The sequence below is a fragment of the uncultured Arthrobacter sp. genome (assembly GCF_902805515.1).
Lineage (GTDB): Bacteria > Actinomycetota > Actinomycetes > Actinomycetales > Micrococcaceae > Arthrobacter_D.
Map to the genome: position 1 here is coordinate 1 of NZ_CADCTE010000156.1, position 55,661 is coordinate 55,661.

A 55,661-nucleotide genomic window follows, 5' to 3' on the forward strand; every position below is an offset into this window, starting at 1 on the left:
TTGGTTCCCCCGCCTCTGCCATGCGAATTGTGCGGACGGACCTCAGGCAATGGCAGAGCTAGGCGATTTGCTTGAGGGCGCCGAATCTATAACGATTTGGCACGAGTAGTACCGTACCTCACATCTATCACAATTGTCACATTCAGATCACGACAAGTGTTTCGTCCCTTAAAGCCAGCCCATTGGGTCGACCGGACGCCCGCTAATTAGGACCTCAAAATGGAGGTGGCATCCGGTGGAGGAGCCGGTGCTGCCGCTGGTTCCGACCAAGGCCCCCCGCTGGAGGACGTCCCCCTTGGCAATCTCCATCGAGGCGAGGTGGTTGTAGGTCGTCTCGAGGCCGTTGCCATGGTCGAGGACGACCCGGTTGCCGCCGCCGTAGGGGTGCCAGCCGGCGGACACCACGGTCCCGTCGGCGGCGGCCCGAACCTCTGTGCCGCAGGCGGCGCTGAAGTCCTGCCCCGAGTGGAATTCCCCGGCAAGGCCCGTCATCGGGCTGACGCGGTGGCCGAACCCGGAGGTGCCCTTCAGGGTCTTGAGCGGCCGGGTCAGGGAGCCCTTCACGCCCAGCGGCACCCCCGGCCGGTCGGAGGCGGCAACGATGGCCCGGAGCTGGGTGTCGAAGTCCTGGGAACCCCGAACGGGAACGGGGGTGAAGGTGATGCTTGCCGATTTCGGAGCGCGGACCTCCTGCCGGGCCGGCATGGTTCCGGCGGCCGAGGCCGAGGTGCCTGCGGCCGTAGTCGGCAGGGCCGCCATCAGGACCAACCCCGACACGGCCGCGGCCATGGCCAGCTTCTGTCCGACCCGGTCCGGTGAGCCGCCGGTCCACCGGCCGTTGCGGCGCCGGCTGGTCCGGTGCGCGTCCCGCGGCCGCGGCGCGGGCTGGGCGGGTTCCGCGCGGCGGCGGCCCGAGACCCGGTGTTTCGGCATGCTGTCCCCTTTCACTGCCGATGCCCGCCCAACGCCGGGCAGGCCGCACCGAGGGCGCCGCAGCGGCGGACGCGTCCCGGGAGCGAAAATGCTGTGCGCTCCTGCGGGCCGGCGCCGAGGGCGGGCTTGTCCCCGCGGCTGCGCGGGGATCAGGAGACGATCGGGAACAGTCTCACAGCATCATGCCCCGGCGGCAAAACGGGGCAGCAAACGCCGCCAGCAAACCCCGTCAAGCCGGGTCGGTAAACGGGTCGTCAAGCCGGGTCGGCGGCCCTGGCGGCACGACGGGGTGCACACGGAGCGGCACAGGCCGCGCAACAGATCGGCGGAACGCCCGAGGGCCCGCCCCCGATGAGCCGACGGCGGAAGGCCCCTTTGCGCTAGGCGACGGCGACGAAGACGTGTGCGGCGACCTCGGGCGGCAGTTCAAGGGCGCCCTCGACGCCGGGAACCCGGACCGAGACGTACCCGCCCACGGACTCGAGGTTGAGTGAAGCCCCGGGGCGCAGGCCGCCCTCGGCCAGTTGCGAGAGCAGTTCCGGGTCGACCTGGATCGGCTCGGCGAGGCGCAGCAGGGTGACCGAGGAGCCCGGCCGGTAACCGTCCATTGCCGCAAGCAGCGTCGTCATACCGTCGGTCGTGGACTCGGAGGCAACTCCTCCGATGGCTTCAAGGCCGGGGATCGGGTTGCCGTAGGGCGACTGGGAGGGCTGGCCGAGCAGTTCGTAGAGCCGCCGTTCGACCCGCTCGCTCATGACGTGTTCCCACCGGCAGGCCTCTTCGTGCACGTACGCCCAGTCGAGGCCGATGACGTCGCTCAGCAGCCGTTCGGCCAGCCGGTGCTTGCGCATCACCCCGGTGGCGCGGCGCCGGCCGAGCTCGGTCAGTTCGAGGTGGCGGTCTCCCGAGACGACGACGAGCCCATCGCGTTCCATCCGCCCGATCGTCTGGGACACCGTCGGACCGGAATGGCGCAGCCGTTCGGCGATGCGGGCCCGGAGGGCAACGATGTTCTCTTCCTCGAGCTCAAGGATGGTCCGCAGGTACATCTCGGTGGTATCGATGAGATCCGTCATAACCGTTCGGCTCCTAGGTGCGGCACAGTGCGGGGCAGGTAAGGAAAGCGCGTGCTGCAGCACGTCCGGGTGGGGCCGACCGCGTCCCTACGCCCCCTCAGGTTAACCCATGCAGCTTGCGCCCCGGCAATCCAGTGAGCCCCCGCACCCAGGGCCGTGCCGTTCTTCACAAATAACCCGGCGCACCGGTCCTGGGGCAGAATGAGGCGCGTTGCCCCAATACCCACGATCCGCACGGAGGACCAGTGAGCGAGCCTTTGGACCTGTCGATTCCCACCGATCTGCTGCCCCGGGACGGCCGGTTTGGTGCGGGCCCATCGAAGGTCCGCGGGGAGCAGCTGCGGGCCCTCACCGAGGCCAATCCGTCGATCCTCGGCACCTCCCACCGGCAGAAGCCGGTGAAGAACCTCGTCGGTGCCGTCCGCGAAGGCCTCTCCACCTTCTTCGGGGCGCCGGACGGCTACGAGGTGGTCCTCGGGGTGGGCGGTTCGACCGCGTTCTGGGACGCCGCGGCCTTCGGGCTGGTGGAGTCGAAGGCTCAGCACCTCTCCTTCGGAGAGTTCGGCTCGAAGTTCGCCGCCGCCACCGACAAGGCACCCTTCCTCGAGCGTTCCTCGATCCGCTCCTCCGAGCCCGGGACCCGGCCACGGCCTGCCGCGGAGGCAGGGGTGGACGCCTATGCCTGGCCGCAGAACGAGACCTCGACGGGCGTCGCGGCGCCCGTCGAGCGTGTCGCAGGCGCCGACGACGGGGCACTGGTGCTCATCGACGCCACCTCGGCCGCCGGCGGACTGGCGGTCGACGTCTCCCAGTCCGATGTCTACTACTTCGCGCCGCAGAAGAACTTCGCCTCCGACGGCGGGCTGTGGCTGGGGTTGTTCTCCCCCGCCGCGCTGGAGCGGGCGGCGCGCATCGACGCCTCGGACCGGTGGACCCCGGATTTCCTCAACCTGCAGACGGCGATCGGGAACTCGCAGCTGAACCAGACCTACAACACGCCGTCACTGGCGACCCTGGTGATGCTCAACGCGCAGGTCGAATGGCTTCTCGGCAATGGCGGCATGGAGTTCGCGGCGGCCCGCACCGCCGATTCGGCCGGGCGGGTCTACTCCTGGGCCGAGGCCTCCCCCGTCGCCACCCCCTACGTCGAGCGCCCGGAGGACCGGTCGAACGTCATCGCCACCATCGACATCGCTACGCCGATCCGTGCCGCACGGGTCGCGTCAGTGCTGCGCGCCAACGGCATTGTCGACGTCGAGCCCTACCGGAAGCTCGGCAGGAACCAGCTGCGCATCGCCACCTTCGTCTCGATCGATCCGGACGATGTTTCGGCGCTGCTGGCCTGCATCGACTACGTCATCGAAAGGCTCCCGGCGGACGGTCCGACGGAGTGAGGCCGGCGCGGATGTGCCGCAGGTCAGTCCCCGGGGGCCTGCGGCGCCTCGTGCGTGATCCGCAGCCGCCGGGGAGCGGAACGGTCGTACCGGATCCGGACCTCGTGGTACCGCCAGGCCCAGAACAGCCCGGCGGCCGCCGCCACCAGCCCTGAGGCTGCGGCGACACCGAGGCTCCAGCGCGGCCCGAAGGCATCCGAGACCCAGCCGACGACTGGCGCCCCGAGCGGCGTCCCGCCCAGGAAGATCGCCAGGTACAGCGCCATCACCCGCCCGCGCATCACCTGCTCCGTGGTGGTCTGCACGTAGGCGTTGGCACTGGTGAGAAGCGTGAGGGCGAACAGGCCGACGGGGACCAGGGCGAGGCCGAACAGGATCAGGTTCGGTGCGAGCGCCGCCAGGACACATGCCGCGCCGAAGGCTCCGGCGGCACCAAAGACGAACCGCAGCCGGGGCTGCTCCCGCCGGGCCGACAGCAGCGCACCGACGACCGATCCGATCGCCATGACCGAGGACAGCACCCCGAACACCCCGGCGCCCTGTCCGAACTCGGTGCGGGCCATGGCGGCAATGAACACTGCGAAGTTCAGGCCGAAGGTACCGACAAGGAAGATCGTGAGCAGCACCATCATCAGGTCGGGCCGGCCCCGCACATAACGGAAGCCCTCCCGGATGCGCCCCTTGCCCGGTGTCGATTTGGGTTGGACCTGCAGGTCGGGCGTGCGAAGCACCAGCAGGGTGTACACCATGGCGCCGAAGGTGAGCGCGTTGATCAGGAACACCCACCCGGGCCCGACGGCGGCGGTCAGAAGCCCGGCGACGGCGGGGCCGACGAGGCGGGCGGCGTTGAAGGAGGCGCTGTTGAGGGCCACGGCGTTGGGCAGGTACTCATCGCGCACCAGCTCCGAGGTGAAGGTCTGCCTCGCCGGCGCGTCGAAGGCGGACACGACGCCGAGGGCGAGGGCGAAGGCGTAGACGTGCCAGAGTTCGGCCATGCCAAGCACGACCAGCAGTCCGAGCCCGACGGCGAGCACCGCCATGAGGACCTGCGTCGCCTGCAGCAGCTTCCGGCGGTCAACCGTGTCGGCGACCAGCCCGGCCAGGGGCGAGATCAGCAGCTGCGGGCCGAGCTGGAGGGCCAGGACGATGCCGAGGGCGGAGGCGTTCTGGTCGGTCAGGATGTCGTAGACGAGCCAGTCCTGGGCCGTGCGCTGCATCCACGTCCCGATATTGGAGATCGAGGCGCCGATGAACCACCGGCGGTAGTTCGGGATGCGCAGCGACCGGAACGTGCTCATCAGCGCACTCCCGGACCGTCCGGACCCCTCGACGGCAAGGCGCTAGTCGTCCCGGCCCGGGGTGGAAGGCTCCGCGAAGCCGGGCCCGGCGGCCTCGGACGGCCCCGCTCCGTCCGCTTCGGAAGGTCCGTCAGCGGCGGCGTTGTTAAGCTCCGGCTCCTCGGCGTCGTTCGCGGCCGCAGGTCCGTCGGCGGCGTTGTTTAGCTCCGGCTCCTCGGCGTCGTTCGCGGCCGCAGGTCCGTCGGCTGCGTTGTTAAGCTCCGGCTCCTCGGCAGCGTCCTCGGCCGCAGGCTTGTCGGTGGCGCGGTCAGTGGCGTCGGGAGCCCGGTCAGTGCCCGGCTCGACGCTACCGCCGTCGGTTTCCGGAACCGGCTCCGCGGAGGCTGGATCCTGGGCGGTCGGTTCGGTGGCCGGCTCCGCTGCCGCGGAATCCTGGGCGGCCGACTCGGCGGCGTCCTCATGGTCCTCGGGGCGCACCCGTTCCGACCAGGGCAGCCACTGAGGTGCCAGCAGCGCCGTCTCCGAGGGCAGGAGGCCGACCTCGCAGATCGTCGGCTCCTTGCTGCGCGCCACGCGGGCCAGGGTGATGAACCAGTGCCAGTTCCCGTAGCCGGGGACGAAGGCCTCGAAACGGTGGGTCGTGAGGCGCTCACCCTCGGGGTAGGAGGTGACGTGCCCACCGACCTGCTCGGCCGGGGCCACCTGGAGGATGCCCTCCCGCGCGAAATCGACGGCGGCCGCGAGCACGGCGTCGGGCTTGGCCTGCCGACGGACGGGCCGGCGTTTCACGGGGGCACCGGCGTCGACCGCGTCCGTAGCGGGGGCGGTGGCGGGATCGGTCTCCGGGGCGTCGGTGCGGGCGGGGATCACGGCGGCCTACGCGTCCAGGTCGTCGGCGACTGCGCGCAGCACGGCAGCGACCTTCGACGCGTGGGACTTCTCCGGGTAGCGGCCCCTGCGCAGTCCATTGGACACACCGTCGAGCAGTTTGATGAGGTCCTCGGTGATGACCGCCATATCGTCGGCCTTCTTACGGGTGCCCTTGACCACCGAAGGCGCCGCCTCAAGGATTCGAGCCGAGAGGGCCTGAAGCCCCCGCCGGCCGTCGGCGACTCCGAATTCGAGTTTCGTGCCGACCTTCACCTCGGTCACGCCGGCAGGCAGGGCGGAAGCGTGGAGGAAGACCTCTTTGCCGTCGTCGGTGGCGACGAAGCCGAAGCCCTTCTCAGCGTCGAACCATTTCACTTTGCCGATGGGCACGTAGTTACCTCTTCTTGGTCTGCTGGGGCGGTGTCCGCCTGCTGTCTGGGGGAGCCCGGCGCTGCGGCAGGATTCTGCCCTGGCGGCCACTGCCGGGGAGGTCTTTAAGATAAAAGAATATCCCCTCGGCGCTTACTCGTGTGCGCGGGCGTTCTTGTACGCTGTAAGCGTTATGGAAGCCTCTCAGATCCCAACCCCGCCGGCCGCCGCACCGCAGCGCGGGCGCACCGCCCTGATGCTCGCCGCCGTCAGCTGCGCAGCGCTGGGCCTGGCCTCACTGATTGCGGTCCTGGTGGGAGCCTGGCTGCAGGGATCCGCCTGGCCGGGCTTCGTCTACGCGGCGTTCATCCTGCTGCCGCTGGGTTTCCTGCTGATGACCGCCCTGATCCTTGGCGCGGTCATCACGCGCCGCAGGAGCTGAGGTACCGGCCCCTGCCGCACCAACGCCTCCCGCCCGCCGGGTAATCTGTAGGTAATGTCCGCAATCCGCGCCCTGGCCGACGAGTTGGCCGCCCGCAGCGACTCCGATCTGCGCAGCCTCCTTTCGGCACGCCCCGATCTGTCCCTGCCGCCCGTCCCGGACTTCGCCGCCCTGGCCGCCCGTGCCTCAACGCGCGCCAGCCTCCAGCGGGCACTCGAAAACCTCGCCGAACCGCACCTCCAGGTCCTCGAGGCGGTGCTCATCGCCGCCGAGGACGCCGGCGGCACCGGGGTGGACGCCGCCACGCTGGGCGCCCTCCTCGGCGGCGCGGAACCTCCGATCCTCGAGCCGTTCCTGGCTCAGCTCACCGCACGGGCCCTGCTACAGGCTCCCCCGGTGCTGCAGGACGGAGCGTCGAACGGCCGGGCGCCGGCCGGTCCCTCCTACCGCCCCGTCGGCGCGCTGGCCGAGGCGCTCGGACCCTACCCCGCCGGTCTGGGCCGCCCCCTCGAGACCCTCGTCCGGGTCCTGCCGGGCTTTGGCGGGCAGCTCGTGGAGGCCGTCGACCGGGTGCGGTCGCTCGGCATCGCCCTGGGTCCGGCCCCGGATCCTGAGACCGCCGCCCGTGAGCTGTCCGGCGCCGTCGGACGTCCGGCGGACTGGAAACTCCTGCTGGCCGCGGCCCCGACGGGCACCACGGAGCTGCTTGAGCGGCTCGCCGGAGCACCCGTGGGCGTCGTTCCCGCCGCCGCCCGCGCCGGGTACCGGCCCGGGCACGCCGCGGCTCCGGTGGACTGGCTGCTCGGGCACGGGCTGCTTGCCCCGCTCGACGTCGCCCACGTCGAGCTGCCCCGCAGCGTCGGCCGGGCGGTGCGCGGGCACCGGGTCGCCGCCTCGCTGCAGGCCGCGCCACCGGATCCCGGGCTCCGCCCGGTGCGCCCTGCGGTCCGTGACAACGCCGCCCACAGCGCCCTCGCCGAGACCCTGCGCCTCGTGGATGCCCTGCTGGCCCCCGGCGGGCCCACCCCCGTGGCCACCCTGCGCTCGGGCGGCGTCGGCGTGCGGGAGGTGAAGCGGCTGACCGAGGCGCTGCAGGTCGAGCCGGCCGCCACGCCGTGGCTCCTTGAACTGGCCGCCGGGGCGGGCCTGCTCGGGCTCGACGTCGACGACTCACGATGGAAGCCCACCGGAGCGGCCGCAGCCGCCGCTGGCGACCGGGAGGCGCTGTGGCTGGCGCTGACCGGCGGCTGGCTCGACCTCGAGCGCGCCCCCTCGATGGTGGGGACCAGGTCCCCCGACGGGGCCACCATCAACGCGCTGGCCGCCGAGGCCTCCCGCCCCGACGCACCCCGCGTGCGCCGGCGGGTGCTCGACGCCGCCGTCGAACTGACCACCGAGCACGACGGCACCGCAGCGGCGGGCGTCGATGCCCCCTCCCTGACCGCGCGGCTCGCCTGGCACCAGCCGCGGCTTCGACGGCGGTTCGAACGCCTCGTCCCCGGAATCCTGGCCGAGGCGGAGGCGCTGGGACTCTTCGGCGGTGGTGCCCTGACTCCGATCGGAGAGCTCGTGCAGCAGGACCGCCTGCCCGAGGCCGCCGCAGCGGTCCGGGAAGCCCTCCCGGCGCCCGTGAGCCATTTTGTGGTTCAGGCGGACCTGACCGCCGTCGCACCCGGGTACCTCGACCCGGCGGTGGCGCGGGAGCTGCTGCTGCTGGCGGTGCCCGAGGGCCGGGGGCCGGCCACGACCTACCGGTTCTCCCCGGCCTCGCTCCACCCGGCCCTTGACGCCGGGCAGGACGCAGGCTCGATCCTCGCCTTTTTGACCCGCCATTCGGCAACCGAGCTGCCCCAGGCACTCAGCTACCTCGTCGAAGACACCGCCGCCCGGTACGGGTCCCTTCGAGTGGGAAGCGCGGGCAGCTACCTGCGCACCGAGGACGACGCCGCCGTCGAGGCCCTGCTTGCCGACCCACGGGCCGCCGCGCTGGGCGTGGTCAAGCTGGCTCCGACCGTCGTGGCGGCCCGCGCCGGCGCCGACGAGCTCGCGGCGCTGCTGCGGGACCTCGGCTACACGCCCGCCCCCGAGCATCCGGCCGCGCCCGGCGTCGGTGCCCCTCCCCCGGCCCCCGCCCCACCGTCGACCCCATCGCCGGCCTTACCTGCAGGGCCTACGCGCACCCGGCCCGGCCCCTGGTCGATCACCGAGGAGGAGATCGCCGCCCAGGTGGATTCCCTCCGGGCCGGCGCCCGGCAGGCACCCGACCGGGCGGCGGGCCCCGAAGGTGAAACCCTGCTCGGACTCGAGACGCTGCGCACCGCCATCCGGCAGCGCTCCCCGGTCCGCCTCGGAACCGCCGACAGCCAGGGCAACGCCGTCCGGCAGGTGCTCGTGCCCCTGTCGGTCTCCGGCGGCAGGGTGCGGGTATTCGATCCGGTGCGGCAGGTGGAGAAGGTTGTCTCGGTGCACCGCGTGATGGACGTTGAAATTATCGAAGGGACCTCCGATGGCTGATGGACCGCTGATCGTCCAAAGCGACAAGACCCTCCTGCTGGAGGTCGACCACCCGCAGGCCGACGAGGCGCGCCACGCCATTGCGCCCTTCGCCGAGCTGGAGCGGGCCCCCGAACACGTCCACAGCTACCGCCTGACCCCGCTGGGGCTGTGGAACGCGCGCGCCGCAGGCCTTGACGCCGAGCAGGTCCTCGACACCCTGCTGACGTACTCCCGCTTCCCCGTCCCCCACTCCCTGCTGATCGACATCGAGGACACAATGTCCCGCTACGGGCGGCTCCGGCTGGAGAAGGACCCCCAGCACGGGCTGGTCCTGCGCACCACCGATTACCCGGTGCTTGAGGAGGTCCTGCACGCCAGGAAGATCGCCCCCCTGCTCGGCCCGCGCATCGACGGCGAAACCGTCGTCGTTCACTCTTCGCAGCGCGGCCAGCTCAAGCAGCTGCTGCTCAAGCTGGGCTGGCCGGCCGAAGACCTCGCCGGCTACGTCGACGGCACCCCCCACCCGATCGCCCTGACCGAGGACGGCTGGTCGCTGCGCCCCTACCAGAAGCTTGCGGCCGACAATTTCTTCTCCGGCGGGTCCGGGGTGGTGGTGCTGCCCTGCGGCGCCGGCAAGACCATCGTCGGGGCGGCGGCCATGGCCACCAGCCAGACCACCACCCTGATCCTCGTCACGAACACCGTTTCCGCCCGCCAGTGGAAGGACGAACTCCTCAAGCGCACCTCGCTGACCGAGTCGGACATCGGTGAGTACTCGGGCGCCCTCAAGGAGGTCCGGCCGGTGACCATCGCCACCTACCAGGTCCTCACCACCCGGCGCGGCGGGCTCTACCCGCACCTCGAGCTGCTCGATAAGAACGACTGGGGGCTGATCGTCTATGACGAGGTCCACCTGCTCCCGGCGCCCATCTTCAAGATGACGGCCGACCTTCAGGCACGCCGCCGCCTCGGCCTCACCGCCACCCTCGTGCGCGAGGACGGCCGGGAGGGCGAGGTCTTCTCGCTGATCGGGCCCAAACGTTACGACGCCCCCTGGAAGGACATCGAATCCCAGGGGTACATCGCCCCGGCCGACTGCGTCGAGGTCCGCGTCGACCTGCCCCGGGACGAACGCGTCGCCTACGCCATGGCCGAGGACGGCGACAAGTACCGGCTGTGCGCGACGTCGGATACCAAGTCCGGCGTCGTCGAGAAGCTCGCCGCCGCCCACAAGGGCGAACAGCTGCTGGTCATCGGGCAGTACCTTGACCAGCTCGATGACCTCGGCGAACGGCTGAACGCGCCGGTGATCAAGGGTGACACCTCCGTGAAGGAGCGCCAGCGGCTCTTCGCCGCCTTCCGCAGCGGGGAGATTTCGACCCTTGTGGTGTCGAAGGTGGCCAACTTCTCGATCGATCTGCCCGAGGCCTCGGTCGCCATCCAGGTCTCGGGCTCCTTCGGCTCCCGCCAGGAGGAGGCCCAGCGGTTGGGCCGGCTGCTGCGGCCCAAGGCCGACGGGCGCGCCGCCCGCTTCTATACGGTCGTCGCCCGCGACACCCTCGACCAGGACTTCGCCGCCAAGCGGCAGCGCTTCCTCGCCGAGCAGGGCTACGCCTACCGGATCCTCGACGCCGCCGGACTCGCCGGGTGAGGCCGCGGGGTGCGGCAGCTCACGTCGGGCCGGCATCCAGTGAACGTTCAGACAATTTCCAGAAAACGAGCGGATAATGGCGCAGGTGAAGAAACCGACCCCCGAAGCGAAGCTCCTCGTCGTCGACGATGAACCGAACATCCGCGAACTGCTGTCCACCTCACTGCGGTTCGCCGGTTTCGACGTCGTCGCCGCCGGCAATGGGCGGGAGGCCCTGGCCGCGGCCGAGGCCCACAACCCCGACCTCGCCGTCCTCGATGTCATGCTTCCCGACATGGACGGCTTCACCGTCACGAGGCGCCTCCGGGCGGCGGGCCGCCATTTCCCGGTGGTCTTCCTCACCGCGCGGGACGACACCGAAGACAAGGTCACCGGCCTCACCGTCGGCGGCGACGACTACGTGACCAAGCCCTTCAGCCTCGACGAGGTGGTCGCCCGGATCCGGGCCGTGCTGCGCCGGACCCAGCCCCTGTCCGACGACGACGCCGTCATCCGGGTCGACGACCTCGAACTCGACGACGACGCGCACGAGGTGCGCCGGGCCGGGGAGATCATCGAACTGTCCCCCACCGAGTTCAAGCTGCTGCGCTACCTGATGATGAACCCCAACCGGGTGCTCTCCAAGGCGCAGATCCTCGACCACGTGTGGGAGTACGACTTCAACGGGGATGCCTCGATCGTCGAGTCGTACATCTCCTACCTCCGCCGGAAGATCGACAAGAACGCCGACGCGGCGGCACTTATCCAGACAAAGCGGGGCGTGGGTTACCTCCTGCGCTCCACCGACCGACGGTAGGTAGCGGGGCCCTTGATTCGACGGTGGAATTCGGCTTCGCTGCGCTCGCAGCTCGTGGCCATCATGACCCTGCTCATGGTGGTGACCGTGGGCATTACCGGGATCGTGACGGTGTCACTGCTGCGCAACGGGCTGATCGAACGCATGGACGGGGACCTGACCGCCAACGCCCAGAACGTCTCCAACGCCTTCTTCCACGACCGCAGTGCGACCGACCGCCCGCTCCTGCGCTTCTACGGGGCGCTCCTCGGCCCCGACGGCACCATCCTCGAGACCTCACATTCTGCCGCGGAGTCCGACGTTCCCCGGCTTCCGCACCTCACCTCCAAGCAGGTGAACAAGCTCAAGGGTGAGGCGTTCGAGGTGCGCGGCACCGCCCCGGACAGCCCGGGCTGGCGGGTGAAGGTCCTGGAGTACGAGGACGGGCCGCAGACCCTCGCTATCGCCTCCCCCATGACCACGGTGGACGACTCCGTTCAGGAGGCCTCCGAAATCATCTTCACGGTGGGCCTGGTGGCGACGATGATCGCCTCGGCCATCGCCTTCGTCGCCGTGACCCGCCAGTTCCGCCCCCTGGCCCGGGTGGAGCGCACCGCCGCCGCCATCGCGGCCGGGGACCTCTCGCGCCGCGTCGAAGTCGAGCGGCCCGCCACAGAGGTCGGGCGGCTCTCCCGCTCCCTGAACGCCATGCTTGCCCACATCGAGCGGGCCTTCGCCGCGCGCACCGAATCCGAACGGAAAATGCGCCGGTTCGTCGCCGATGCCTCCCACGAGCTGCGCACGCCCCTGGTGACCATCCGCGGGTTCTCGGAGCTCTACCGGCACGGTGCGCTGCAGAAGGAGGAGGACGTCGCGGCGGCCATGGGCCGGATCGAAAGCGAAGCCGTCCGGATGGGCCACCTGGTGGAGGACCTGCTGACCCTCGCACGGATCGACGAGCAGCGGCCGCTCGAGGCCAAGCCCATCGACCTGATGGTCCTCGGCAACGACGCGGCCCTCGACGCCCGGGCGATCGCGCCCGACCGCACCATCACCGTCACCGGGCTCGACGGTGGTGCGCCGCGTCCGGCGCCCACCGTCGGCGATGAGGCCCGCCTGCGGCAGGTGGTGGGCAACCTCATGACCAACGCACTGCGCTACACCCCCGAGGGGACGCCCATCGAAGTCGCCGTCGGGGTGGCCCCCGTCATCCACGGACGGAGCGACTCGGTGATCGAGGTCCGCGACCACGGTCCCGGGATTTCCGAGGAGGACGCCGCGCGCGTCTTCGAACGCTTCTACCGCGCCGACTCCTCCCGGCACCGGGAAACCGGAGGAACCGGGCTGGGGCTCGCCATCGTCGCCGCGCTCGTGGCCCAGCACGACGGCACGGTGAGGCTCGAGGAGACCCCGGGCGGCGGAGCCACCCTGTCCATCCGCCTGCCCCACGCGGTGGACGAGCACCCCCTTGAGTTTTCCTCCACAGACCCCGCCTGAGGCCCGGTTGTCCCCAACCGGACAGGGAGGAGCCCCGCCCGGTCCGGGGTGACCTACAGTTTCCAAACCGGCACCCGCCGGGAGGGACCCTGCCCGGGAGGACTTCATGGCACAGTTCAACGTCGACACCGACAGTCTTGCCGCTCGCAGCGCGCAGGTGCAGGGAACCATCGGCAGGCTGCAGGCCGAGGTCGACTCCATGCAGGCCGGGCTGAGGGAACTCGAGGCGTTGTGGACCGGCCAGGCCGCCGCCAACTTCCAGGCACTCGTCGCCCAGTGGCGGGGAACGCAGGCGAGGGTCGAGGAATCCCTGGCAGCCATCAACGAGGCACTCGCGGCCGCGGGCCGCCACTACGCCGAGGCGGAATTGAACAACGCTCGAATGTTCCTGCCCTGACCACCCGGTCACCGGAGTACCCACCCGCCCTCACCGGAGCCGGTGGACTGCTGGCCCGGGACCCGCCCTTCCGCGGCCGGCTCGACTCCAGTCCCGGAATCCGCTCGGCGGTGACCGTCGTGCTGCCGCAGCCGTTCGTTAACGCGAAGGAGCGGCACCCCCTCGAAAGGGGATGCCGCTCCTGGTCGGCTGGAGAGCCGGAGGTTTGGGGACTAGAAGCCGCCCATTCCGCCCATCTCGTCGGCACCGGGGCCTGCGGGGGCAGCCTTCTCAGGCTTGTCCGCGACAACGGCCTCGGTGGTCAGGAACAGCCCGGCGATCGACGCGGCGTTCTGCAGCGCCGAGCGGGTGACCTTCACGGGGTCGTTGACGCCTGCGGCGAGCAGGTCCTCGTAGACACCGGTTGCGGCGTTGAGGCCGTGGCCGGCGGGCAGGCCGCGGACCTTGTCGGCCACAACACCGGGCTCGAGGCCCGCATTGAAGGCGATCTGCTTCAGCGGAGCATCGATGGCAACGCGGACGATGTTCGCACCGGTTGCCTCGTCGCCGGAGAGCTCGAGGCTGGCAAACGCCTTGGCGCCGGCCTGGATCAGGGCAACGCCGCCACCGGCGACGATGCCCTCTTCGACGGCAGCCTTCGCGTTGCGGACGGCGTCCTCAATGCGGTGCTTGCGCTCCTTGAGCTCGACCTCCGTGGCTGCACCTGCCTTGATGACCGCAACGCCGCCGGCCAGCTTGGCCAGGCGTTCCTGCAGCTTCTCGCGGTCGTAGTCCGAGTCCGAGTTGTCGATCTCGGCACGGATCTGGGCAACGCGGCCGGCGATCGCATCGGCGTCGCCTGCACCCTCGACGATGGTGGTCTCGTCCTTGGTGACGACGACCTTGCGGGCCTGGCCCAGCAGGTCGAGCGTTGCGTTTTCGAGCTTGAGGCCAACCTCTTCGGCGATGACCTGGCCACCGGTGAGGATGGCGATGTCGGCCAGCTGTGCCTTACGGCGGTCGCCGAAGCCCGGAGCCTTGACGGCGACGGACTTGAAGGTGCCACGGATCTTGTTCACCACGAGGGTGGCGAGTGCTTCGCCTTCAACGTCTTCGGCGATGATCAGCAGCGGCTTGCCCGACTGCATGACCTTCTCGAGGACGGCGACGAGATCCTTGACGTTGGAAATCTTCGAGTTGACGATCAGGATGTACGGGTCTTCGAGGACCGTCTCCTGGCGCTCGGCGTCGGTTACGAAGTAACCGGAGATGTAGCCCTTGTCGAAGCGCATGCCTTCGGTGAGCTCGAGTTCGAGCCCGAAGGTGTTCGACTCCTCAACGGTGATGACACCTTCCTTGCCGACCTTGTCGAGCGCCTCGGCGATCAGGTCGCCGATCTGGGTGTCCCCGGCGGAGATCGAAGCCGTGGCGGCGATCTCTTCCTTCGTCTCGATCTCCTTGGCGGAGGCAAGCAGTTCCTCGGTGACAGCCGCGACGGCCTTCTCGATGCCGCGCTTGAGGCTCAGCGGGTCAGCGCCGGCGGCCACGTTGCGGAGGCCTTCCTTGACCAGGGCCTGGGCGAGGACGGTCGCCGTGGTGGTGCCGTCGCCTGCGACATCGTCGGTCTTCTTGGCGACTTCCTTGACCAGCTCGGCGCCGATCTTCTCGAACGGGTCGTCCAGTTCGATTTCCTTGGCGATGGAGACACCATCGTTGGTGATCGTGGGGGCGCCCCACTTCTTCTCGAGGACGACGTTGCGGCCACGCGGGCCCAGCGTCACCTTGACGGCGTCAGCGAGGATGTTCAACCCACGCTCGAGGCCGCGGCGGGCCTCTTCATCAAAAGAAATGATCTTGGCCATAACGGCTTAGGTCCTTTCGGGGACAGTTATGCATTTCAGCAAACGAGTGGTCACCAGCCTGCGGTGCCCGCGACGGACGGGCTTTCCCGGAAACGATCTCTTTACGCTCCGGGTGCACCCTCACCACAGTGGTATGCCTGCTTTGCTCGATGCCCATGACTTAGCAGTCAGCGGGTTCGAGTGCTAAGTCAATAATTAGCACTCCCACCGCATGAGTGCAAGCCGCCGGAACCCGAACGGCCGGGGATGACCCTGAAAGGCGCGGGCCGGATCCGGGGTTCTACCTGATGCGCAGCCGTTCGCCCGGGCATAGCGTAGAAGCAGCACCAACAACCAAGGAGAAATGTGTCAACGACCCCAGACCAGCCCCGCTCCGAATCGGACCCTGTGCCGGACGCAGCGGCCCCGCAGCCAGACGGGTACCCTCTGTCGGGCGGAGCGCGGAAGCACGACGATACCGCCGTGGACCCGCAGGCCCAGCTGTTCGAGCGGAAGGACAACCTGCCGGACGACGGCGACGCCTACCGCGAGCCCGCAGCGCCCTCAGGCCCCCGCCAGGATCCCTACTCCCAGGACCTGTACTCCCAGGATCCCTACGCCCAGGGTTCTTCCACCCAGGATCCTTCCCGGCCGGCCCCGTACGGTGAGTATCAGCCGAGCCCCTACGAGCAGAACCCGTATCAGGGGAGCCAGTACCCGCAGGGACAGTTCCAGCAGGGCCCGCCCCCGGGCGGGCAGTATCCCGCGGGTCAGTTCCAGGGCCAGTTCCAGGGCCAGTACCCGCAGGGCCAGCCGTACGGCGTCCCCGGCTATCCGTATGGCTCGGGCTATCCCGAGCAGAAGTCGCGGCTGGTGGCCGGACTTCTTGGGATCCTGCTCGGTTCGCTGGGCATCCACAGGTTCTACCTCGGATATGTGGGCATCGGCATCGCCCAGATCGCCGTCACCATCGTGACGTTCGGGTTGGGGGCCGTCTGGGGCTTCATCGAGGGCATCATGATCCTCGTGGGCGCCGAGTCCTTCCGGCGGGATGCCAAGGGCGTGCCCCTCAAGGAGTAAGGCAGCAGGCCGGCCGGCATTGAACCGGCCGGCCGTCACCGGACTACTGGAACTCGGGGCCGATGACCACCGTGAGGTCCGGCGACACACCGGTACCGTCCTGCACCGCAGCGATCCCCAGTGCGGAGGCCACGGCTTCGGCACCGGCCCGCTGCTCTGCCCCGTTATAGAAGACGACCGACCCCTCAAGCGGAGCGCCGGCCCAGTTTCCGGGCGACGCGCCGGTCCAGCCGTCGGCGGTCAGGCGCCCGGCCACCGTCCCGGCGAGCCCGGGGACGCCGGTGCTGTTGAGCACGTTGACCTTCTGCGCCTTATCGACGGTCGACTCCGGGTCCTGCGAAGCTGTCGACGTCGCCGGCGCGGACGGTGCCGCTGTGCCGGTGGCCTCCGCGGATCCCGGTTCCGGCGAGCGCAGCCTGTCCGTCGCCGATCCGGTGGGCGCAGGGCTGCTGTCGGCGGCCGCGCCGGCATTGGCCGCGGAGGCGGACCCTGCCCCGCCCATTTCGAGCCGCGGGAGCAGGAAGTAGGCGGCAACGCCCACAAGCAAGGCAAGGACTCCCACGGCGATCTTCAACCCGAGGCCGCTTCCCCGGACGGCGACGAGCCGCTCCCGGTGCACCCCCTGGCGCGACGCCGTCTCAGGGATGCGGTCAAACTCGTCCTGGGGGTACTTGCTCATGCGGTGAAGGGATCCTTGCGTTGGTCAGATGTCGGCGCCGAGGCGGCGGGCGGAGCGTGCACGCTGGCGCGATGTCCGCAGCCTGCGCAGCCTCTTCACGAGCATCGGGTCGTGGGCGAGGGCCGCTTCCGAATCGATCAGCGCATTGAGAACCTGGTAGTAGTGGGTGGCGGACATGTTGAAGAGGTCCCGGATGGCCTGTTCCTTGGCACCGGAGTACTTCCACCACTCACGCTCGAGCGCCAGCATCTGCTGTTCCCGCTCGCTGAGGACGCCCCGGCTGCCGGGGGCCGGGGCAGGTGCCCCCGCTGGCTCGCTCACGCGCCGCTCCTCGTTCTAGGTAATGCTTCCGCACCCATGGTAGTTGCGAATGACATACCTGTCATTCGCAACACCGCCCCTCACACACGTTCCCGGAGCCCCGCGCCGATCGGCCAGAATGAGGGAATGCGCTACGAGGATGTCCCCCTGTTTCCCCTGCCCCCGGCGCCGGAGGCCACCGGGCCCGGTGGAGCCGCAGGCACGCCCGCTTTCCCGTTCGCCGCCCCCGTACCGGTCGCGGCGGTCGTCGCCCCTGACTGGGCGCCTGTCCTGGCACCCCTTGAACCGACAGTCCACCGCCTGGCCGCGCGGCTCGAGGAGGACCGCCGCGCCGGGCACCTGATCCTTCCACAGCCCGCAAATGTCCTCCGGGCCTTCAGCGTCCCCCTGACCGGGGTGAAGGTCGTCATTGTGGGCCAGGACCCCTACCCGACGCCCGGTCATTCGGTCGGGTTGGCATTTTCGGTCGATCCGGCAACCCGGCCGCTGCCCCGGAGCCTCGTCAATATCTACAAGGAACTTTCGGAGGACCTCGGCGTCACCGCCCCCGCCACGGGGGACCTCTCGGGGTGGACCCGGCAGGGCGTCCTGCTGATGAACCGCGTACTGACGGTGCGGGCGGGCGAACCCGCGTCGCACCGCGGCTGGGGCTGGGAGGACGTCACCGACGCGGCGCTGCGCGCGCTTGCGGAACGGGGAGGCCCGCTGGTCGCCGTCCTGTGGGGCCGGGACGCCCTCAAGCTCAAGCCCGTGTTCACCGGTGTGCCCACGGTGGAGTCGGCGCACCCCAGCCCGCTCTCCGCCTCCCGCGGCTTCTTCGGGTCACGGCCCTTCAGCCGGGTCAACGCCCTCCTGCGGCAGCAGGGTGCGGACCCGGTGGACTGGCTGGCGGGCTGAGGCTACCGTCGGCGGTTCCGCCGCCGCTCGTTGCTGCCCAGACCGCGGGTGAGCGGCCGGGCGAGGTTGTCGCCGAGCACCACCCCGCCGGCGACCGCGAGGATGACGGTGAACGCGTTGAACAGCCCCAGGGCGCCGGCGCTTGGAATGCCGGTGTTGGTGGTCAGCATGTACATCGAACGGAAGATGGAGAGGCCCGGGTAGAGGAACATGACCGCCGGCACCGCCAGCACCAGCTGAGGTGCGCCCATGCGCAGCGCCACGATGCGTGACAGCGCGCCGATCAGTACGGCCGCCAGCGCCGGCGCCAACCGGTACCCCACCCCCGCATTGATCGCCGAGATCCACAGGACGTAGCCGGCCGTGCCCACCAGGGCCGTGGGAACCACAAGGGAAAGGTCCGTCTGCTCGGTGACGGCGAACATCGCCACGGCAATGAAAATCAGCACCGCGATCACCGGCCAGGGGTACGGCGACGCCGGGGCCGCGAGCAGCTCGAGGTCCGGGATGCCGATGGCCGCACCGAACACCAGTGCGACGGCGATTCCCGAGACCACCCCACCGAAAATCAGCAGTGCCGACAGGAACCGTCCCGCCGCGGTGACCGGGAACCCGTTGATGGCGTCCTGGGTGGCCGAAACCAGCCGGCCGGCGGGCAGGAGCAGCAGGATGCCGCCGACCACCACCAGCGACGGCGCGATCGGCACCTCGAGCCACCAGAACAGCATGGCGATCAGGGTGGCCATCGCCGAGGACGTGGCGACGGAGAAGAACTCCGGCACCCTCCACCGGCCGAGCTGTCTCGAGACAAGGTCGACCAGGATACAGCTGCCCAGCCCGATCAGGGCCCCAAGCACTCCCCCGCCGATGAAGGCGACGATGGCTGCACCGAAGATCCCGAACGCGGCGGTGACCATCCAGCGCGGGAACGGCTTGGGCCGCCGGGTGATCTGTTCGAGGCGCTGGGCCGCTTCGATGCGCGAGACACCGCCGGCGGCGATATCGGAGACGAGCTGGTGGATCGCCGTCAGTCCCGCATAGTTGTTGGTCCAGGACCGCACCACGCGCAGCACCGTGGTGGGCGTCTGGTCCTTGGCCGAGTAGTTGATCACCACCGACTGGTTGGTGATGTCCACCTCGATGTGCTCAAGGCCCAGGGCCGCGGTGACGGCGATAATGCTTGTCTCGACCTCAAGGGCGCCGGCGCCGTAGCGGAACATCGTCTCGGCCAGGCTGAGGGCGAAGTCGAGGGTCTTGCGGGCGCTGGCATCCGGTCCCCCCACCTGGATGGTCGGGTTGGCGTAGGGGCTGCCGGCGAGCCGCTCGACGATGCTCATCGCCTGGGTCGGCGGCTCCTCCCCCTGGACGAGCCGGCGGAGTACGTTCCGCGCCGCAGCGTTCGAGCGGTCCGGGCGCACGGTGCGCGGCGTCGTCGGCAGCGCGTCCGTGGGCGACGGCGCCCGTGAGGGACGCCGGGCGGGCCGCGGGCGGGGCTTGGCACCCGGCGTCGAGGGCTGCACGGGGCCCGGTGCGGCCGGCTGCTTGGCACCGGAGACAGCCGGTCGTTGGGCGCCCTGCGCCGGAGGCGACGGGTCGCCGCCGGGCTTTCGTGCGACCGACGGACTTTCGGCCGACGGCGGACGGACGGGTCGCTGGATCACCGGCAGCGGGCCCGCCGCTGGTGAGGGATTGGTTTCGGGCTTCCGGCCCCCGTTCGGGCCGGCCTTGTCATCCACGGTGTATTCCCTGCCTTGCTGCCCGCGGGCTGTTCTTCGATCAGTAGAAGGGCTGCTGGTGCCGGCGCCAGTAGATCTGGCGGGCCACCCGCTCGCCCACGGCGGTCCACAGTCGATACTTCTTCTCGTTCAGGGCGAGGTCCCAGCAGCCGGTGAAGTCGGTGACGATCTTGGAGAAGCTCGTCTTGAAGAGGCCGAGGCCGTGGTGCGGGTGGGAGGTGTCCTTGAGCCGGTCGGCGGGCGGGGTTCCGCAGAAGTCGTACTCGCGGATGGCGAACTCGTCCTTAAGGTCGTTGATGGCCGTCCACTGCAGCAGGTGGGAGTCCCCGTACTGTGAACGCCCGGGCTTCGACCCGCCGTCCTTGTAGGTTCCCTTGCTGCCGTAATTGATGATGAAGGCCCCCACCGAGGGCTCGCCGTCCTCGTAGACGAAGTAGAGGCGGCCCTGGCCTGCGGCGGCGAAGTTCCCCCAGAACCGGCTGTAGTACTCGAAGGAGCGCAGGCGGGCGGCCGAGCGGTCCTCGATGTGGGCCATCAGCCGGTACATGATGCCGAAGTTTTCCTCGGTCGGCTCGACCCGGCGCACTTCAACGCCTTCCCGCAGGGCCCGGCGCACGGCGTTGCGGCCGCGGGAGGAGAGGTTGCGCAGCAGCTGGTTCGACTCCGGTGTGGTGTCGAGGAGGGCCGTATGGTCATTCGGCTGCAGGTCGAAGGTCTTGTGCAGGCCGGCGGCGGTGAAGAGCTGGCGGACCTCCGGAGAGTCGACGATATCGGGTTCGATCTTCACCGCGAAGACGTTCAGGCGGGACGCGGAGGTGAAGTCCTTCAGCGCGTCGAGCATGGCCGGCACGTGGGCCGGCTCGGCCGCGCCCGGGCCCTTGATCAGATACCAGAGCCTGCCAAGGACCGGGAAGGACTTCTCGAGCACGAGGTTGTAGCTGGAGTACTGGGCGGACTCGAAGACCAGGAACCGCGGCGTCCACCCGTGATGCGACTTCACCTCGGCGAAAGAGGCCGACTGCAGGACATTTCCGCCGTCCGGGTTGGATGGAACGAGGTCGTCCCACTTGTCCTGCTCCGCTTTCGTGGCGAAACGCGCGGTGAAGTTGATCAAGTTGCCTTCTCTGCTGGTGGCCCGGAGGTGGCCGGCGGGGTTCCGGCGCACGGATTTACCCGCCCAAGTCTAACTGTTGCGCCGAAGACGGACCGCATGACGCGACGCGGGAACCGCTTTGGCCCGCAGGAGCATTCGACCTCGGTAGCATCGGGACATGGACTTTCGATACCTCGGCAACAGTGGACTGAAAATCTCCGAAATCACCTACGGGAACTGGCTGACCCACGGGTCGCAGGTGGAAAACGATGTGGCGATGCGGTGCGTCCGCGCCGCGCTCGACGTCGGCATCAGCACGTTTGACACCGCCGACGCCTACGCGAATACGGCGGCGGAGACGGTGCTGGGCGAGGCGCTGAAGGGCGAGCGCCGGGAGACCCTCGAGATCTTCACCAAGGTCTACTGGCCCACCGGGTCCAAGGGCCACAACGAGGTGGGGCTGTCCCGCAAGCACATCCGGGACTCCATCGACGGCTCCCTGCGCCGCCTGCAGACGGACTACGTCGATCTGTACCAGGCGCACCGGTACGACAGCGAGACCCCGCTTGAGGAGACGATGCAGGCCTTCGCCGACGTCGTCCGCCAGGGCAAGGCCCTCTATATCGGGGTCAGCGAATGGACGGCGGACCAGATCCGCGCCGGGCACGCCCTGGCCCGGGAGCTGGGAATCCAGCTGATCTCCAACCAGCCGCAGTACTCGATGCTGTGGCGGGTGATCGAGGAGGAGGTCGTACCGGCCTCCGAGGAGCTGGGCCTGTCCCAGATCGTCTGGTCCCCGATCGCCCAGGGCGTCCTGACCGGCAAATACCTGCCGGGAAGGGAACCCGAAGCGGGGACCCGCGCCGCGGACGAGAAGGGCGGCGCCGCAGTGATCAAGCGCTGGATGGAGGACGACGTCCTTACCGGCGTGCAGCGGCTGAAGCCGATCGCCGACGGCGTCGGACTCACGATGGCCCAGCTGGCCATCGCCTGGGTGCTGCAGAACCGCAATGTCGCCTCCGCCATCATCGGCGCCTCCCGGCCGGAGCAGGTTGAGTCAAACGCCGCGGCCTCCGGCGTCGTCCTTGAGGCGGACGTTATGGCGGCCATCGATGAAACGCTCGGCGCACTCGCCGAACGGGACCCGGCCCGCACGCAGTCCCCCGAGAAGCGGCCGGCCTGATGGGCAGCTCACGCATCGCCGTCACGGGCGCATCGGGGAAGCTGGGCCGCAGCGTGGTGCGCGGCCTGCGGGAGGCGGGCCACACGGTCCTCGAACTCGACCAGCACGGCGAGCGCGGCGACGGTTTCCTGCGGATCGACCTGCGCGACTACGGGCAGGTGCTCGACGCCCTGCTCGGCGTGGACGGCGTACACGATGGCTTCGACGCCGTGGTGCACCTTGCGGCGATCCCCGCCCCGGGGATCACGGCGGACGCGGCGACTTTCGCGAACAACATGGCGTGCACCTACAACGTCTTCCAGGCGTGCCGGCGCGCCGGCATCCGGCGGATCGTCTACGCCTCGAGCGAGACCGTCCAGGGCCTGCCCTTCGACACGGATCCCCCGTACCTGCCCGTCGACGAGGAGTATCCCGCACGCCCCGAGAGCACCTATTCCCTGGTGAAGCACCTCGAGGAGCAGATGGCCGCCGAGCTCGCCCGGTGGGATCCCGCCCTGAGCATCACGGCCCTCCGCTTCTCCAATGTGATGGACCCGGAGGACTACGACGAATTCCCCTCCTTCGACGCCGACGCCCGGCTGCGGAAGTGGAACCTGTGGGGATACATTGACGGCCGCGACGGCGCGCAGGCGGTGCAGAAGGCACTCGAGCATGCCGGGCCGGGCTTCGACACCTTCCTGATCGCCGCCGCCGATACGGTGATGACCCGCTCCAGCGCGGAGCTGGCCGCCGAGGTGTTTCCGGCGGTGGAGTTCCGCAGGGACGTCGACGGGAACGGAACGCTGCTCTCCATCGATAAGGCGCGCCGGGTGCTCGGCTTCGAACCCCGGCACAGCTGGCGGGACCCCCGGTAAGGGCGGCGACTACCGACAGGGAAAAAAGATCAGTAGGCTTACTGATGAAGGATGGACAGTGCGCCCACCGCAACGAGAGGTGAAACCATGACCGAAGAGAACCTCCCCGACGAGGACCTCACCATCATCACCGACGACGAGCTCGAAGTGGAGGAAAGGTCGCTGGCCGACCTGGATCCGCTGACCGGGGAGGACGCTGACCTGTACCCGGGCGCGGCGGAGGACAACCCGGACCGGTGGCAGGAGGACCCGCTGCTCCAGGGCGAAGGGTACGACGAAGAGGATGACTCGCGGCTCACCGACCAGATCCTCCGCGACGAAACTGCGCGGGCACGGTGGGAGCACGGTGACGAGCAGATCCCTCCGGACGTCCCCACGCTGGGAGAGGCCTCCGACGACGTCGACTTCGGCATCGGCGAGGACGACGAGGTGGACTCGAGCGACGATCCCTCCAACAGCGGCGGATCGCCGCTGAGCCATCTCGACGACAAGGACCTCCAGTAGGCATCCAGTCGAGTTGCCCGCGCGACGGCGGCCGCCCCTTTGGAGAGGCGGCCGCCGTCGTCGTTCCGGAGCGGGATTAGTACGAAATCAGTTCGACGAGGTCGCCCACCCGGTCCTCCGGGTAGTTGCGGGCGATGTCGGCCTGGCTGATCACCCCGACGAGGTCGTGCCCGTCGATCACGGGCAGCCGCCGGACCTGATGGTCCTGCATGGTGCGGATCGCCTCCTCAACGGTGTCGTCGGCGCCGATGGTCACCGGCTTGCCCTGAGCGAGGTCACCGGCCGTGACACTGGCTGGGTCGCCTCCGTCCGCCAGGCACCTCACCACGATGTCGCGGTCCGTCAGCATGCCCTTGAGCCGGCCGTCCTCGCCGCAGATCGGGAGCGACCCAACATCGAGGTCCCTCATCTTCACTGCCGCCTGCTGCAGGGTGTCCTTCTCGCCCACGCATTCGACGCTGCCGGTCATGATGTCTCGCGCTGTAGTTGGCATAACGCTCTCCTTCCTGCTTGGGTGCGCCGCGCCGGTGGACGCGGCCGCGGGCTCCGGAAACGAACCGTAAGCCTGCTTAGCAGTATCCGCCCACCCGCGTCCGAAGCAAAGAAGTCCGAGGGGTTTTCCTTCGAGCGGCGGCTCCGTAGACTGACCATAAGGGAGCTTACTTTCTTCCTTCTTCATCGAAAGGACCGGTAGCGGCTATGTCAGATTCCCCCGATCAGGAACGCGCCCACACCGAGGAGCCCGCTGAAGGCGACCTTGGGTCCGACTCCACGGACATCCGCCAGCGGGCGCAGGATGCAGCCGAAGGAGAGGATTCGGCCGAGGAGTATTCCGGTGGGGGCAGCGCCGGCGCGGCGGATTCCTGAAAAGGCCGGCCTGGGGCGCTGCCTTCGACCGGCGCCGGTCTTAAAGCTCCATCCGCCCGTCATTCTTGCGGTCTGCGCTTTCCAGTGCCCGGCCGCGATGGTAAACCGTACGTACCTCCCGCAGGCTGCGCCGGGGACGGCGCACGAGCACACAGAGAAAGGTGCTGCCAATGACCCACGCACTGAAGGACCACGCCAACCTCTACAAGCTCCCCGGACCGTGGACCACGATCTACGTTGACGGAAGCACCGGCACAGTCGACTCTTTCGCGAGTGACGACATCCTCCCCCGCAGTGTCGCGGATGCGATGGAGCAGGCGGGCGCGCCGAAGGAAGATATCAAGGCAGCCACAGCGGCTCTTTCGAAAACGGCAAAAGGCCTCCCCGATCCTGTCTCCCGGTTTATCCTGGTTCACGGCGGCGAGGCAGCCATCGACGATTTCCTCCCCGGCGGACTTGTCACCGGCGAGCCGGTGATTGCCGTGGGACCGATCCCTGACCTGAGTCCGCTCCTCCGACACTGCCCTGAAGGATTCCCCTACGTCGTCGCCGAGGTGGGCCGGGACGGCGGGGAGGTCTACCTGAGGCATGCCGACAGGACCTGGGGCGGGCCGAACCGCGGCGAACCAGTGGCCCACATCGAAGGCGACACCGAACACATGCGCAAGGTCCACGCCGGCGGCTGGGCCCATGGGCGGTACCACCACCACGCGGAAAAGGTTTGGAAATCCAATGCGGCTGAGGTGGCAGCCGAAATCGACACGGTGGTCTCCGCTACCCGGGCGAAACTTGTCGTAGTCTCCGGGGACATCAGGGCCCGCCAGCTCGTTGCTGACCAGGTCTCCGAAGAAACCCGGTCACTGCTGAGCGTCGTCGACAGCCACACGCGCACGGGCGGATCCGACAATGAAACGTTCGCCCTCCAGGTGGACCAGCTCGTCACGAGGGTCATGGCCGACCGCCAGCATCAGCTGCTGGAGCGGCTCGCCGAACAGGAAGGACAGGCGACCAGGACCTCAGCCGCAGGAATTGGCGCTGTTGTTGCGGCACTCCAGCAGGCCCAGGTCGAAACGCTACTGCTCGAATCGACGGCCTGGGACAACCGCACACTGCTCGCCCTCGACGCCGCTCCGTGGGTAACGACGTCCCCGGAGGAGACCGCCGGAGCGTCGGTGCTCGGCTCGGTGCCCGCCCTTGCCGCGATCCTCCGCGCAGCGGCGCTCACCGACGCAGACACGGTGCTCTACCCTCCGGGCGCGCTCGATTCGAAGCCGATCGCAGCCCTGCTGCGCTGGCCCACCGGGCCGGCCGTCCCTGCGGCGACCTAGGTTCAGGGCCCACACACAGCGGGACTCCCCAGCATCGGCTGGGGAGTCCCGCTGTGTGTCGTCCGACTGCGTGTCGTCCGGCGTAGTTAGTCAGGCACCTACCTGCCGCTGCCGCGGCCGAACCTATTTGCCGCTGTCGCGGCCGAACCTATTTGCCGCTGCCGCGGCCGAACCTATTTGCCGCTGTCGCGGCCGAACCTATTTGCCGCTGTCGCGGCGGCGGGTGTCGACGTCAGGATCGAGCTCGTCGGCCTTGCGGGCGTGGTTCATCGTTTCTTCCCGCAGGCCCTGGGCGTCCGTCTGGCGCTCCGAGGCCTGACGGCGGAGCCGCTCGGCCTCCACCTCGGCACGCTGCGCCTCGGCCTCAGCCATGGTTGCCTTGGCTTCGCGTTCACGCGCCTCGAGTTCCGTCTCCTGGGCCTGCTCCCGAATTTCGGCTGCCTGCCGTCGGCCCTTTTCCTTCTGTCGCTCAACGTGGGCCTGCCGGCGTTTCCGGCTCAGCGCTACCACCACTCCGATCACCGCCAGCACGACGATGATCCCAACAATGATCCAGATCAGTTGACTTGTCTCCACTGCCCGTTCACCTTCCCTGTCGCCTTTGACGTGCGCGGTGCCTCATTCAATGTGCTGGAGCCCGGCGGATTAACCGCCGAGGCCACCAAGACCGCCAAGACCGCCGGGCAGCTTGCCCAGGAGGTCCTGCGGATCGATGCCGAGCTTGGCGAGGAGTCCCGCGTGCTGCTCGGTGTCTACAGTGTCGGGTAGCTCGGACTCGGCCTGGCCCGCCTTATCCGAATTGCCCTGCGACTTCAACAGCTCAATGATTTGTGATTTATCGATGTTCATAGTTCCTCCGTTGCTCGGACGTCCAGACCTTGGACGCCGGTTCGAAAAACTGGAATACTAAGCACGCTTACTGAGAGCATTGCACACCCCCTGCTGATTGTCACGGGCGTCAACCCTTCGAAGCTGGCACAATTCCTGCCATGCCAACCTCCCTGTTGATCCTTTCGGACACCCATATCCCCTCCCGCGCGAAAACCCTTCCCGAAGGCCTCTGGCCCGCGGTCGAAAGCGCCGACCTCGTGGTTCACGCCGGAGATTGGACGGACATTTCATTCTTCGAAGAACTTCGCGACCGCTCCCGGCGCCTCCTGGGCTGCTACGGCAACAACGACGGCGACGCCCTGCGGGCCAAACTGCCGCTCGTGGCACGGGAAGAGATCGAGGGGCTCCGCTTCGCCGTCGTCCATGAGACGGGCGCAAAGACCGGGAGGGAACAGCGGATGGACCGCGAATTCCCCGGAACGGACGTGCTGGTCTTCGGTCACAGCCACATTCCATGGGATACCGTCACCGGTGCCGGCATGAGACTGCTGAACCCGGGATCCCCGACCGATCGACGGCGGCAGCCGCACTGCTCGTACCTGACGGCAACCGTCGACGGCCACCGGCTCGACGTCGACCAGCACCTCCTGCCGGTCCGGGCCTGACCCGCCGGACGGGCCTCCGCAAGCGCTGCCGGGCATGGCACACTGGCCCTATGATCCTGCTTGGCTGGAATCCCGACCGGGGTGATGACCCCTTTGGCGGGTACCGGTCGGCTGGAGACGAGGTCACCGGGGCCGGGTTTTTCCGCTGCAGGTGGCTCCTTCCTCCCCTCCAGGCAACAGCAGGAACCGAGGTGTGGCTGTTCAGCCAGGGAAGCCGCGACCGCGGCGTTCTGGGCCACGGCAGGGTCGCCTCGCTCCCCGATCCCGAACCGGCCGGCCGGGGCGGGGCGCCGGGCATCGTCGAGTTCGATGCGCTGAGGCCCCGGGGAGACTCGATTCCCCTGGACCTGCTGACCCTGCGTGTCCCGGGCATCGCCTGGGGGGTGAACCGTCCCTCCCGCCGGATCCCAGCCGCGGCCGGGCCGGCCCTGCGGACCCTGTGGGCCGAGACCAGCGCCCCTGAAGAGGCAGACCCCCTCCTTCCGCCCCCCGGCACCCTCCCCCCGGACGCGCTGGCCCAGGCCCGGGTCAACCGGTACGAAAGGGACCCCTCCGCTCGCCGCGTCTGCCTCGCCCACCACGGGACCTCCTGCGCGGTCTGCGGCTTCTCCTTCGAGGAGGCCTTCGGACCGCCCGGTCGGGACTTCGTGCACGTGCACCACCTCGTCCCGGCCGCCCGCCTCGGGGCGGGCTATGAACTCGACCCGATCGCCGATCTTGTCCCGCTGTGCCCCAACTGCCACTCCATGGCACACCGGCGCCTCCCGGACCCCTACTCGCCGGCCGAACTGCGCGCGCTGAGGTCCGCCGCAGGGTTTATGCCGGGGACAGCACTGAGCCCGGAGCAGCTGACGGCCCAGGCTGACGCTGTGCGGATCCTGGGAGCACGCTAGGAGGGCCGTGGTCAGATCCGCAGAAGCCCTCATATACTGCGGATACGTCACGAGCCGAATGTCGAAGGCTGGTGCTGGGGCCCCTTCAATGACAAGAGGTAACGATGGTCCGTGTCTTCGGGATAGCGGCTGCAGTGATTGCTGTTCTCGCCCTTCTGGTTGGAGGCTTCCTTCTGCTCAACCGCGACGGGGACGGTGAGCGCAAGCCGGCGGCCGCAATCCACTTCACCGCGGCAGGGGACTTCGCCGCCTCGGGCGAAGCAGCGGCCGTCCTGACCAAGAATGCCTCGCTGTCCCCGGAATTCACCCTGGCCCTGGGGGACCTGTCCTACGGGCGTCCGGGCGGGGAACAGGAATGGTGCGACTTCGTCACGAGCAAGGTGGGTACAGCCTTCCCTTTCCAGCTGATCGCCGGCAACCATGAGAGCGATGGCAGTGACGGGAACATCAACGACTTCTCCGCCTGCCTGCCCAACCGGCTGCCCGGACTGGTGGGGACCTACGGGCGCGAGTGGTACGTCGATGTGCCGGCCGAGGACCCGATCGCCCGCTTCGTGATGATCTCCCCGGGCCTGGTCTTCCCCGAAAGTGAAACGTCCTGGGATTACCGTCCCGGCTCGGACCACTACGCCTGGACGGAGTCGGCGATCGACGGTGCCCGCGACAGCGGCATCCCGTGGGTGATCGTTGGAAACCACATGCCGTGCCTGTCGCTGGGCGAGTACAGCTGCTCGGCGGGCGAAGAGCTCACCAACCTGCTGATCAGCAAGAAGGTCGACCTCGTACTCAACGGCCACGAGCACCTGTACCAGCGCACCTACCAGATCGGGCATGGGGACGGCTGCGCCGCAATCGTCCCCGACGCCTTCAATGAGGAGTGCATCACCGACACCGACACTTCACTCGCCCAGGGCCCGGGCACGGTGTTCGCGACCATCGGCACTGGTGGAATCGGCCTCCGCGACGCCAACCCCGCCGATCCGGAGGCCGGTTACTTCGCGGCCCGGACGGCCACCAACGCCAATCCCACTCACGGCCTGCTCGATGTCTCCGTCACCGAACGCTCAATCTCGGCCGAATTCGTTCGGGCGGCCGGCGGAACCTTCGAAGACTCCTTCACCATCCGGGGGAAAGCGGGAGGCCGGGATGGCGAGGCCTCCTTCACCGAGGACTGCGCAGGCCTCGGCTGCGCCTTTGACGCCTCCACGCCCCTGCCCGCGCAGGGGAACCGCACCTACACGTGGGACTTCGGGAACGGCGAAACCGCCACCGGGGTCCGGCCGACCGTCACCTATGACGCTCCGGGGGACTATGAGATCTCCCTGACCGTCAAGGACAAGGCAGGCAGTGAAACCGTCTCCAAACAGGTTTCGGTGGGCGAAGGGGCGGCTTCGACCTTCTCGGACCCGTTCGAGCGCACCACGGAAACCGGCTGGGGCGACGCCGAGGAAGGTGGGGCCTGGACTGACAGCGGCGAACCGGGCGCCTTCAGTGTGGCGGACGGGAGCGGGATCATGCAGCTTGCCACACCGGCATCGGGAGCGTCCGCGTCCCTGGACGCGGTGAACAGCTCTCGAACGGACCTGCGAGCCGCCCTCGGGGTGGATCGGCGCCCGGCCGGAGGAAGCCTGTATCTGCGCTTGATCACCCGACAGACCGACCGCGCCGGGGCCTACCGAACGGTCCTTAGATTCTCGCCGGAGGGCGAGATTTCCTTCCTGATCGACCGGGTCAACAGGGACGGCGCCGAGGTGCAGATCGGGCCTGTTGTTATAGTCCCCGACCTCACGGTCGCCGGAGGCGAGATCGTCAATGTGCGGGCCCAGGCCACCGGCACGAGTCCGACAACCCTGCGCGCCAAGGTCTGGAAGGCAGGAGAACCCGAACCCTCGGAATGGCAGATCGACACCAGCGATTCCGCCCCCGGGCTCCAGACCCCCGGGGCCGCCGGCATCAACACCTACCTCTCATCGGGGGCGACCAACGCCCCGGTCACCATCAAGGTCGACGAGATCACCGGCACCCTCGCGGAATAACACCGCCCAAGTCCCCCGCTGGTGCCGGCGGGGGGTCACCGGGGAAAGGCGGCCAAGGCGCGTTCCGCCACCCGGGCCAGGTCGGGACGGGACGCCCCGGCCGAGGCCTGGACGGCGAGCCCTGCCGTGACCGTGGCAAGATACCGCGCCAGCTCGGCGGGGTCCTCGGATGCGGAAAGATCGCCCTCGTCGATGGCCTGCTGGAAGCGGCGGACGAACCGGGCCTCGCCGGCGCCGCGGCTCTCGTTCAGGAAATCGACAATCCGCTGGTCGGTGGGATGGCCGGAGAGCCCGCCCTGGATGGAGAGGCATCCGCGGGGTCGATCGGGCAGCGTGATCGAGACAACGTTGGAGCGCAGGTAATGCTCCGCCACCGCGCGCGCGGTGGGCATGGCAAGGGCTGCATCGATGTAGGACATCTCGACCCGTGCGTACCGGCCGATCGCCTGCCGGAACGTGCCTTCCTTGTTGCCGAAGGCCGCGTACAGGCTCGGGCGGCTGATGCTCATCGCGTTCGTAAGGTCCTCAAGGGTCGTGCCCTCATACCCTTGGCGCCAGAAGACGTCGACCGCGCGCTCAAGGGCCTCATCGACATCGAACTCACGGGGCCTGCCTCGAGCCGCCATCAGCCTCACCCTCCTGCCATCGAACGCATCCGTGGAAATCAACGGACGAGCCGCAGCCGGAATTCCATCAATTCTCCCATGGACCAGCACTCGGACCGAGTGTCGGCACCACCCCTATCCCAGGGTGCCGGAGGCCCGGGGTACGCGGGCGACAGGCCGGACGCCGGCAGGAAGTACGCGCAGGGCCTTACTTGACGGTAAGGTCAATAAGCACCATTCTTGAACGTATGGTAAATAACGACTCATCCCTCGAGAGCCTCGTCACCCGTTTCCTTCAGGCCCTGGGAAATAAGGACGCCGAAGGCGTCGAAGCCCTGTTCGCCGACGACATCGACTGGTACGTCCCCGGCCACCCGGACCTGCCGTGGACGGGCATCCGCTCCAAGGGATCCCAGGTCGCTGAATACTTCACCACGATGTGGCCGCACTTCGACTCCGATAAGAGCAGCGTTCAACTCGACAAGCTCGTCCTCTCGGGAGAGGACGCCGTCATCTTCGCCACCTTCGCGCATACAGCCCGCAGCACCGGCCGCTCCTTTGTGACCCCGGCCGTCCTCCACCTCGTTGCCGCCGACGGCAGGTTCATTCGGATGCATCTCTCCGAAGACACCGAGGCTGTGGCCAAGGCATTCTTCGACTGAGCCGCCTCCACCGCTCTTCCGGCCCCGCGGAGTCCAGAAAGGCCCCCTCCCGTGCCTTTACACCACCATCGGCAACGGAGGCGAGTGATAGTGCGCACCCCTTCCATTCCGGCCACCGGTCCGCAGGGGCCATAGGATCGAGGAGAACGGCGTTGCATACTGCAGCGCGCCCCGCACCAGCGGGATACGTCAGCAAGGAAGGTACGCAACAGTGATTGGATTCATCATTGCCGGGCTCATCATCGGCGCACTCGCGCGGCTGATCAAGCCGGGCAAGCAGCACCTCGGGCTGGTCGCCACCCTGCTGCTGGGCCTCGTTGGCTCGGTCATCGGGGGCTCGATCGCCAGCCTCCTGGGCACCGGGGACATCTTCGAACTCAATGTCCTTGGCTTCATCGTCTCGGTCATCGCCGCCGTCCTGCTGATCGGCGTCGCCGAAGGCGTGGCCGGGCGCCGCCGCGTCACCCGCTGACCCCGGGCATCGTGCGGGGCCGGCGCCCGCCGGCCCCGCTCTGACCTGCCGGGAAGATGCCGGTCAGGTGCGGCGGAGCCGGGCGAGCCGACGGACGGCGGCGAACCCCAGTCCGCCGGCTATCAGCCACGGACCACCCACGAGAATGGGGTCGATCCACTGGTGGTTCAGATCCGCGCGCTTCTTTCCGAACCGCGACGTAACCCCATGGCGTGAAAACTCACTCAATACGCCGGTTTCGGTGATCGGATTGTCCGGGCGGAGGCTTCCGAACGAAGCCAGGTGCTGCTCCCACGCATCCACCCGGTCCGCGGCGAGCAGCAGCAGCCAGTGCGCCGCACGACCTTCGCTGTATTTCTTGTACGAGTATTTCCGGATCACTCCGGAAACCCCCCTGGGCGGCGCCGAGGTCCCGAAGACGGGGGTAAGGAACTTGTGCTCGATTGAGCGCTCCCGGGGCCATTTCTCCGGCTGGCGCTCCGGGAAGTCCCAGCGGGCGCCGTTGAGGCCCGGGTCGAACTGTTCCTTTGGCACCGAGGGGCGGTCCTTCGGGTCGAGGTCCGCCCCCCAGCCGGGAATAGCGGCGCGCAGTTCATCGCTCGACCTCGCCCGGCTCGGCTTATTGGCTGTGTATGGCACGGTGCTTTCCTCTCAGTTGGCGCCGGGGATGATCAGCGGCTTGATGCAGTTATCGAGCTTGGCCGAGAAGATGTGATACCCCTCGGCGATGTGCTCAAGCGGAATCCGGTGCGTGACGATATCGCTGGGCTTGAGGTAGCCGTTGCGGATGTGTTCGAACAGACGCGGCCACTGGCGCTTCACGGGGGCCTGGTTCATGCGAAGCGTGAGCCCTTTGTTGAGCGCGTCGCCGAACTTCACGGCACTGAACATCGGGCCGTAGGCCCCCACCACCGAGACGGTCCCGCCCTTGCGCACGGCATCGATGGCCCAGTTCAGCGCGATCGGCGAGCCGCCCTGGAGCTTGAGCTTGGCGGTGGTGACGTGCTGGAGGAAATTGCCGTCCGCTTCGGCTCCGACCGCGTCGATGACGACGTCGGCGCCCAGGTAGTCCGTTGCCTTCTTCATCTCGACGACGATGTCGTCGTACTCGGCGAAGTTGTAGGTCTCGGCGTGGGCGAAAGTGCGGGCCTTCTCCAGGCGGTACTCGAGGTGGTCGATGACGATCACCCGCCCGGCGCCCATGAGCCAGGCGGACTTCGCGGCGAACAGGCCGACCGGCCCGGCACCGAAGACGACGACGGTGTCCCCTTCGACGATGTCCCCGAGCTGGGCGCCGAAGTAGCCGGTGGCGAGGGCATCGGTGAGCAGAACGGCGTCCTCCTCATCCATCCACTCGGGAATGATGCTCGGCCCGATATCGGCGAACGGCACCCGGACGTATTCGGCCTGGCCGCCGTCGTACCCGCCGCAGGTATGCGAGTACCCGTAGATGCCGCCGACCGCAGTGGCGTTGGCGTTGACGTTGTGGCAGTTGGAGTACAGCCCGCGAGCGCAGAAGTAGCAGGTGCCGCAGTACACGTTGAACGGAACCATCACCCGGTCGCCGGGTTTGAGGTTCTGCACCGAGGAGCCGACCTGCTCGACGACGCCGACGAACTCATGGCCGAAGGTCATTCCCACCCGCGTGTCGGGCATCATGCCGTGGAAGAGGTGGAGATCCGACCCGCAGATGGCCGCAGTGGTCACCCGGACGATCGCGTCGTTGGGGTGCTCGATCGGTGGGATGTCCTTTTCCTCAACCCGGATCTTGTACGGTCCGCGGTAGACCATTGCTCGCATCAGTGCCGCCTTTCAGGGCAGTTCGAGGGTTGCTTGGTAGCGTTCCACGGCCGCGGAAAGAGGGTCAAGATTTTTGTCGGACGCACCCCGCCGAGCGTGATGGCCCGGTTGATGCTAGCGGGCCCGGGCGGCTCACCGCCCTGCCCGAACCCCGCGCAGCGAGACGGCAGACACCAAATGAAGGCCGCTGCCGGATCGATGGATCCCGGCAGCGGCCTTCTGTAGTTGAGTGCTGTCCTGGTATCAGGCCACGCAGCCGCCGAGAGCGATCTGGTTGTCGATCGAGGCGATCTTGGTCTGGACGGCTCCCAGCTGGTCCTGCAGCGAGTTGACAGTGGCCTTCTGCGCGGTGATGGCCGCCTTGTTCGTCTTCTTCTGCGCCTCAAGGTTCCGAAGGACCGCGTGCGCGTCGGTGACCTGCTTGTCGAGGGTGGTCAGCTGGCCCTGGAGGGTCTTCAGTGCCGCTTCCGCAGCGCTGATTTCCCCGTTGAGGCTGTTGAGCTGGGTCAGGAGGGGCGCCACCTGGTTCTGCAGCCCGAGGACCGCGGCCTCCTTGGCAGCGATCTGCCCGTTCAGCCCCGCGAGATCCGCCACCAGCTTGTCCATGTCGGCGTTCAGCTTGGAGATTTCGACCCGCTTGGCAGCGGCCGCCGCGGCCGCGCTGTCTGCGGCTGCCTGCAGTGCCGGCAGCCGGTCCTGCAGCCCGGTCAACTCCGCGTTCTTGGCGTCGACGGCCGCATCCGCAGCTGCGAGCGCGTCCTCGGCGTCCGCAAGGTCACCCTGCAATTCCTCGAGCACCGCCCGCTCGGCGGAGATGGCCGCCTCGGCCTCTGCGGCTCCCTCGGTGAGTGCCGGCAGGCCGGCTTCGAGGTCGGCGACAACCTTCTCCTGGGCGCTCACTGCACCGGCGGCTGCGGCTGCGGCGTCCTCGAGGGCCGGCAGCTTCCCCTGCAGGGCAGCCAGTTCTTCCTGCTTGGCGGCCACTGCGGCGTTGGCCTCGGTCAGTGCCGTTCCAAGGGCGGGCAGCTGGCCCTGGAGGCCCAGGATCTCTGCCTCCTTGGTGGCAACCGCGCCCTGGGCCGTTGCCAGCGCGGCCTGCAGCGGGGCTGCCTGACGCTGCAGGGTGCTGCTTTCGCCCTGCTTGGCGACCAGTTGAGCGTTGAGTGTGTTGACCTGGTTCTGCAGCGTGGAGAGGTCGCCCGAAAGGCCAGCAATGATGCCGGACTTCTGGGTGATTTGGTTCGTCACGGAAGTGAGCTCGGCCTGCTTGGTGTTACGCAGGGCGATCAGTTCGTCCTTCTTCTTGCCATTGCCCTTGATGGCTTCGATCTCGGCGTTGAGGGCGTTGATCTCGTCCTGCAGCTGGGTCTGCCGGGCCTGCAGCGCCGTCCGCTCGGACTGAGCCGCAGTGAGCTGGGTCTGCTTCGTCGAGATCGTGGTACCGAGAGCCGCAATGTCGTTCTGAAGGGTGGTGATCTGCCCGTTGATCAAGGTGGTGGCTGCGGCATTTGCGGCGACGGCGTCGGCGGCCTTCGCTGCGTCGGCCTTCAGGGCCGGGAGCTGATTCTGGGCGGCTGCAATCTCAGTGTTCTTCGCCGTGACGGCGTCCGCAGCCTTCTTGGCATCGGCCTGAAGTACGCCAAGTTCGCCCTGTGCGGTGGTGATCTCGGCGTTCTTCACGGTGACGGCGTCCGCGGCCTTGTTGGCGTCGGCCTGGCGCGTGGCGAGGGCGGTCTTCGCCTCCTCGATCCGGACCGCCTGGGCATCGAGCTCGGCCTGCGCGGCGATGCCGGAGTCGACGAGGCGCTGAAGCTCGGCCTCGGACTCGAAGACGGCCTGCTCCGCGGCGGTCACCGCGGCAGCGGCGTCCTGCGCAGTCGTCGTCAGCGAAACAAGTGCTGTCTCGGCGGCGGCGATCGCCTCGATCTGCGCGGCGAGGGCACCTGAGGCGTTGGCGGCCGCTGCGTCAAGCAGGGCCAGCTCCCCGGTGGCGGTGTTCAGCACTTCCTGGTGGGCCGCCAGGTTCGCGTCCACGTCCGCCGCCTGCTTCTTCAGGCTCTCCGAGTCGGCCTGCGCGGCGGTCAGCTGCTCTTGAAGGGGCGCGAGTGCGGCAGCCGTATCCGCCTGCCGCACCTTGAGGTCGGCCAGCGCCTTCGTAGCTTCCTCGATCGACGTGGCCACGCTCGCCTGGTCCGCAGTCAGGGCTGCGAGTTCCGCGGTGGCGGCCTTCTCGTCGATGGCCAACTGCGCGGCCTCGGCGTCGAGGGCGGCGATTGCCTTCTCCGTGTCGGCGATCTGGGTGTTGAGGGTGGCAGCGGACGTCTGGAGCGCGGTCCGCTCGGCCTGCAGTTTGGAAATCTGCTCCGCGTTCTTCTTGGCGGCGGCCCGGAGCAGGTTTTCCTGCACGCCTCCGCGGTGCGCCGTCTGGTTGACCACCCCGTTGCAGATGCCCGACGTCGGGCCGGTCGTCGCCGAGGCCTGCGGGGCGAACACCAGCATGCTTGTCAGGATGCCGGGCAGGATCACTGCGCTTGCAACACGGCGGGTAAGGACGGATGTCGCGTGCGAGTCGCGCATGATTACTCCTGAGACCGAAAAAGATGATGTAGCTGCCTCAAGGAATCTATGGACATTGGTTGCGTCAGGACACAGTAACCACTACTCGAAAACCGTTTGGACTACTTGGTCAGCGGGCGCTGAACTACCTGCTGACCCATCGCCGGTCGGGGCAGCGGCATCGTCGGGGTGCCGGGCCGGTGGACACCGGCGTGCCGGCAGGCGGCCGCCGACCCGGGCGCTACTGGCCCGACTCGCCCATCTGCTCCACGAGGCCGGCGCGCCAGGCGGGAGGGTCGAAGGGTTTGGCGTAGTAGCGGGTGTCACGCAGGATCCGGCCCTGCCCGTCGAACTCGAGGATCACGACGACGTTCCAGAGCTCTCCGCCGCCGTAGTCATTGACTCCCTCGATCACCCAGACCGTCGCGGCGCCTGTGACCCGCCGGACGGTGATGTCGGGGGGCGCCGGGAATTGCTCCTGCATGGACCGCATCGCGTCCCGCCCGCGGATCCGTTCCCCGGATTGCGGCATTTCCATCACGTAATCGGGATGCCGCAGTTCGTATTCGGCCTCGGGCGAGAGCGAATCGTGGCCACCGCCGATCAGGCGCAGGAATGCCTCGCGCATCACCGATGCGTCACCGGTGTCCATCGCCCGCCGGATGAGAGTCCCGATTTCAGGCTCAGCCATGGCGGTCATGCTACGCCGCCCGGCCGTGACCGGCCAGAGGTTGATGCCCCCGGGACGCATCCTCCCGAGGCGGCCTCCCGCCCCCGCCGTACCGGGAATTCCCGACCCCGGCCCGCGGTTGAGAGAAGGTAGTTACCTATCCCTGGAGGAAGAATGAGCACCCCCGAAAATGCCCAGCTGGAGCGATGGCTTCGCTTCCGCAACAGCCGGAACACCGCTCTCGCCAAGGAGCACGGCTGGCTGACGCTCACCTCGCTGCAGTGGCTTCCGGCCGAGCCCTCCCCGCTGGAGTCGGTTCCGGGGCTGTGGTCCACGGACGGCGCCAAGGCAGTCCTCACGGCCGCCGCCGCGGACGGGTTGACGCTTGTGGAGACGGGCGAGCCCGTCGAAGGAGCCCTCACCGCCAGCCTCGACAATGAGGAATCCCTGATGTGGGTCGCCTTCGGCGGCGAGGACGGCCGGCGCGTTGTGGTCGAGCTTGCCGTCCGGGGCAACAAGTACGCCATCCGCACCCGCGATTCGCACTCCCCGGTGTTCACCGCGTTTGAGGGCGTTCCGACCTTCGACTACCGCCCGGAACTCGCCGTCCTTGCCCGCTTCGAGCGTTACCCGGAGCCGGTCGAGGTGCCGATCGGAACCGCCAACCCGCTCGTGGACGGGGTGCACCGCAGCGCCGGTGAGCTCGTGTTCCGGCTGCCCGGCATCGACCACGAGTACCGGCTGCAGGCCGAGGAAGGGAAACTCGGCGCCCTGACGGTGACCTTCCACGACAAGACCAACGGCGAAACGACGGACGACTGGCGGAAGGTGGAGACCGGCCGGCCCCGTCCCGACGGCACAGTGGTTCTCGACTTCAACCGCGCTATCAACTATCCGAGCGCCTTCACCCCCTACGGCACCTGCGCCATGCCGGTGAGGAACAACAGCCTCGACGTGAAGGTTGAGGCCGGGGAAAAAGCCGTCGACATCCAGCCTGCCGGCTGAGGATCACCCCGGCCGAACGGCGTCCATCCCCTGGCGGATGGACGCCGTTTCCGTCGTCGGGGCCTTGAGAGGCTGCCGTGCCCGGCGGGCCCTTAGACGACCGGCGACGCCGGCGATGCGCTGCGTCAGCGCCCAGTACGCCACGCCGGCCACCAAGGAGGCGCCCACTGCGAGTGCCGGGCTGAAGGGTTCAAGCAGGGGAAAGACCAGCCAGTGGGTCAGGTAGGCGTACAGCGAGGAACTGGCGAGGACCCCGACCGGCCGGTGGAGCTTCCGCGGCAGCGGGATGGCAGGAAGCCAGGTCAGCAGCAGGAGCCCTCCGAGCAGGGTCGCTTCCCGGGCCGCGTCGTCGAAGAAGCCGGGCACGCTCAGCGCCGCAATGGCCGTCACCACCGACCGCTGGAGGACGGTCCGGGACCGGGCCATCAGCCAGCCCAGGCCAACGAGCCAGAGCACGGGTGCGGTGTGCGGCACGCTGATGTGCGGGATGTCGTAGCGGCCCAGCATGCCCAGTGCTGTGAGGGCGAGCGGGAAGACAAACGGTGCGCCCCGCTCGGCCCGGTCCACCCACGGCACCGCGAGCAGCGCCAGCAGGAAGACCAGGACATACACGAGCACTTCGACGAACCAGAACTGCCACTCCGCGGTCACATGCCGGGGCCCGATCAGGGAATTCAGGAGCACGATGTTCGCCAGGGAGTACCGGTCGGTCACCAGGTAGGCGAAGGCGATAAAGGCCACGCTGGGCACCACGATCCGTCCGAGGCTCCGTAGCTGGCGCCGCAGGCGGGCGACCCGCACCCCCGCGAGCTGGAACCGGGCGAAGTTGTAGCCTGCCACGGCCATCAGTACATGGGCGGTTCCCGGCCACGTGAACAGGCCCACGTGGGTGCTGATGATGAAGATGATGGCAACGGCCCGCAGGACGATGCTCGTCTCGAGCGGGGCGAGGAAACGCCGCGCCGGCCGTGCCTTCCGGGCCGGCCGGGCGAGGTCCCCGACCCTCATCAGGTGCCAGTCGGCAGGGAGGGCTCCAAGAACCTTTTCGAGCCGGACTGACAGCGCCACGTAGGACAACGAATCCCCGCCGAGGGAGACAAAGGTGTCCTCGTCCCGGACGGCGCCGCACTCAAGGTGCTCCGCGTAGATCCTCCGAAGGTCCTCCGGCCCGTCTCCGGCTGGGGCCTCCTCCGCTACCGCCCTGACCGGTGCCGCCGCCAGGGCGAGCACGGCCGGATAGTCGGGCTTGCCGCTGGACAGGCGCGGGAGCTGGTCGACGCCGTGGACCTCGACGGCGGCCCGGGGCAGTCCCAGCCGCTGGGCGAGGACCTTGCCGAGCAGCCGCGCATCAATTCCGCCCTCGACCGCGACCACGAGCCGTTCGTCGGTTCCGGCACTGAAGGCGCGCACGCCGAGGCCGTCGAGAATAAGTTCGACCTGGCCGAGGTCGACGCGCAGCCCGACGATCTTGAGGAACCTGCTGCGCCTCCCCACCACCTCGTACAGGCCGTTGGGGTGCCGTCGCGCCAGGTCCCCGGTGCGCAGCTCCTGAACGGTCCGGCCCAGTGCCAGGTCGGCCGGCACCTCGGCGTAGCCAAGCATGACGTTCGGTCCGGTGTACACGAGTTCGCCGTCGTCGAGCCCGGGCACCGGGTCGATGCGGAAGGCTCCGCCCGGCACCGCGATGCCGATGGTGCCCGGGTGCGCGGCCGCCAGGTCCGGGGGCAGGTAGGCCATCCGGGCGGTAGCCTCCGTGGCGCCGTACATGACGAACAGGTCCCAGCCGCGCTCAGCGCCCAGCGCGGCGTACCGGCGCACCTGCTCGGGCGCGAGCCGCCCCCCGGCCTGGGTGATGTACCGCAGGGAAGGAAGCTCAAGGTCGGCGAAGCCCACCCGTTCAAGGAGTTCGAAGGTGTAGGGCACGGCGGCGAAGGAGCTTACCCCGTGGGCGCGGACCTGCTCCCAGAAGCAGGGGTCGACGACGGACAGGTCGGTGAGCACGAGGCCCGCCCCCTGCAGCAGGTGGCTGTTGATCACCGACAGTCCGTAGCAGTAGGACAGGGGAAGCGTCGTCGCGGCACGGTCCTCGGGCCCGATCGCCAGGTACTCGGCGATGGACTCGGCGTTGGACTGGAGGTTCTCGTGGGAGAGCCTCACCAGTTTTGGGGAACCGGTTGAGCCGGAGGTGCTGACCAGCAGGGCAAGCTCGGGGTGCAGTTCGTGCGCGGTGCCGGGGCGCCGCTCCTCGAAGGAGGGAAAACCGCCGGAGCGCAGGACGACGTCGGGGTCGTACGCCGCCACGATGGAGTCAAGGGCCGCCGGCTTGTCGGCTGGAACGAGGATGAGGGGATGGCCGGACGAGAGCGCCGCGAGGTAGGCGATGAGCGAATCGAGATCGTTGGCGGCCGCGAGCGCCACCAACCGCCGCTGGGTTCCCAGGCGGGCAGCGAAGGCCTCGACGCGGCCGGCCAGTTCACGGTAGCTGAGGGTCGAACCGTCGATCAGCACAGCCGGGCGGTCCCCGTGGTGGGCGAGATCGGCGGCGAAGGAGGCACGCGTGAGGTTCAAGTGCGAGGTCACTGCGTAACCTTATGAGGAAGGGTTACCTAAGTAAAAACGGCGCCGCGTCGGTTGCCGAAGCCGGACCGGTCCGGTCAGCCGGCTGCGGGAAGGCCTTCCCTCGCCGGGGAGGACTGGACCTGATCCCGTCCCGCGAAGCGGATTCCCGCCGAGGTGGCAATAATGTCCTCGAGGGTGCGCCGCACCCACTCCGCCGCCGAACTGTTGGCAACCCGCAGGTCCCGGTCGGCAATTCCTGCCGACGAAGACTGGGCGAGGCGGACGATGCAGTAATCGAGCTCTGCGGCCAGCCCCTTGATGGACTGAAGCAGCTCGTCAGGTCCGGCGTCGGCGGTATCGAGCACCACGTCGATCAGGGAAGGGCCCTCGGCAGGTCCGCAGTCCACGAGGTTTCCCGTCCACCTTTCGGGGTCCCGTTCAGCGCCGCTTCGATGCCTCAGTGTGCTGCGGGCCGGCAGGGGTCCGGTCCCGGAATCGTAATCCGGAGCCGCACTCACGCGGTGCGCCTGAATCGTGCGGAGCGGGCGGCCCGATGGGCGGTCTGAGCGGCGTCCGCCGCAATCCGGGCGAACCCGTGGTGTGCACATGGCATGGTGAGACCCTCGCTGTTCGGCGGCCGATCTGCCTTCGCAGGCCCCGGCTCCGCGACACTTAAATGCGTCGGTTGCGCATCAGTCGACCGAGAAAGTTGGCGACATTACCGGAGCGTAACATGCAATTTCCGCGTGGCACGCAATTCGGAAAAGGGCAATCCCGCGCGTGTCTGGAGGGGTCGAAGCTGCCCGAATCGTTCCGCATCGCCCTAGGACTGGCACCCGATTCCGTCGCCGTCCCGGTCGAACGAGGCGTCCCACCCCGGGTCCGCCGGGGTGATCGGCGCGGCGCCGGCCGCCTCGACGTCCGAGCAGCTCCCGTAGGTCACCTCCCCCGTTGGCGGCATGCTCTCCTGTCCACCGGGTCCGCCGGAAGGCGGGGTTTTCCCGGGTGTGCCGGCCGGGGCGCCGGCGGGCGGAGCGGTGGTTGCATCGGGAAGCGGCTGGCCCGGGCAGGACCGAAGGATCCGCTCGATCGCGCCTCGTTCGGCGGCCGTCACCCATAGGCGGTACTTGAGCTTGACCGCCGTCTGCCGGGCCACGTAGTCGCACCGGAACGATGCGTTCGGCGGCAGCCACGTCGCGGCATCGGCGTCGCCCTTCTGCCGGTTGGCCGGCCCGTCGACGGCGAGGAGGTTCAGCGGGTCGTTGGCGAAGCGCAGCCGGTCCTGGTCCGAAAGCTGCTGGGCGCCCGTCTCCCAGGCATTGCCCAGCGCCACGACGTGATCGATGTCGACAAGGGCATCCCCACCCTTGACGAACGATATGGTCGCCGCCGTGTAGGGGTCCTTCAAGACACCGGCCTGCACCACGCAGTTCCGGGTGCGGGGCTTGAAGGCTTCCTCCGAGAGATCCTTGGCAAGGATGTCGTTGCGGGTATCGCAGCCGTTCCGATCGACGTCGGCCCAGGCCGGCCCAAACTTCTCCCGGTCGTAGCCGGTCTTCGGTGCCCGCCCCTTGACGGCGAGCGCCTCGAGGCCGGCGAGCGCCGTCCCGGCCGGCGGCGCCGGGGCGGCCGGCATTGACGCGTCCGGGACAGGATCTGCGGGTCCGTCCGGCCCCTTGACCGTCGGGGTGGCTGTCGGGGCGGGTGCCACCGACGGCACGGGCGCCGGGGCGCCCTGCAGTGCGGGCGAGCAGCCGACGACGCCGGCCGCGAGGACGGCCCCAAGCAGGACGGCGGCTCTCGTAGTGCGAAGGTGCATGGTTCCCAGGGGTGTGATGGTGCAAATTTGCTGAGCCTCGACCCTACCGCCCGGGCACGCCCGCTTATCGGCGGCCCGCCGTACGGTGAACGGTTTGGTCTCGACACCACCGGAAGGGAGCGGACTCCGGGCGGGGAGTGCGGCACAATAGCAGCATGTGCGGACGTTTCGTGATCGCGGGAAACAAGGCGGCAATGCTGGATGCGTTCAACGTGGACGAGTCGTTCGAGGACGAAATGAACCCGTCCTGGAATGTGGCCCCGATGACAGGGATCCCCTTCGTTTCGGAACGACTCAGCGATGGCACCCTGACCCGCCGGCTCGACATCGCCCGCTGGGGCCTTGTCCCAGTGTGGGCGAAGGACCCCAAGATCGGCTCCCGGATGATCAATGCCCGCGCCGAATCGGTCCTCGACAAGCCCTCCTTCCGCACGGCGGCCGCCAAACGCCGGGCCCTGGTCCCCGCGAACGGCTACTACGAATGGCAGAAGAATCCCGACGGAACGAAGACTCCCACCTACCTCCACCCCGAGCGGGAGGACGACCTGATCGCCTTCGCCGCCCTGTACGAGTTCTGGCCGGATCCGGAGAAGGCGGATGGAGATCCAGAGAAGTGGCTGACCACGGCGACCATCCTGACCACGGACGCCACCGACAGCCTCGGGCACATCCACGACCGCTCCCCGCTGATCGTCCCGAAGGACCTCCAGGCGGACTGGCTCGATCCGGCGGTGACCTCAAAGAAGGACGTACTGGAACTGATCGACGCGATCCCTGAACCCGTCCTCGTCCCCCGCGTGGTGGGCAAGGAGGTGGGATCCGTCCGCAATGACGGGCCGCACCTCATCGAACCGGCCGAATAGCCCCGCCCGCTGCCCGCTGCCCCCGTGCCAGTTGGCGGTTGCCCCAAGAAGTTGCCGAGCAGGCAGCCGTTCCACCCGGATCCCTGCACTCAGGGACCAGGTGATCGACCCGCCCTGAAAGGCCTGGCGGACTCCGCCGAAAATCGGCGTGGGATTGGACGTCGGATAGCCCAACCGGCCCGTCCGGGCCTCCGCCAGATAGAGGTTGTGGATCAGGCCCGTGGAGATCCGGGCACCGGTCGCACGGGAGTAGTAGACCGCCCCGCCCTCGAACGTCTGGAAAACCCCGCCGTTTCCGCCCATCTCATCCGACGTCGGATACCCCAGGGCTCCCTGCTCCCGGCCCGACCGGTCATAGGCGCCCCGGATCACACCCCGGACGACGTGCGCCCCGCCCTCCGGTGACCACCGGAGGGTCCCCCGCTCGAAATCCTGGGAGCTTCCGCCACGCGTCAGCCCCGTGACCTCATTACCCACGGGCCCGCCCAATGCCACCCGCCCACCGGCCACCGTGTACTTGCTGGTGATCGGACCGGTCGGGTCGGCGGAGTAGGGGGTGAAGACATCACCCACCGCGCCCATGATGACCCGGTCACCGGGCACCGCATCCTTGAGATAGCGGGTGACCAGCGCCTCGGGCAACGCGATGCATCCCGCCGTCGGCGCCGGATTCGAATGCATAAAGATTGCGAATCCGGCACCCTCCCGGATGGGAGAATCCGGTGGCCTGTTGTAATTCAGGACCACGCCCTGCCGGTAATCTCCGGTCGGGCGCGTCGCGAAATCCCACATGTCTTCGTCGGGGAAGTCGTGGGAACTCGATTCGAAATATCGATTGTAATCGGACGAATATTCTCCGCCGCCGCCCCAGCGGGATCGACTGTTGAGAATCCGGAACCGGAGCCGGGTGCCCGGGTTCCACAGCCCGAAGCCTTCGGTGACCGAATAGGAGCCCGTTGGGGAATACTCCGCCGCCGTGTGGCCGCTTGGGACACCGGGCGCTCGAAACCCATTCCGTCCCACGTTTCCGGGGCTCTGCCAGTCCTGCGCGTAGCGCTCACCCGACCTCACGCAGGTGGTGATCAGGGCATCACTGCTGCTGCGGTGGGCCGTGGTCGCGAACGTGACCCGGTTTGCCCCGTACCCCGGATACAGCACCTGGCCTGCGTTCAACCGTTCGCAGGGGTTCGTCTCCTGGATTGCCTCCCGGATGTCGGCCCGTGCCGCGGGCGCTTGTTCGAGGAGGCCGCCGTCCAGTATGCCGGCCACGGCAAGTACCGCGGCGATGGTCCGCAGCCCCGCGGATCGTGTTTTCATGAATACCTTTTGCGCAAAGTGAAGGGAGGAATTACCGCAGGGAGGACCGCCGGAGCGCGCGACGAAGCACGCGGGCAGAGCGCTGGAGTCAGCGGAGGGTGGGTTGCGGAAGGGCCGCTTCCGGGTGCCTCAGGCGGTTAACCGCGGGGGTTTCCCGGAAAGGACAGTGCAGAAACGTCATTACCCACTTGTTGCGGTCGGCGGTGATGTTGCCACGCCAAACGATGATTTCATCATCCCAAATCCCCCCAAATTAAACCTGATCACCGGAGCGTATCGGATTCACGGGGAGCCGCAAAGTTCCCGGTAGATCCTGTGGCCGAATGGTTATCCATCCCGGATTCCGTCAATGGCCCACCGTGCCGGCCGAAAGCCGGACGGCTATTCAGCGCCAATGGACGCCAATTCCGATGCCGATGCGGTGCCGCAGCCGCGCGCCAACAAAGCCGTGACGAGGGGCAGTCAGCGGGATTGCGGCTCTGTTAGGCTGGCACCCCGCAGCGCGGCCGGGCCGCCGTCGATGGACAGGGCAGGCGGAACCGGGCCGTCCCGTGGACAAGCACTCCGATATCCCAATTCTTCGAGGAGGCAGCAATGACCCGCGACCCCTACGCCGATCTGCCGGTGGTGGCCGAGTTCGAGGTGACCAGTGACGATGTCGAGAATCTTCAGCCGCTTCGGATGCAGCAGGCCTCCGGCGTCTTCGGTGCGGGCGGCGAAGACGTGTCACCGCAGCTCTCCTGGCGGGGTTTCCCCGAGGGGACGAAGAGTTTCGCCGTCACCGCCTATGACCCGGATGCACCCTCGGCCAGCGGATTCTGGCACTGGGGTGTGTTCAATATTCCGGCCGATGTCACGTCCCTGCCCGCAGGCGCAGGATCCGAGGACGGATCGCTGCTGCCCGAAGGTGCCATCCAGCTGCGCAACGACGCCGGATTCAGGGGATACGTCGGCGCCGCGCCACCTCCCGGCCACGGCACCCATCACTACCATTTCGTGGTTCACGCGGTCGATGTCGAGCGGCTTGAGCTGCCCGCCGACGCCGGTGTCGCGTTCCTGGGCTTCAACCTGTACCCGCATACGCTGGGCCGGGCACGGGTGATCGGTACGTTCGAGCAGTAGCCCGGCGCGACGGCGAGGGCCCTCCGCGCAGGGTCCGACTGCCGATCTGGCGACCCGTACGCCTTACCCACTATGCGGCTGAAGGCGTCGCCGCCGGGCACTATGCACAGCGGTCCAGGCAATCCAGCCGCCGGCAACGGCCGCCAAAAGGGCACCGACCGGCTGGGTGGGCAGGCTGCTGCCGGTGGTCACCATTCCGAGCACGACCCCCAGCGGGTAGAAGATCACCGCGGCGGCGATCCACAGGGCCCCGGCACCCTTGGGGAGGACATCCGAGCGCCACACGGCCACCCCGAGGAGCACCTGGCCGGCGAAGGCGAGCAGGAGCCCGAGCAGGAAAGTGCCCATCATCGAAGCAGGGAATTCGAGCTCCATGGCCTCCGGTATCCCCGCCAGATAGGCGTGGCCGACCGCCGGCGTGACGAACGTTGAGATGACCGAAGGCACCAGCAGCAGGGTCTGGGCGAAGACCGCGGTGACCATTGCGGGCACCGCGAGCCGGGCGGCCCTCCCGCCGGCGAGGTATATGCCCAGGGCGAGGAATCCGAACATGCCCAGGATCGTGCCGCCGGTGCTGCCGATCAGGTGACTGGTGAGGTATATCGGAGTGGTGACGAACTCCGCCCACGCCTGGGGGTCCTTTTCCTGATCGGGCTGTGGTTTAAGCGTGGACAGGGCGGTCATCAGCGCGGAGACGGGCAGGGCGATCAATCCGGCACCGACCCAGCGGGTGAGATAGGGGGTCATCGGAGGTTCCTTTCTCGTCGGGAGCCCGGCTGGGCTTCCTCTTCGAGATTAAGAAGTGCCGGACGCTGCGGCATAGGGCCGATGTGCCGTCCCGAGCGCCATGGTGGTACCACGGTCCGAGGCCTACCGGCCGGGGGACAGTGGGGCGGGAATGGTTGCGCGCCGCACTGCAACGAAACCGCTCTACGGGCCGTCCGCTCGAGCGACGGACCGCCGGGAGATGAGGATGACTATGGACAACGAATCCCCGCCGATCCGGCGTTGAAAGAAACATAGACACCACGACTATAGATAGTTACAGTATCCGTTATGAAGATCTCGCAGCTGAGTGCCGCCAGTGGCGTCTCCCAGCCCACGATCAAGCTGTACCTGCGCGAGGGCCTTCTCCCGCCGGGAGCCAAGACCCATGCCAACCAGGCGACCTACTCGGAAGCCCACGTGCGGCGCCTCGGAATCATCCGCACGCTCACCCAGGTGGGCGGGCTCTCGGTCGCTTCGGCCAAGACCGTCCTTGACGCCATCGATTCCGACCTGCCGCTGAACTGGACCTTCGGCCTCGCCCAGCGCGCGGCCTCACCCGACGTCGACGGAACCGACCTGAGCGACGCCGATCTTGCCCGCGCCGACGATTTTCTCGCCGGCCTGACCTACCACGACGGCCCCGGCCGTTTCGGCGTGGCGAAAACACTCCGGGCGATGGCCGAGGCCGGGCTTGAGGCCGACGGCGCGTGGCGGGACAGTTACCGCAAAGCGGCCGAGATCATCGGCGAAGCAGACATCGACCTAATCGACCGCCGGGAGGGCCGGCTGGCGAAAGCCGAGACCGTCGTGATCGGCACCGTGCTCGGCGATGCCCTCCTCGCCGCCCTCCGCCGCGCTGCGCAGGAGCACTTCTCCAGCCAGCGCTACCCCTCCAGGAGCACCGAAACCGCTCCCTAATGCATCTTCCTGATCACCTTGGAGACATCATGGAACTGCTCATCCCGGATTCCCAGCGTCCCACCCGTGCCGCGCTGACGTGGCACCGCCCGCTGCTTGTCCTCGCCGGGGCCATGGCCCTGCTTGCCGTCATCAGCCTGCTGGGGCTGATCTTCGATCCCCGCGAGATCACCGGTGCTCCAGCGTGGGCCAAACCGCTGAAGTTCGCCCTCTCGATATTCATCTACGCCTTCACCCTTGCCTGGCTCACGAGTCTTCTCACCCGCGGCCGGAGACTCGCCTGGTGGATGGGCACCGTGGCGGCCGCCGCGCTCGTCATTGAAATGGTAGTCATCGTCGGCGCCGTGCCCTTCGGCACCACCAGCCACTTCAACGTCTCGACCCCGCTTCACGCCACCCTGTGGGGGGTGATGGCGCTGTCGATCGTAGTGGTCTGGCTTGCAACGTTGATTGTCGGCGTCCTCCTTGCCCTCAGTCGGCTCGGCGACCGGGCGGTCTCCTGGGCGGTCCGGGCCGGGGTCGTCCTCGGTCTGGCCGGCATGGGTGTTGCGTACTTCATGACCTCACCCACCAGCGCCCAGCTTGAGGACTTCCAGGGTGTGGCCGGAGCCCATGCCGTCGGCGTGCCCGACGGCGGTCCCGGGCTGTTCCTGCTGGGCTGGAGCACCGTGGGCGGCGACCTGCGGGTCCCGCACTTCGTGGGAATGCACGCCCTGCAGCTGCTGCCGATCGCGGCGCTCGCGCTGGCGTGGGCTGCCCGCAGGTTCCCGGTTCTCCGGCCTGAGGGGGTGCGGCTGGGTATCGTCATCGTCCTGTCGCTGCTGTACGCCGGGATGCTTGTGGTGCTGACACTTCAGGCCCTTGCCGGTGAATCGATTGTCCAACCGAGTCCGGTGACCGCCACCGCCGCCACGGGGCTGTTCGTCGCAGCGGCAGCAGCAATCATCGTCATCCTTCGGTCCGGCCCGGCCTCTCCGGTCCGAACCACCTAGGAGCCCATCCGCCGTCCGGTCCCCCGCCGTCCGGTTCCCCAGCCCGCAGGCGCTAGGCTGACCGGGATGAATAGGCGGGCGGGCGGTTGAGCACCTTCGGTGAATGGTTTTTGGGCACCTTTGCGCGAGGTGAGGCTCCGGTCGTGACGTCGATCGAACTGGGACTCATCCTCGCCGGAGCGGCAGCGCTGTCGGTTCCGCGGGCCACCTGGCGGTGGTTCGGCCTGGTGTCGACGGTCGTACACGAACTCGGGCATGCGTTTTCCGCCCTGATGGTGGGGCACAGAATCACAGGCATCACCCTGAGGCTCGACCACTCCGGCAGAACCACCTCCTTTGGCCGGAGCGGGCTCCGGACGGTGTGGTCCGGGTTCTGGGGCTACCCCGTTCCGGCGGTGGTCGGGGCCGGCCTCGTCTGGGCCGGCCTTACCGGGTGGGGGCCGGCCGCGATGTCGGCCGGAGCCCTCGTCCTTGTGCTGACCGTCCTTTTCATCCGGAATGCCGGGGGCCTGCTCATCCTCCTGGGCACGATCGCCGCCGTCGTCGGGCTGATGCTCTTCGTCCCACCGGTGTTCACCGGGCACCTCGTCGTCGGTCTCGGGCTGGCCCTTCTGGTGGGCTCGGTCCGCGACCTGCTCAATGTCACCATGGTCCATCTCCGGCACCGGCACCGGCTTGAAACCTCGGACGCGTATCTGCTCTCCCGGCGCACCGTCGTCCCCTCCGCGGTGTGGCTGTTCCTTTTCACGGCGGTGATCGGCGGTTCCTGGTTCCTCGCCGGGCGAGCCGTCGGGATGGTGGTGGCAGCGCTCTAGTTCCTCGGCCGGCTTCTCAGCTGGTCCCCGTGGGAGCCCACGCCGCAGGCACCGGGACTACCAGAGCAGGCGGGACAGGAACCTCCGGGGTTTCGCGCTCATTCTGCGCCAAGGACCGGGGCCGGGGCGTCGATGACGTTGGGGACGAAGCGGCAGAAGTAGTCGGTGATGTACCCGTCCGATTCGCGGATGCCCACGCCGACCGCTTCTCCGTCGACGATCCAGGAGCCGAGGACCGGGTGATTGCCGTCGAAGTCAGGCAGGGGGCTCCAGGCCTGGTAGCACCAACCTTCGGCGCCGTAGTCCCCAGGCTGCTCGAGCTCGATCCCCTTCGCATGGATGCGGATATTGTCCCCTTCGCGTCCATGAAGGGGTTTGGCTACCCACTCCTCCATCCCGTGAGGGCCCTCCAGATAGGACGGCAGGAGGTTGGGGTGCCCTGGGTAGAGATGCCAGAGTGCGGCAAGGAGCGCCTTGTTCGAGAGGAACATTTTCCACGCTGGTTCATACCATCGGGTCATCACCGGCCAATCCCGGATGTTCCTGCCGAAGTCCTCCTTCATCATGTGTTCCCACGGATACAGCTTGAAGATGCTGCTGATGACGTTCTCATCAAGGTCGACGAACCGCTTGGTGCGGGCGTTCCAGCCGATGTCGCTCATGTTGATGCCGACGGTCTCCCACCCTGCCTGGTTGGCGACATCGAGCATGTAGGCGGCGGTCATCCAGTCTTCGCCCGACTCTTCGACTTCGGTGTGGGCCACATGCAGCCTTGCTCCATCGAGGCCCCCACGCTGCTTCTCCCACGCCCGGACAAGGGCTTCGTGGATGCCGTTCCACTGGTCCTTGTGGGGCATCACGTCCTGCAGCCAGTACCACTGGGCGATCGACGCCTCGATCAGCCCGGTGGGGGTATCGCCGTTGTATTCGAGCATTTTGGGCGGGTTCACGCCGTCGTAGGCGAAGTCGAAGCGCCCGTAGACGGCGGGTTCGCTGCGCGCAAGGGAACTCGCTGCCAGCTTCAGGGCTTCCGGACCGATGCCGATGGTGCCCATCGCCCCGGTGGCGAGGTACCGGGCGGCCTCGATGCACATGCCATGCAGTTCCTCGGTGACCTTTTCGAGCATTTCCACTTCGACAAGGTCGAACTGGTAGAAGGCACTTTCGTTCCAGTACTCGATTGAGGAGCCATCGGGCAGGACCGTCGTCGAAAAGACGAGGCCCTGGCTTTCGATCTTCTGTTTCCAGTCGGGGCGCGGAACGGAGGGAATGCGCTTCACCTCAGCCACCCATGCTTCCCGAGCGGCCGCCGCTGCCCGACTTGGCACTGTCGCCGAAACCGCCCCGGCTTACCGCCGAAGACCCCGAGGCGGGCAGGCCGCTCCGGGTCGAAGCACCCGCCGGAACCGTGGTGACGCCGCCGGAAAGCGTTGACCCGACGGGAGGAATGGACCTGCTGATAGCCGCGCTGCGCGCCCCCATGGCGAAAAAGTACCACCCGTAGACGCCGGAGGACCGGCCTTCCTCGCTGCACTTGCTGTCCTCGACCCGCTCCTGCGTGGTGCGGTCCTGGCAGACCTGGGCGTAGTCGGCGTCGATCACCTCGCCCGAGGGGGAGCATCCGGTGAGCACGGCGCTTGCAAGAAGCGCCGTCACACCAATGGAAAGGGACGCACTTCGGCGGCTTCGATTCCGATCGCCCGCTGATGGGGCTTGGATATCGGTCATGGTCGGCTTCCGGTCGCTGGGATGATGAATGAATCCGGGCCCTCTGCTGGTACGTACGAGGTGTCCGCTCAGCGGCAAGGCAGGCGGCCTGGTGGAACGGCGGGGTGCTGGCCCGAAGTGAATCCCCGGACCGTTGGTCCTGACGCTTGAAAAGTACTGTAACCCACCAGCAGGAGTGCTCCGCCAGAATTGGCTGTGGCGGCGTCGCCCGAAGGTAGTGAGCGACGGGCGCGGTGCGCCCTATGATCTTCTCCATGGCGGCACTCGGAAAGGTTTCGTACTGGTCGGCCGAGCACGGATGGGGAGTGATTTCTTCGGCGGAGACCCCCGGCGGATGCTGGGTACACTTCAGCGCGGCCGCCGAAGGCGGTCTCCGGGACCTGGCTGAGGGCCAGATCATCGAAATGGACTTCGAAAGGGCCGAGCAGGACGGGTATCACTTCAGCGCCACGCGGGTGTGGCCCCCGGGTGCCCGGCCCGACCGAATCCCGGACGGCGGAGCGTCAATACATCGGTCCGTTGAGGAAGAGCTGCGGTTCACGACCGGCGACGACGATCCGATGCAAACGCGCACCCGGGGGCTTCCGATAAGCCGCGCCTACGAAAGCCACCTGCACATCACCTTCGACGACGATGGACCGGCCTCGCCCTAGGCAACCGAAAAGGCCACGAGCGTGACCACCGCGTTGTTCACCGCGTGAAGCAGAACGGGCGCCCAGAGGTTCCGGTGGAACCGTTGAAGGAGGGCCAGGGCCACTCCGAGCGCGAAGAGATAGACGAAGGTCAGCAGCACGAGGTGGACTGCGGCGAAGAGAACAGCCGAGAGCACGACGGCCGCGGAAGGTCGGAACCGCCTCAGGAAACCGCTGAGGAAGGCGCCCCGGAACAGCACCTCCTCCCACAGCGGAGTGAGGACGGCGATGACGAGAAATGCGATGACAAACACCGGGGCGGGCACCGCGGTGATGACCTCGGAAAGGGGGTCATCAGACGAGCCAGCCGATGAAGTGTCAACGCCCAACGGAGCCAACACAGCAAGGAAAAGTCCCTGCAGCACTCCGGCGGCCAGCATCGAGACGGGGATCTGCCAGAGCAGGTGGAACATCCGGCGCGTCGGCCGGCGGAACCCAAGATCACGGAGACTTAGGCGGTTCCGCCGGAAGAGATGGACGTACAAGGCAAGGATGACGGCGGCGGTCACGCCGCAGAGGCTGATAACCACAACGGCTGCGACGGAATCGATGAGGCCGAGCAGCCCGGCTGCCAGCACGGCAGCAAAGAAGGCAGCGGCATAGATCACTACGAACAGCAGTGCCCAGCCGGCCTGTTTCAGGGTCACTCCCGGAGCCCCCTGCATTCGGTCCAGCGAACGGGCGCCTGCGCCACCGGCACCTGGATTCGGGCTTCCACCGTGGTCCATCATTTGCCCCATCCCGCCATCATGCCGCAGGCAGCCGGGCTGCCCGCCCCGGTATCCAACAGCAGGACGGCTCCGCAGAAAGTGCCCAGGACGGCGCCGGCACCGAGGCCCTTGAGCAGAATGCCCATCGCCGGTCCTCCGGGCGCGGTAGGTGCGTCGTCGTCGCTGATCAACATGCGCCTGAGAGTACTCCCGATTTCCTCAGGCTGCGGCCACCGTCCCGTGCCGTCACGTGAGCCACAGGCGCGACCGACGGCCTTGTCCGCCGTCGGACCGGGCGGGACAATGTCCCTGTGCAGAACGTGCAGCCGTCCCCGGAAACGTTGGCGAAGGTGGCTGGGTCGGCAGTTGGTGCGGGCCACCCGCTTCCAGTGAGCGACCATGTGCTGGTCCCCCTCGGCGTCCCGCTGTCGAACATGACGACCGCCGGACTGTGGCGGCTGCAGGGCACGGCAGGCGAGGGAGAGGACCGACACGCCTTCTCATCGATTCTCAAGGTAATCCATACTCCGCTGCGCTGGTCTGGGATTGAGCAGATCCCTGAAGAGCTGCGGGGATTCGTCGTCGAACACTACCCCTGGCGCACCGAGGCTGAAGTTTACGCCGGCAGCCTCGGACAGCACCTGCCCGAAGGGCTGCGGCTGCCGACGGTGCACCACATCGAGGAGCTTGACGAGGACAGTACGGCGATCTGGATGGAGGACGTTCAGCAAGACCCGCACGCTGAGTGGGACCCCGACCGTTTCGCCCGGACGGCATACCTGCTCGGCCGCATGGCCGGTGCAGCGGGGGCGCCGCGCGGAAACCCTCGCGACCTCGCCGACTACGTCTTCGGGCCGGGCGAGCACATCTTCATTCCGCGGCTCCGATCAGGAACATTCCGTTCCCACCCCGCCTTCGAAGGCAGTGTGGATGACCGCCTCGAGGAGGACTTGGTCGCGTTGACCGGGCAGCTTCCCGCGCTCCTGTCGGAACTGTCGGCCCTCCCCCGTACCCGCGCACACGGCGATGCCTGTCCCCAGAACCTTCTGCAGTGCCGCGACGGCGTCGTGGCCATCGACTGGGGCCTCTTCGGCACCGCCCCGGCCGGCTTCGACCTCGGCCAGCTGCTGACCGGACTCGTCAATGAGGGGCTGCTTCCCGGATCGGCTTTGCCTGAGCTCGCGCCCCGTTGTCTCGATGCCTATCTGTGGGGGCTGCGCGACGAAGGGGCGACGCTACCGCGGGAACTGGTACGGAGGGGATTCGCCATCTCCACCGCGATCGTCAGTGGGCTCTCCGCGCTGTTCCCCCCTGAGCTGGACGGGCCGGATTCCGAGCACCTGCACCGGCTGATCGCGGCACGGGCTGATATGGCGCGTTTCCTCATCGCGGAGCTGGCCGCCTCCTCGACGTCCTGATCGCAAACGCTGAACCTGCCTGTCGGCGGAAAGGGAATCCCATGGCGACTTTTGTGCTCCTCCACGGCGGCGGTTCCACTGCTTGGGACTGGCATCTGGTTGGTCCGCTTCTTGAGGGCGCGGGCCACGACGCCGTTGCCGTGGACCTGCCGATCGAAGATGCCAACGCCGGGCTCGAGCAGTATCTCGCCGTCATCGCCGCCGCTGTGCCGGCCGCACGGCATGTCATCGTCGTCGGGCATTCCCTCGGCGGCTTCATCGCACCGCTGGCCTGCGAACATCTCGGCGCGGAAGGCCTCGCCTATCTCGCCGGAATGATCCCGCTGCCCGGTGAGAGCTTCGCCGACTGGTGGACCAATACTGGGCATGACTCGGAGAGCATCGACGACGACCCGGAGGTTCTCTACTTCAACGGTGTCCCTGATGCTCTTGCCCGCGAAGCCCGCGCGCGTGAGCGGGATCAGCAGGGCACCTGGATGTCCGGGCCGTGGCCGGCGGACCGGCACCCCGCGGTACCGACTCTGGCCATCCTGTGCCGGGAGGACAACCTCTTCCCGGCCTCCTTCATGAGACGCCAGGTGCGGGAGCGGCTGGGGATCGAGCCGGTTGAGATCGACGGCGGACACTATGCCGCCCTCAGCCAACCGGATGCAGTCGCCGCCGCATTGGTTGACTTCGCCGGGCGGTGGGCCGGACCGTAATGCTGTCCCCCTGAGCCCGACCGGAACCCGCCAGACCGTGGACCTGGCAGCCTTGACGACCCCGTGACGGCGTCGACGCGCGGCCGGCGCACCCGATTGCGACCGGCGCACCTCATTGCGACGAACGCACCCGATAAACCGGGCGCCGCCGTCGTTTTCGGGCGCCCGGGACGCAAGCCGCAGCACATCGCGCCGTCCCTCGCAATGTGACGAAGCCAATACGCGCCCGAGGCGGAGAAAACGGTGCCCATCCGGACAATGGAACCTGTGGTGGGGACCGTATCTTGAGGAACGCCGAAATGCAGTGGCTGAATAACAACCGTGACCTTCTTCCGTCCGCCGGCGCACTGGCGGGCGTGCTCATATTCTGGACCGCTGGAGCGTTCGGCGGCCTAAGGGTGCTGAATGGATTCCGCTCCCCGTTGGCGGAGTTGATCGGGCTCTACCTGATGTTCATACTCCTGATCGCCTCGGTCGCCGTTGCATACTGGGCCGTCCGCGAACTGCCAAGGCGGCTCGCGCTCCGACGCCACACCGACCGCTTGCCGCTGCGCCAGTAACCAATGCGCTCTACCCGGCAGGCTTCGACTGCTGTCGGACGGGGATTAGGGCCTTCCTGCGCACCACAGCGAGGTGAAGAGCAACTCGATGGGCCGCCGGGCCGGTTAGGCTGGGCGGATTCCTTCGCAAAGGCAGGTGGGCCCGTGACCGAGTACGCCGACTTCGCCTCCCGGCTGCGTGACGTGCTGGTTGGCATTGCCACGCTCGAGGTGGACGGCGGCGCAGACTCACGACCCGCCCTGCTGAGTCCGGACGGCCGGAGGTTCGTCTTCGCCCAGACCCTTGCGCAGATGCACGCCGCCGTCTCGCGGATCGACGGCGAGGTGCTCTCCGATCCGGCCGACTCCTCACCGCTGGAAGGTCAGTTGAGGCTGTTCTCCGTCCACATCTGGGAGGCCCTGGAAACGGCCGCCGGTGACGCCGGGACACTGCGGATCACTTACTACGGCGTCGTGGCGGAATAGCCGCACCGCCGAGAAGTTAGCGTCGCGAGTAACCCCTTCCAGCGACCTGGGAGGGGTTCCCCGGGCTCTGGGGAAGGTTGCACTAACGACGGCTATCCCGACGAAGACTTCTGTCTCATTTGAAACATCAGTGCCATTGGTCACATTTCGCGGTAGGGTCAGGAACTGAAATGGGGTAGAGCCGGAGCAAGCCGGAGGTTCCCGCCGCGGAGGGAACCGACGAGCCGCCCGCCCCGCCTGCGACGTCGTTGACCCCGCGGACCGCAGAACCCACGCCAAAGCCCTCCCGACGCGCCACACGTCCGGTGAACGGCGTCTTCATACCTTCAAAACCCTCGCGATAGGCACACCATGAAGCACCCACGGGAATCGCTGATAGCAATGGCCGCCGCTGCGCTCCTGCTGCTTGTGGGACTCGGTCCAGCCTGCGCGGGAAGTGGACCCACAAACCTCCGCCAG

At 68.1% G+C, this 55,661-nt stretch carries 57 protein-coding genes and 1 pseudogene (1 of these 58 running past the window's edge); 31 read left to right on the forward strand and 27 right to left on the reverse strand.

What is annotated here, in order from left to right:
• Window positions 1-168: 168 nt before the first annotated feature.
• The gene (locus QZX79_RS14210) at window positions 169-933 is read right to left on the reverse strand and encodes a M23 family metallopeptidase (protein ID WP_294569151.1); all 765 of its coding nucleotides are present in this window, start codon (window positions 931-933) and stop codon (window positions 169-171) included.
• Between the two features lie 380 nt (window positions 934-1,313).
• Window positions 1,314-2,009: a metal-dependent transcriptional regulator gene (locus QZX79_RS14215; protein ID WP_294569152.1), complete on the reverse strand. Its 696-nt coding sequence runs from the start codon at window positions 2,007-2,009 to the stop codon at window positions 1,314-1,316.
• 245 nt (window positions 2,010-2,254) lie between these two features.
• On the opposite strand from QZX79_RS14215, the gene serC reads away from it, so the two are divergent.
• Complete coding sequence (gene serC, locus QZX79_RS14220; protein ID WP_294569154.1) at window positions 2,255-3,403, forward strand: phosphoserine transaminase; 1,149 nt, start codon at window positions 2,255-2,257, stop codon at window positions 3,401-3,403.
• Between the two features lie 23 nt (window positions 3,404-3,426).
• On the opposite strand, the gene QZX79_RS14225 is transcribed toward serC, so the two are convergent.
• The 3 genes from QZX79_RS14225 to QZX79_RS14235 are packed head-to-tail and all read right to left on the reverse strand — an operon-like array spanning window position 3,427 to window position 5,961.
• Window positions 3,427-4,701: an MFS transporter gene (locus QZX79_RS14225; RefSeq protein ID WP_294569157.1), complete on the reverse strand. Its 1,275-nt coding sequence runs from the start codon at window positions 4,699-4,701 to the stop codon at window positions 3,427-3,429.
• 42 nt (window positions 4,702-4,743) lie between these two features.
• Entirely contained in the window at window positions 4,744-5,571 is an 828-nt protein-coding gene (locus tag QZX79_RS14230) for a DUF3027 domain-containing protein (RefSeq protein WP_294569159.1), read from the reverse strand.
• Between the two features lie 6 nt (window positions 5,572-5,577).
• The gene (locus tag QZX79_RS14235) at window positions 5,578-5,961 is read right to left on the reverse strand and encodes a cold-shock protein (protein ID WP_294569161.1); all 384 of its coding nucleotides are present in this window, start codon (window positions 5,959-5,961) and stop codon (window positions 5,578-5,580) included.
• A 172-nt stretch (window positions 5,962-6,133) separates the two neighbouring features.
• On the opposite strand from QZX79_RS14235, the gene QZX79_RS14240 reads away from it, so the two are divergent.
• The 6 genes from QZX79_RS14240 (at window position 6,134) to QZX79_RS14265 (ending at window position 13,198) form a co-directional block, all read left to right on the forward strand.
• Entirely contained in the window at window positions 6,134-6,382 is a 249-nt protein-coding gene (locus QZX79_RS14240) for a hypothetical protein (protein WP_294569163.1), read from the forward strand.
• Between the two features lie 54 nt (window positions 6,383-6,436).
• Window positions 6,437-8,896, forward strand: a complete 2,460-nt coding sequence (locus QZX79_RS14245) for a helicase-associated domain-containing protein (RefSeq protein WP_294569165.1) — start codon at window positions 6,437-6,439, stop codon at window positions 8,894-8,896.
• Window positions 8,889-10,529: a DNA repair helicase XPB gene (locus QZX79_RS14250; protein ID WP_294569167.1), complete on the forward strand. Its 1,641-nt coding sequence runs from the start codon at window positions 8,889-8,891 to the stop codon at window positions 10,527-10,529. The genes QZX79_RS14245 and QZX79_RS14250 overlap by 8 nt, the downstream gene beginning before the upstream one ends.
• Before the next feature lie 76 nt (window positions 10,530-10,605).
• The gene (locus tag QZX79_RS14255) at window positions 10,606-11,325 is read left to right on the forward strand and encodes a response regulator transcription factor (protein WP_159619328.1); all 720 of its coding nucleotides are present in this window, start codon (window positions 10,606-10,608) and stop codon (window positions 11,323-11,325) included.
• Between the two features lie 12 nt (window positions 11,326-11,337).
• Window positions 11,338-12,801, forward strand: a complete 1,464-nt coding sequence (locus tag QZX79_RS14260) for a cell wall metabolism sensor histidine kinase WalK (RefSeq protein WP_294569172.1) — start codon at window positions 11,338-11,340, stop codon at window positions 12,799-12,801.
• A gap of 106 nt (window positions 12,802-12,907) precedes the next feature.
• Window positions 12,908-13,198: a WXG100 family type VII secretion target gene (locus QZX79_RS14265; RefSeq protein ID WP_294569174.1), complete on the forward strand. Its 291-nt coding sequence runs from the start codon at window positions 12,908-12,910 to the stop codon at window positions 13,196-13,198.
• A 212-nt stretch (window positions 13,199-13,410) separates the two neighbouring features.
• Here QZX79_RS14265 and groL read toward each other — a convergent pair whose 3' ends face one another.
• A complete protein-coding gene (groL, locus tag QZX79_RS14270) occupies window positions 13,411-15,039 on the reverse strand; it encodes a chaperonin GroEL (RefSeq protein ID WP_120169909.1) in 1,629 nt (542 codons plus the stop codon).
• Between the two features lie 345 nt (window positions 15,040-15,384).
• On the opposite strand from groL, the gene QZX79_RS14275 reads away from it, so the two are divergent.
• Window positions 15,385-16,098, forward strand: coding sequence for a TM2 domain-containing protein (locus QZX79_RS14275; RefSeq protein ID WP_294569177.1), 714 nt, complete (start codon window positions 15,385-15,387; stop codon window positions 16,096-16,098).
• 43 nt (window positions 16,099-16,141) lie between these two features.
• On the opposite strand, the gene QZX79_RS14280 is transcribed toward QZX79_RS14275, so the two are convergent.
• Entirely contained in the window at window positions 16,142-16,777 is a 636-nt protein-coding gene (locus QZX79_RS14280) for a LytR C-terminal domain-containing protein (protein ID WP_294569179.1), read from the reverse strand.
• Between the two features lie 24 nt (window positions 16,778-16,801).
• Complete coding sequence (locus tag QZX79_RS14285; RefSeq protein WP_120169905.1) at window positions 16,802-17,098, reverse strand: DUF3263 domain-containing protein; 297 nt, start codon at window positions 17,096-17,098, stop codon at window positions 16,802-16,804.
• Between the two features lie 126 nt (window positions 17,099-17,224).
• Between QZX79_RS14285 and QZX79_RS14290 the strand changes: the two genes are divergently transcribed.
• Window positions 17,225-17,995, forward strand: a complete 771-nt coding sequence (locus tag QZX79_RS14290) for a uracil-DNA glycosylase (RefSeq protein ID WP_294569182.1) — start codon at window positions 17,225-17,227, stop codon at window positions 17,993-17,995.
• A 2-nt stretch (window positions 17,996-17,997) separates the two neighbouring features.
• On the opposite strand, the gene QZX79_RS14295 is transcribed toward QZX79_RS14290, so the two are convergent.
• Entirely contained in the window at window positions 17,998-19,731 is a 1,734-nt protein-coding gene (locus QZX79_RS14295) for a threonine/serine exporter ThrE family protein (RefSeq protein WP_294569183.1), read from the reverse strand.
• A 40-nt stretch (window positions 19,732-19,771) separates the two neighbouring features.
• Window positions 19,772-20,845 (reverse strand): peptidoglycan bridge formation glycyltransferase FemA/FemB family protein, encoded by a 1,074-nt coding sequence (locus tag QZX79_RS14300; protein ID WP_294569184.1) that lies wholly within the window; start codon window positions 20,843-20,845, stop codon window positions 19,772-19,774.
• A 157-nt stretch (window positions 20,846-21,002) separates the two neighbouring features.
• Here QZX79_RS14300 and QZX79_RS14305 point away from each other — a divergent pair, with 157 nt between their 5' ends.
• The 3 genes from QZX79_RS14305 to QZX79_RS14315 all read left to right on the forward strand — a co-directional run bounded on the left by QZX79_RS14305 (window position 21,003) and on the right by QZX79_RS14315 (window position 23,365).
• On the forward strand, window positions 21,003-22,007 hold the full coding sequence (locus QZX79_RS14305; RefSeq protein ID WP_294569185.1) for an aldo/keto reductase family protein: 1,005 nt from the start codon (window positions 21,003-21,005) through the stop codon (window positions 22,005-22,007).
• The gene (locus QZX79_RS14310) at window positions 22,007-22,861 is read left to right on the forward strand and encodes an NAD(P)-dependent oxidoreductase (protein WP_294569187.1); all 855 of its coding nucleotides are present in this window, start codon (window positions 22,007-22,009) and stop codon (window positions 22,859-22,861) included. The genes QZX79_RS14305 and QZX79_RS14310 overlap by 1 nt, the downstream gene beginning before the upstream one ends.
• An 87-nt stretch (window positions 22,862-22,948) precedes the next feature.
• Window positions 22,949-23,365, forward strand: a complete 417-nt coding sequence (locus QZX79_RS14315) for a hypothetical protein (RefSeq protein WP_294569189.1) — start codon at window positions 22,949-22,951, stop codon at window positions 23,363-23,365.
• A gap of 76 nt (window positions 23,366-23,441) precedes the next feature.
• Here QZX79_RS14315 and QZX79_RS14320 read toward each other — a convergent pair whose 3' ends face one another.
• Window positions 23,442-23,858 (reverse strand): CBS domain-containing protein, encoded by a 417-nt coding sequence (locus QZX79_RS14320; RefSeq protein ID WP_294569191.1) that lies wholly within the window; start codon window positions 23,856-23,858, stop codon window positions 23,442-23,444.
• A 206-nt stretch (window positions 23,859-24,064) separates the two neighbouring features.
• Here QZX79_RS14320 and QZX79_RS14325 point away from each other — a divergent pair, with 206 nt between their 5' ends.
• Together QZX79_RS14325 and QZX79_RS14330 are read left to right on the forward strand one after the other, a co-directional pair.
• Window positions 24,065-24,232, forward strand: a complete 168-nt coding sequence (locus QZX79_RS14325; protein WP_294569193.1) for a hypothetical protein — start codon at window positions 24,065-24,067, stop codon at window positions 24,230-24,232.
• A gap of 170 nt (window positions 24,233-24,402) precedes the next feature.
• On the forward strand, window positions 24,403-25,560 hold the full coding sequence (locus QZX79_RS14330; protein ID WP_294569195.1) for a Vms1/Ankzf1 family peptidyl-tRNA hydrolase: 1,158 nt from the start codon (window positions 24,403-24,405) through the stop codon (window positions 25,558-25,560).
• A gap of 198 nt (window positions 25,561-25,758) precedes the next feature.
• On the opposite strand, the gene QZX79_RS14335 is transcribed toward QZX79_RS14330, so the two are convergent.
• Entirely contained in the window at window positions 25,759-26,136 is a 378-nt protein-coding gene (locus tag QZX79_RS14335; RefSeq protein WP_294569197.1) for a hypothetical protein, read from the reverse strand.
• Window positions 26,137-26,205: 69 nt separating this feature from the next.
• Window positions 26,206-26,409, reverse strand: a complete 204-nt coding sequence (locus QZX79_RS14340; RefSeq protein ID WP_120169886.1) for a hypothetical protein — start codon at window positions 26,407-26,409, stop codon at window positions 26,206-26,208.
• Window positions 26,410-26,549: 140 nt separating this feature from the next.
• Here QZX79_RS14340 and QZX79_RS14345 point away from each other — a divergent pair, with 140 nt between their 5' ends.
• From QZX79_RS14345 to QZX79_RS14355, 3 genes are all read left to right on the forward strand, one after another.
• On the forward strand, window positions 26,550-27,056 hold the full coding sequence (locus QZX79_RS14345) for a metallophosphoesterase (protein WP_294569201.1): 507 nt from the start codon (window positions 26,550-26,552) through the stop codon (window positions 27,054-27,056).
• Window positions 27,057-27,247: 191 nt separating this feature from the next.
• Complete coding sequence (locus QZX79_RS14350) at window positions 27,248-27,949, forward strand: HNH endonuclease (RefSeq protein WP_294569203.1); 702 nt, start codon at window positions 27,248-27,250, stop codon at window positions 27,947-27,949.
• A gap of 104 nt (window positions 27,950-28,053) precedes the next feature.
• Window positions 28,054-29,985, forward strand: a complete 1,932-nt coding sequence (locus QZX79_RS14355; RefSeq protein WP_294569206.1) for a PKD domain-containing protein — start codon at window positions 28,054-28,056, stop codon at window positions 29,983-29,985.
• Between the two features lie 35 nt (window positions 29,986-30,020).
• Here the strand turns inward: QZX79_RS14355 and QZX79_RS14360 are convergent, their stop codons facing one another.
• Window positions 30,021-30,611 carry a TetR/AcrR family transcriptional regulator gene (locus tag QZX79_RS14360; protein ID WP_233091903.1) on the reverse strand — a complete coding sequence of 197 codons (591 nt, stop codon included), beginning with the start codon at window positions 30,609-30,611 and terminating at the stop codon, window positions 30,021-30,023.
• A 227-nt stretch (window positions 30,612-30,838) separates the two neighbouring features.
• On the opposite strand from QZX79_RS14360, the gene QZX79_RS14365 reads away from it, so the two are divergent.
• A complete protein-coding gene (locus QZX79_RS14365) occupies window positions 30,839-31,252 on the forward strand; it encodes a nuclear transport factor 2 family protein (protein ID WP_294569209.1) in 414 nt (137 codons plus the stop codon).
• Window positions 31,253-31,463: 211 nt separating this feature from the next.
• Window positions 31,464-31,724: a GlsB/YeaQ/YmgE family stress response membrane protein gene (locus QZX79_RS14370; protein WP_120169876.1), complete on the forward strand. Its 261-nt coding sequence runs from the start codon at window positions 31,464-31,466 to the stop codon at window positions 31,722-31,724.
• A 63-nt stretch (window positions 31,725-31,787) separates the two neighbouring features.
• On the opposite strand, the gene QZX79_RS14375 is transcribed toward QZX79_RS14370, so the two are convergent.
• The 4 genes from QZX79_RS14375 to QZX79_RS14390 form a co-directional block, all read right to left on the reverse strand.
• Window positions 31,788-32,363: a hypothetical protein gene (locus QZX79_RS14375; protein WP_294569213.1), complete on the reverse strand. Its 576-nt coding sequence runs from the start codon at window positions 32,361-32,363 to the stop codon at window positions 31,788-31,790.
• 12 nt (window positions 32,364-32,375) lie between these two features.
• Window positions 32,376-33,524, reverse strand: a complete 1,149-nt coding sequence (locus QZX79_RS14380; protein WP_120169872.1) for a zinc-dependent alcohol dehydrogenase — start codon at window positions 33,522-33,524, stop codon at window positions 32,376-32,378.
• A gap of 243 nt (window positions 33,525-33,767) precedes the next feature.
• On the reverse strand, window positions 33,768-36,101 hold the full coding sequence (locus QZX79_RS14385) for a chromosome segregation ATPase (RefSeq protein ID WP_294569216.1): 2,334 nt from the start codon (window positions 36,099-36,101) through the stop codon (window positions 33,768-33,770).
• Between the two features lie 220 nt (window positions 36,102-36,321).
• Window positions 36,322-36,771 (reverse strand): hypothetical protein, encoded by a 450-nt coding sequence (locus QZX79_RS14390; protein ID WP_294569218.1) that lies wholly within the window; start codon window positions 36,769-36,771, stop codon window positions 36,322-36,324.
• 153 nt (window positions 36,772-36,924) lie between these two features.
• Between QZX79_RS14390 and QZX79_RS14395 the strand changes: the two genes are divergently transcribed.
• Complete coding sequence (locus tag QZX79_RS14395; RefSeq protein ID WP_294569219.1) at window positions 36,925-37,755, forward strand: DUF1684 domain-containing protein; 831 nt, start codon at window positions 36,925-36,927, stop codon at window positions 37,753-37,755.
• Window positions 37,756-37,758: 3 nt separating this feature from the next.
• Here the strand turns inward: QZX79_RS14395 and QZX79_RS14400 are convergent, their stop codons facing one another.
• From QZX79_RS14400 to QZX79_RS14410, 3 genes are all read right to left on the reverse strand, one after another.
• Window positions 37,759-40,335 carry a non-ribosomal peptide synthetase gene (locus QZX79_RS14400; protein ID WP_294569221.1) on the reverse strand — a complete coding sequence of 859 codons (2,577 nt, stop codon included), beginning with the start codon at window positions 40,333-40,335 and terminating at the stop codon, window positions 37,759-37,761.
• 74 nt (window positions 40,336-40,409) lie between these two features.
• Window positions 40,410-40,721, reverse strand: a complete 312-nt coding sequence (locus QZX79_RS14405) for a hypothetical protein (RefSeq protein WP_294569223.1) — start codon at window positions 40,719-40,721, stop codon at window positions 40,410-40,412.
• A 416-nt stretch (window positions 40,722-41,137) separates the two neighbouring features.
• Window positions 41,138-42,133 (reverse strand): DUF1524 domain-containing protein, encoded by a 996-nt coding sequence (locus QZX79_RS14410; protein ID WP_294569225.1) that lies wholly within the window; start codon window positions 42,131-42,133, stop codon window positions 41,138-41,140.
• Between the two features lie 170 nt (window positions 42,134-42,303).
• Here QZX79_RS14410 and QZX79_RS14415 point away from each other — a divergent pair, with 170 nt between their 5' ends.
• Window positions 42,304-42,996: an SOS response-associated peptidase gene (locus tag QZX79_RS14415; RefSeq protein ID WP_366485014.1), complete on the forward strand. Its 693-nt coding sequence runs from the start codon at window positions 42,304-42,306 to the stop codon at window positions 42,994-42,996.
• 93 nt (window positions 42,997-43,089) lie between these two features.
• Here QZX79_RS14415 and QZX79_RS18610 read toward each other — a convergent pair.
• Window positions 43,090-44,313 (reverse strand): annotated as a pseudogene (locus QZX79_RS18610) (L,D-transpeptidase family protein); the annotation flags it as partial.
• Between the two features lie 594 nt (window positions 44,314-44,907).
• Between QZX79_RS18610 and QZX79_RS14425 the strand changes: the two are divergent.
• A complete protein-coding gene (locus QZX79_RS14425; protein ID WP_294569227.1) occupies window positions 44,908-45,435 on the forward strand; it encodes a YbhB/YbcL family Raf kinase inhibitor-like protein in 528 nt (175 codons plus the stop codon).
• 63 nt (window positions 45,436-45,498) lie between these two features.
• Here QZX79_RS14425 and QZX79_RS14430 read toward each other — a convergent pair whose 3' ends face one another.
• The gene (locus QZX79_RS14430; RefSeq protein WP_294569229.1) at window positions 45,499-46,182 is read right to left on the reverse strand and encodes a hypothetical protein; all 684 of its coding nucleotides are present in this window, start codon (window positions 46,180-46,182) and stop codon (window positions 45,499-45,501) included.
• 309 nt (window positions 46,183-46,491) lie between these two features.
• Between QZX79_RS14430 and QZX79_RS14435 the strand changes: the two genes are divergently transcribed.
• The 3 genes from QZX79_RS14435 (at window position 46,492) to QZX79_RS14445 (ending at window position 48,928) form a co-directional block, all read left to right on the forward strand.
• Window positions 46,492-47,121, forward strand: a complete 630-nt coding sequence (locus QZX79_RS14435; protein ID WP_294569231.1) for a MerR family transcriptional regulator — start codon at window positions 46,492-46,494, stop codon at window positions 47,119-47,121.
• Between the two features lie 29 nt (window positions 47,122-47,150).
• Window positions 47,151-48,113 (forward strand): hypothetical protein, encoded by a 963-nt coding sequence (locus tag QZX79_RS14440; protein ID WP_294569233.1) that lies wholly within the window; start codon window positions 47,151-47,153, stop codon window positions 48,111-48,113.
• A gap of 143 nt (window positions 48,114-48,256) precedes the next feature.
• Window positions 48,257-48,928, forward strand: a complete 672-nt coding sequence (locus QZX79_RS14445; RefSeq protein WP_294569235.1) for a M50 family metallopeptidase — start codon at window positions 48,257-48,259, stop codon at window positions 48,926-48,928.
• A 98-nt stretch (window positions 48,929-49,026) separates the two neighbouring features.
• Here QZX79_RS14445 and QZX79_RS14450 read toward each other — a convergent pair whose 3' ends face one another.
• Both QZX79_RS14450 and QZX79_RS14455 read right to left on the reverse strand, forming a co-directional pair.
• Window positions 49,027-50,208 carry a glutathionylspermidine synthase family protein gene (locus QZX79_RS14450; RefSeq protein ID WP_294569299.1) on the reverse strand — a complete coding sequence of 394 codons (1,182 nt, stop codon included), beginning with the start codon at window positions 50,206-50,208 and terminating at the stop codon, window positions 49,027-49,029.
• A 1-nt stretch (window position 50,209) separates the two neighbouring features.
• Window positions 50,210-50,584, reverse strand: coding sequence for a tRNA-dihydrouridine synthase (locus tag QZX79_RS14455; protein WP_294569239.1), 375 nt, complete (start codon window positions 50,582-50,584; stop codon window positions 50,210-50,212).
• Window positions 50,585-50,910: 326 nt separating this feature from the next.
• Here QZX79_RS14455 and QZX79_RS14460 point away from each other — a divergent pair, with 326 nt between their 5' ends.
• On the forward strand, window positions 50,911-51,309 hold the full coding sequence (locus QZX79_RS14460; protein ID WP_294569241.1) for a cold-shock protein: 399 nt from the start codon (window positions 50,911-50,913) through the stop codon (window positions 51,307-51,309).
• On the opposite strand, the gene QZX79_RS14465 is transcribed toward QZX79_RS14460, so the two are convergent.
• Window positions 51,306-51,995: a CPBP family intramembrane glutamic endopeptidase gene (locus QZX79_RS14465; RefSeq protein WP_294569243.1), complete on the reverse strand. Its 690-nt coding sequence runs from the start codon at window positions 51,993-51,995 to the stop codon at window positions 51,306-51,308. The genes QZX79_RS14460 and QZX79_RS14465 overlap by 4 nt on opposite strands.
• An 80-nt stretch (window positions 51,996-52,075) precedes the next feature.
• Window positions 52,076-52,252, reverse strand: coding sequence for a hypothetical protein (locus QZX79_RS14470; protein ID WP_294569245.1), 177 nt, complete (start codon window positions 52,250-52,252; stop codon window positions 52,076-52,078).
• Window positions 52,253-52,447: 195 nt separating this feature from the next.
• Between QZX79_RS14470 and QZX79_RS14475 the strand changes: the two genes are divergently transcribed.
• The 5 genes from QZX79_RS14475 to QZX79_RS14495 form a co-directional block, all read left to right on the forward strand.
• Complete coding sequence (locus QZX79_RS14475; protein WP_294569248.1) at window positions 52,448-53,476, forward strand: phosphotransferase; 1,029 nt, start codon at window positions 52,448-52,450, stop codon at window positions 53,474-53,476.
• A 41-nt stretch (window positions 53,477-53,517) separates the two neighbouring features.
• Complete coding sequence (locus QZX79_RS14480) at window positions 53,518-54,177, forward strand: alpha/beta fold hydrolase (RefSeq protein WP_294569250.1); 660 nt, start codon at window positions 53,518-53,520, stop codon at window positions 54,175-54,177.
• A 299-nt stretch (window positions 54,178-54,476) separates the two neighbouring features.
• Entirely contained in the window at window positions 54,477-54,737 is a 261-nt protein-coding gene (locus QZX79_RS14485) for a hypothetical protein (RefSeq protein WP_294569252.1), read from the forward strand.
• A gap of 144 nt (window positions 54,738-54,881) precedes the next feature.
• Entirely contained in the window at window positions 54,882-55,202 is a 321-nt protein-coding gene (locus QZX79_RS14490) for a hypothetical protein (RefSeq protein WP_294569254.1), read from the forward strand.
• A 351-nt stretch (window positions 55,203-55,553) separates the two neighbouring features.
• On the forward strand, window positions 55,554-55,661 hold the start of the coding sequence (locus QZX79_RS14495; RefSeq protein WP_294569256.1) for a family 16 glycosylhydrolase. The gene runs 1,296 nt beyond the window's last position; the window shows 108 of its 1,404 coding nt (coding positions 1-108); its start codon is at window positions 55,554-55,556; its stop codon lies beyond the right edge, outside the window.

Excerpts from the sequence above, each read along its gene's own strand:
- QZX79_RS14210 (WP_294569151.1), bottom strand. The coding sequence starts at position 933 with ATGCCGAAACACCGGGTCTCGGGCCGCCGCCGCGCGGAACCCGCCCAG.
- QZX79_RS14215 (WP_294569152.1), bottom strand. The coding sequence starts at position 2,009 with ATGACGGATCTCATCGATACCACCGAGATGTACCTGCGGACCATCCTT.
- QZX79_RS14225 (WP_294569157.1), bottom strand. The coding sequence starts at position 4,701 with ATGAGCACGTTCCGGTCGCTGCGCATCCCGAACTACCGCCGGTGGTTC.
- QZX79_RS14240 (WP_294569163.1), top strand. The coding sequence starts at position 6,134 with ATGGAAGCCTCTCAGATCCCAACCCCGCCGGCCGCCGCACCGCAGCGC.
- QZX79_RS14245 (WP_294569165.1), top strand. The coding sequence starts at position 6,437 with ATGTCCGCAATCCGCGCCCTGGCCGACGAGTTGGCCGCCCGCAGCGAC.
- QZX79_RS14250 (WP_294569167.1), top strand. The coding sequence starts at position 8,889 with ATGGCTGATGGACCGCTGATCGTCCAAAGCGACAAGACCCTCCTGCTG.
- QZX79_RS14255 (WP_159619328.1), top strand. The coding sequence starts at position 10,606 with ATGGCGCAGGTGAAGAAACCGACCCCCGAAGCGAAGCTCCTCGTCGTC.
- QZX79_RS14265 (WP_294569174.1), top strand. The coding sequence starts at position 12,908 with ATGGCACAGTTCAACGTCGACACCGACAGTCTTGCCGCTCGCAGCGCG.
- groL (WP_120169909.1), bottom strand. The coding sequence starts at position 15,039 with ATGGCCAAGATCATTTCTTTTGATGAAGAGGCCCGCCGCGGCCTCGAG.
- QZX79_RS14280 (WP_294569179.1), bottom strand. The coding sequence starts at position 16,777 with ATGAGCAAGTACCCCCAGGACGAGTTTGACCGCATCCCTGAGACGGCG.
- QZX79_RS14290 (WP_294569182.1), top strand. The coding sequence starts at position 17,225 with ATGCGCTACGAGGATGTCCCCCTGTTTCCCCTGCCCCCGGCGCCGGAG.
- QZX79_RS14305 (WP_294569185.1), top strand. The coding sequence starts at position 21,003 with ATGGACTTTCGATACCTCGGCAACAGTGGACTGAAAATCTCCGAAATC.
- QZX79_RS14310 (WP_294569187.1), top strand. The coding sequence starts at position 22,007 with ATGGGCAGCTCACGCATCGCCGTCACGGGCGCATCGGGGAAGCTGGGC.
- QZX79_RS14315 (WP_294569189.1), top strand. The coding sequence starts at position 22,949 with ATGACCGAAGAGAACCTCCCCGACGAGGACCTCACCATCATCACCGAC.
- QZX79_RS14320 (WP_294569191.1), bottom strand. The coding sequence starts at position 23,858 with ATGCCAACTACAGCGCGAGACATCATGACCGGCAGCGTCGAATGCGTG.
- QZX79_RS14325 (WP_294569193.1), top strand. The coding sequence starts at position 24,065 with ATGTCAGATTCCCCCGATCAGGAACGCGCCCACACCGAGGAGCCCGCT.
- QZX79_RS14330 (WP_294569195.1), top strand. The coding sequence starts at position 24,403 with ATGACCCACGCACTGAAGGACCACGCCAACCTCTACAAGCTCCCCGGA.
- QZX79_RS14340 (WP_120169886.1), bottom strand. The coding sequence starts at position 26,409 with ATGAACATCGATAAATCACAAATCATTGAGCTGTTGAAGTCGCAGGGC.
- QZX79_RS14345 (WP_294569201.1), top strand. The coding sequence starts at position 26,550 with ATGCCAACCTCCCTGTTGATCCTTTCGGACACCCATATCCCCTCCCGC.
- QZX79_RS14355 (WP_294569206.1), top strand. The coding sequence starts at position 28,054 with ATGGTCCGTGTCTTCGGGATAGCGGCTGCAGTGATTGCTGTTCTCGCC.
- QZX79_RS14360 (WP_233091903.1), bottom strand. The coding sequence starts at position 30,611 with ATGGCGGCTCGAGGCAGGCCCCGTGAGTTCGATGTCGATGAGGCCCTT.
- QZX79_RS14365 (WP_294569209.1), top strand. The coding sequence starts at position 30,839 with ATGGTAAATAACGACTCATCCCTCGAGAGCCTCGTCACCCGTTTCCTT.
- QZX79_RS14380 (WP_120169872.1), bottom strand. The coding sequence starts at position 33,524 with ATGCGAGCAATGGTCTACCGCGGACCGTACAAGATCCGGGTTGAGGAA.
- QZX79_RS14385 (WP_294569216.1), bottom strand. The coding sequence starts at position 36,101 with ATGCGCGACTCGCACGCGACATCCGTCCTTACCCGCCGTGTTGCAAGC.
- QZX79_RS14390 (WP_294569218.1), bottom strand. The coding sequence starts at position 36,771 with ATGGCTGAGCCTGAAATCGGGACTCTCATCCGGCGGGCGATGGACACC.
- QZX79_RS14395 (WP_294569219.1), top strand. The coding sequence starts at position 36,925 with ATGAGCACCCCCGAAAATGCCCAGCTGGAGCGATGGCTTCGCTTCCGC.
- QZX79_RS14410 (WP_294569225.1), bottom strand. The coding sequence starts at position 42,133 with ATGCACCTTCGCACTACGAGAGCCGCCGTCCTGCTTGGGGCCGTCCTC.
- QZX79_RS14425 (WP_294569227.1), top strand. The coding sequence starts at position 44,908 with ATGACCCGCGACCCCTACGCCGATCTGCCGGTGGTGGCCGAGTTCGAG.
- QZX79_RS14430 (WP_294569229.1), bottom strand. The coding sequence starts at position 46,182 with ATGACCCCCTATCTCACCCGCTGGGTCGGTGCCGGATTGATCGCCCTG.
- QZX79_RS14435 (WP_294569231.1), top strand. The coding sequence starts at position 46,492 with ATGAAGATCTCGCAGCTGAGTGCCGCCAGTGGCGTCTCCCAGCCCACG.
- QZX79_RS14440 (WP_294569233.1), top strand. The coding sequence starts at position 47,151 with ATGGAACTGCTCATCCCGGATTCCCAGCGTCCCACCCGTGCCGCGCTG.
- QZX79_RS14460 (WP_294569241.1), top strand. The coding sequence starts at position 50,911 with ATGGCGGCACTCGGAAAGGTTTCGTACTGGTCGGCCGAGCACGGATGG.
- QZX79_RS14470 (WP_294569245.1), bottom strand. The coding sequence starts at position 52,252 with ATGTTGATCAGCGACGACGACGCACCTACCGCGCCCGGAGGACCGGCG.
- QZX79_RS14480 (WP_294569250.1), top strand. The coding sequence starts at position 53,518 with ATGGCGACTTTTGTGCTCCTCCACGGCGGCGGTTCCACTGCTTGGGAC.
- QZX79_RS14485 (WP_294569252.1), top strand. The coding sequence starts at position 54,477 with ATGCAGTGGCTGAATAACAACCGTGACCTTCTTCCGTCCGCCGGCGCA.